This window comes from Burkholderia sp. MSMB1078WGS, assembly GCF_001528895.1.
Classification (GTDB): domain Bacteria; phylum Pseudomonadota; class Gammaproteobacteria; order Burkholderiales; family Burkholderiaceae; genus Burkholderia.
The window spans coordinates 1-57,671 of record NZ_LPDI01000039.1 but is presented as its reverse complement, the minus strand read 5'-3'; the positions used below and the strand labels follow the sequence as shown (position 1 = coordinate 57,671).

The window sequence follows — 57,671 nt, the reverse complement described above, 5'->3', positions numbered from 1 at the left end:
TCGCCAACGCGAGCGACCGGGCTCGAACGCCGTCGCTGCGTCGACGGCGGCGCCGTCGTACGCCGCGCATGCCGAGGCATGGTTCCGTGGGCTCCGCCGGAACCGCGCTAGCGCGTGCCGACGTCCGCGTGAACGCGCGTCAGTTCGATCATGAAATCCAGGAACGCGCGCGTCTTTGCCGGCACGTGATGCCGGGACGGGTAGTACGCGTATAACGGATACCGCTCGTCGGCCCATTCGGGAAAGAGATCGATCAACCGGCCGTCGGCGATCAGCGGCTCGGCGCCGAGCAGCAGCATCTGCGCAATGCCGGAACCGGCGAGGCACGCGTTGAGCAGCGCGCCCGGATCGTTGACCGTGAGGCGTCCGCGGGTGTTGACCACGATGCGTTTGCGCTTGCGATGAAATTCCCACGCGAACGGCTTGCCTGTCTCGGGGTTGCGAAATTCCAGGCAGCGGTGGCTCCCGTTCTCGAGGTCCTGGGGTTTTGCCGGCCGTCCCCGGCGCGCGATGTACGAGGGCGCCGCGACCGTCACGACGCCGGTGTCGAGCAGCTTTCTCGCGATCAGGCTGGATGCGCGCGGTTCGCCGAATCGCACGGCGAGGTCGAAGCCGTCCATGACGAGGTCGCCCAGGCTGTCTCGCGCGATGAGCTCGATTTCGAGCTCGGGATGCGCGTCCATGAACGCATCGAGCCGTGGCCCGAGAATGGCCCGGTAGACGACCGGATCCAGATTGATTCGCAGCTTTCCGCGCACGGCGGAGGCGCCGCCTGCGGCCGCCGCGGCGGCTTCCTCCAGCCCGGCGAGATGGGGCATGACCTGCTCGTAAAAGCGGCGGCCCTCTTCGGTGAGCGACACGGATCGCGTCGTTCGGTTGAACAGCCGGATGTTCAGCCTTCTTTCCAGCCGGGCAATCGCTCGGCTGACGCCCGGCGGCGTCATGCCGATCACGTCGGCGGCAGCCGCGAATGTCCCGGCATCGACCACGGCGGCGAACACGCTGATGCTGCCGGACAGTTTTTCGCTACTGGATCTCATCGTCGTTCGAGTGAATACGGGGAGCGGATGGCGAGCGGCCCACGGAAGGCCGACGCGCGAACGCTGCGCGGTGCGGCACTGCCGAGCGTCCGTGTCGATCATGCCGAATTGATGACGCGTTGTCACTTATCTGATGCCATCCATGTCGTTTTGTTTCGCTCGGCGTTTGTCCAGAATGCGACCCACGTATTCACACATGGAGAATGAGCAATGTATGCAATCACGGGAATCACCGGCCAGGTCGGCGGCGCACTGGCTCGCGAGCTGCTGGCCGCGGGGCGGCCGGTGCGCGCGGTCGTACGCGACACGACGCGGGCAAGGGCATGGGCGGAGCGCGGGTGCGAGATGGCGACCGCGGTCATGGAAGACCCTTCGTCGCTTGCCGCCGCGTTCGCCGGCGCGTCGGGCGTTTTCATCCTGCTGCCGCCGGTGTTCGATCCGGCGCCCGGGTTTCCCGAGGCGCGGAAGATGATCGAAGCCGTATCCGCCGCGCTTCTGACGGCGCGTCCGGAAAAGGTCGTTTGCCTGTCGACGATCGGCGCGCAGGCCCACGAGACCAATCTGCTCACGCAACTCACGCTGATGGAGCAGGCGCTGCGCGAGATGCCGATGCCGGTGACGTTCCTGCGGCCCGGCTGGTTCATGGAGAACGCCGCGTGGGATGTCGCGTCCGCGCGCGACGGGGGCGTCGTCGCCAGTTACCTGCAGCCGCTCGACAAGCCCGTGCCGATGGTCGCCACCGCGGACGTGGGCCGTGTTGCGGCGGAACTGCTGCAGCAGACGTGGCGCGGTGTGCGTGTCGTCGAGCTCGAAGGCCCGCGCCGGGTGAGCCCCCACGATCTCGCGCTGGCCTTCGCTCGCGTTTTGGGCCGGGACGTGCGTGCGGAAGCCGTCGACAGGCGAACGTGGGAAGCGCTGTTTCGCGCGCAGGGCATGAAACATCCGCTCCCGCGCATGCGTATGCTGGACGGCTTCAACGAAGGCTGGATCGATTTCGACAGCAATCCTGACGATATCTTGCGCGGCCATGTCGCGCTGGACACGGTGCTGGGCGAGCTGGTGTCGCGTACGGTCTGAACGAATGCGGCGGGCGACGCGTGGCGCGCTTGCGCCGCGCCCGCCCATGCATCGGATTTCCGGTCAGACGGAGAGCGGCTTACATGCCGAAGGGGTGTCGTAAATGCCGCCATTAATGTCATTTATGACTATGGCGCAAGGCCTCGCCGCGCGTCTAGACTGCGAAGCATCTCCGGCATTCCCGGACCTGTTCGACCGCCATCCGCCTGCTCGTACCGGCTCGCTCACTTCAGAGATCAACATGAAATCGACTCCCGGCAGCATCCTCGACACGATCGGCAACACGCCGCTCGTCCCGTTACGATACGTTGTCCCGAACAACGGCGCGCGTTTGTTCGTCAAGCTCGAAAGCCAGAATCCGACCGGCAGCATGAAAGACCGGATCGCGCTGGCGATGATCGAAGCGCCCGAGCGCGACGGGCGTCTGACGCCCGGCGGCGCGGTGGTCGAGTACACCGGCGGCAGCACGGGTGTGTCGCTCGCGCTGGTGTGCGCCGTCAAGCGGCATCCGCTGCATCTGGTTTCATCGGATGCGTTCGCGAAGGAGAAGCTCGATCACATGCGCCTGCTTGGCGCGAAGCTGACGCTCGTTCCGAGCGACAACGGCAAGCAAACCGAGAAGCTGACGAAGGACATGATTCGCGAAGCGCACCGGATTGCCGGCGAGACGGGCGCATACCTCACCGCACAGATGGAAAACACCGATCAGCTCGGCGCCTATACGAAGATGGCCGACGAGATCTGGGAGCAGACCGGCGGCCGTCTCGACGGTTTCGTCCAGAGCGTCGGTACGGCTGCGTCGCTGCGCGGGATTTCGCGGCGCTTGCGCGAGCATGACGCACGCATCCGGATCGCCGGTGTCGAGCCGGCCGAATCGGCGGTGCTGTCGGGTGGGCCGACCGGGGCGCACAAGATCGACGGAATCGGCGCGGGCTATGTCGTGCCGCTTTGGCGCGACGGCATCGCGGACGAACTCGAGCGCGTCTCGACGGAGGACGCGAGAGCCATGGCGTTCCGGCTGGCCGCCGAGGAGGGGCTGTTCTGCGGTACGTCGACCGGCGCCAACGTAACCGGCGCATTGCGACTCGCCGAACGGCTCGGCCCGGACGCCACGATCGTGACGATCATGTGCGACACGGGCATGAAGTATCTGAAATCGTTCGCGCAAACGATGGGCTGATGGTTTGGGGGCTTGCGTCGGCGAGATCCGCATGGATGACGGACGCGGTACCTCCCGCTTTCCCGATAGCCGGGAGCGTTTTCGTCCGCGCCGGATTGGCCGATCGGCGCAGCGCTTCGGGTTCGAGGTTGCCGTGCGTGTTCGAGATCCGCTGCGCGGCACCGGACGCGACGACGCGGTACCGACCTTGCCTCCAGCATCGTGGGGCGAGGAGATCGTGGCCGACTATCGCGCGACGGGTTTCGCGTTCGACTGGCATCTGCTGGCGCTGCCATGCGATCTTCACCTGCCGATTCTCCGCCGCAACTCAGCGACCCTCCACCGCGCGCGCCGGAACCGTTGCCGCGACCAAAGTCGCATCGCCGATTTTCGGCAACCACGCAAACGCGATCGCGACCAGTGTGACGCCGACGACGAGCATCGGCACCACCATCGGCCACGCGCCCGACTGATAGCGCGGATCGGTGAAAACCGCCGCCGTCTGTCCCACGCCGAAAGCGAAGAACATCATGATGAAGCCGGACCACGATACCGCGCGACCGGCAAGATGAGGCAGGCCGCTGACCGCTCCTGCCTGCCCGCAAGGCTGATGGATTCCGTGGCCGAGGCAATACACGCCATGCCCGACGAGCAGCGGCCAGATGCTGCCGGGAAGCAGCGCACATCCCAACGCCTGGATCGCCGCGCCTGACAGGCTCAACGTTGCGCCCTGGCGCACCGTGCGCAGCATGCTTTGACGTCGCAGCAACTGCCGGCAGCCAAAGGTACTCAGGACATAGACGAGCGTCCCGCTCGCGGGGATCCAGCCGTATCGCTGCGGCGAGATGCCGAACTGCCGGATATAGATCGTCGGAGAAAGCAGCAGAAAACAGAACATGCCGGTGTACGTCGACGCGGCCAGCAGCGTCCATACCCTGAACGGGGCATTGCCGAATATCTCGCGCACGTCCCCGGTCGCGTTCCGGCGCGGCGCGATTCTCGCGGCGCTTTCCTCGAAGCCGTACCCGCACATGACGAGCAAGCCGAACGCATACAGGCTCATCCCCGCGAGTACCCATCGCCAGCCGGCGTACTGCGTGACGTACGCCCCGACGATCGGGGCGAGGAACGCCATCATCCCCATTCCCATGAAGCCGCGTGCCATCACGTACGGGCCGTCGCCCGCCGAATACCGGTCGCGCACCGTCGCGCGGGCGCATACCAGTATCGCGGCCATGGCAAAGCCCTGCATCGCACGCGCGGTCACCAGCATCGCGGCGGTCGACGCGAGCGCCGCCGCCAATGCGGTCAGCGCATAGAGCGTCAGGCCGCCCAGCAAGACGGGGCGACGGCCGAACCGGTCGGACAGACTGCCCATCGGCAACTGTCCGATACCGAATATCAATGCGAACACCGTGAGGCTGACGCTGGCGGAGCCGAGCGTCGCGGCGATTTCAGGCAGCGCCGGCAGATAACTGTCGGTCGCCACCGGCTGGGCCGCCAGCAGCAGCGGCAACATGAGCGCGAAGTTCAGGCGAGCGGGGCGCGTGGTGTCCGGCATGACGGGGTTCGGCACGATCTCGGGCGGGGGAAGGGGGGCGGCAAGGCAACGTTGCCCGGCGCGGCTCGTTGGTATGGACGCGCCGAGTCTAGCCGGTCGCGCCTGCCGCTCCTGCGGCGTTCGATGCCGTCGCGCATCGGGATCGCCTGCATGCCGACACCTCATCGCGTGTTCAGTCGAACGGCACGGCCAGCCGGTCGATCACCGAACTGGTCGCGGGGCGCACGCCGCGCCACCATGCGAACGCCTCGGCCGCCTGCTCGACCAGCATGCCGACGCCGTCCGCGATCCCGTGCACGCCCGCGTTTTTCGCGAGCCGGAGGAACGGCGTGAGCCGCTTGCCATAGGCGAGTTCGTAGGCGGTTCCCGTCGGACTGAACACGCTCGGCGGGACGGGCGGCAGGTCGCCGGTGAGGCTGGCCGACGTCGCATTGACGACCAGGTCGAAACGTCCCATCCGCGCGAGGTCCGCGTAGCTGCCGGCGACGAGCGGACCGCGCCCGGCGACCTGCGCGGCCAGTGCACGCGCCTTGTCGACGTCGCGATTCGCGATCACGAGTTCCGCCGGGCCGGCTTCGAGGAACGGCAACAGCGCGCCGCGCGCCGCACCGCCCGCGCCGAGCACCAGCACGCGCTTGCCGGCCATCGGCAGATTGAGGTTCGCTTCGATATCGCGAACCAGTCCGATGCCGTCGAAGTTGTCCGCCAGGATGCGGCCGCCGTCGAACTTGAGTGCGTTGGCCGCGCCCGCGAGCCGCGCACGCTCGCTGCGTTCGTCCGACATCGCGAACGCGTCGAGCTTGAACGGCGCGGTGACGTTGATGCCCTTGCCGCCGCCATCGAAAAACGCACGCACCGTTGCAGCAAAAGCGCCTGCCGGCTCGATCGGGCCTTCGATCGCCGTATAGCGGAGGTCCTGCCGCGTCTCTTGCGCGAAGAGGCCGTGAATCAGCGGGGATTTCGTGTGCCCGATCGGATTGCCGATCACCGCGTATCGATCAGTCATCGTTGGCTCGCTTTCGAATAGAGGACGCCATCGGCCTGCATCGCGTCGATTTCGGCCGAATCGAACCCAAGGGAACGCGCGACTTCCGCGTTGTGCTGCCCGAGATCGGGCGCGACGTCGCGAATCGTCGTGTCGCAATCGGAAAACCGGAACGGCAGGTTGGGTAGCCGCAGTGTCCCGTAGCGCGGATGCTGTTGCTCGACGACCATGCCCCTGGCTTGGATCTGCGGATCGTTCAACACCTCGTCGATGCGCTGCACCTTCGCGCACGGAACGTCGATGCCGTCCAGCAGGTCCAGTACCGACGCGACGGAACGCGCGGCCACCCACGGTTCGACCACCGACAGAATCTCCGCGCGGTGCGCATTGCGCCCGGTGCCGTCGTGAAACCGCGGGTCGGCGCCGAAACCCGCCGGGCCGCCGTGCGTTGCGATCAGTTGTGCGAAGCGCTTCCACGCGTCGTCGACCTGCGCGGCGATCACGAGATCGCCGTCCGCGGCACGGAACACGCCGTAGAGTGTCGAGGTGGGCATGTCGTGCCCGGTCTGCTCGGGCAGCACACCCTTCAGCGTGTAGCACTGCACCGCGTATTCATGCATCGACACCAGCGTGTCGTACAGCGCCATGTCGACGTGTTGCCCGCGGCCGCTCTTCACGCGCCCGAGCAGCGCGGCGTTGATCGCCGCGACCGCATGAATGCCGGTGTACATGTCGCCGAGCGAAATGCGCAGCAGCGGCGGGCGCTCGCCGGGCGTGCCGACCATCTGCATGATCCCGCTCTTCGCTTCGGCGATCAGCCCGAAGCCCGCGCGATGTGCGTCGGGGCCGGTGTGACCGTACGCCGAAATCGAGCAGTAGACGAGGCCCGGATTGCGCGCCGACAGTTCGGCATAGCCGAGCCCGAGCTTGTCCAGCGCGCCCGGCCGGTAGTTCTCGATGAAGACGTCGGCGGAGTCGCACAGCCGCTGCATGAACGCCTTGCCGCGCGCGTCCTTCATGTTCACGCTCACGCCGCGCTTACCCATGTTGAGCTGCAGGAAGTAGCCGCTTTGCTGGTCGTCGAGCACGGTCGCGTGCTGACGCCCGGCGTCGCCGGCGCCGGGACGCTCGACCTTGATGACTTCGGCGCCGAGCGCGGCGAGACAGCGCCCGACATACGGGCCGGCGAGGAAGTGGCTGTAGTCGACGACGCGAATGCCTTCGAGGGGACGAGCCTGCATTACCGTGCCTCCGGGCGGCGCGGCACCATCAGACGATGTTCGCCGCGTTGAACGACCTGCCCGTCCTGATTGATCAGTTCCGACGGCAGCACGACGATGCCCCAGTCCGGGCGGCTCTTGCTCGCCCGCATCGAACCGACGCGGAACGTCACGTGCAGCACGTCGCCGACCTTGATCGGCAGCAGGAAATCCCAGGTCCAGCCGAGCGACATGCCCGGCAGGAAGCGATAGTCGCTCTGGGTCTTCAGGCCGTCGGCAACGGACAGGCCGAACAGCCCGTGCGCGACGAGGCAGCCGAAATGGCTGGCGTTCGCGTAATCCTCGTCCACGTGAACGGGCGTGTGGTCGCCGGTGAGGTCGGCATACGCGAGAATGCGCTCCTTGGTCACGACGTAGCTCGGGCTCGTGCATGTGTCGCCCTCGCGGGCGTCGTCCCAGTATTTCTCGACGATGGCCATGGTCATGCCTCCGCGCGCGGGTCGATCGCCAGTGCCTGCGCGACGCAGGACGCCGGCCGGGCCTGAATCAGTTCGACGGCGAGTCCGTCGGGCAGGCGAAGCCAGTTGCGCCCCTGCGGCATCTCCGTCACGTCGAACCGCCGCGCCGCGGCCAGCGCGGCCTCCAGGTCTTCGCACATCACGCCGAGATGCGCGAGCCTGCCTTCGGGGCCGTCGTGTTCCGGCGCGTGGATGAACTGCAGGCCGCCGAGCGTCCAGTACTGCCGCGGCGCGTCGAGCGTGCCGTCCACTTCGCGCAGCGTCATGCCGAGCACGTCCTCGAAGAAGCGGATGTGCCAGCGGATGTCCTTCACCCAGATCGCAACGTGCTCGAGATAGGCTTTCGTGGCATTCATGCGGCAGCCTCCTCGCGCCGGCGATCGGCCATCGCGCGCTCCAGCCCCTTGATGCAGGCGACGAGCGTGGCGTTGACCGGGGTCGGCACGCCGTAGCGCTGCCCGGCGCGCACGACCGAACCGTTGATGAAGTCGATCTCGGTGATCGAGCCTTTCTCCAGGCTTTGCAACATCGAGGTCTTGAAGGCCGCGGGCAGCCCCTCGGCGGCGAGCGTCCATGCCTGTTCGGGATCGGTCATCGACAGCTTGACGCCGGCCGCCTGCGCCGCCGCGATCGCCTCGGCGACAGCCGCGAGCGACGTCGCCTTCAGCAGCGGCTCGTCGTAAAGCTGGCCGTAGGTGAGGCCGGTGACGCCGGTCAGCGCGCCCGTCGCGACGTTCACGAGCAGCTTGTCCCACATCGTGCCGACGATGTTGTCGCTGATCGTCGTCGCGAGGCCGGCGGTATCGAACGCGTCGGCGATCGCCCGTACGCGCGGCGTGATGCGGCCGTCGAGTTCGCCGATGTAAGTGGCCTTGCCGATGACGCCGGATTCGATATGGCCCGGCCCGCGAAGCACGCCGCCGACGTAGGTCTTGCCCGCGAGTACGCGCTCGCGGCCGACGGCGTCGCTCAGGATGTCCTCGTGCCCGAGGCCGTTCTGCAGCGACAGCACGACGGTATCGGGCCCGACGAGCGACCGGGCGCCGCGGATGGCCGCGTCGGTGTGGAACGACTTGACCAGCACCACCACCAGGTCGGCCGCGCCGACTTCGGCAGCCTGCGTCGTCGCGTGAACGCGTACGTGCCGGGAGCCGCCGGCGTCGTCGACCCGCAGGCCGTCGCGCCGCATCGCGTCGACGTGCGCGGGTGAGCGGTCGATCAACCAGGTTTCGTGACCGCCTTCGGTGAGGGTGGCGCCGATCGCGCAACCCAGTGCGCCGGCTCCCAGAATCGCGATTTTCAATGCTGTCTCCTTGACGTATGGCCTCACGATAGAAGCCGTCGCTCATATCGACAATGCAATGGATACAATGGCGTCATTGCCATGGACAATAATGCGCCGATGCCCGCCGATCTGCCGGACCTGAAACTGCTTCAGTTATTCGATCTCCTGTACGACGTGCGCAGCGTCACGCGCGTCGCCGAGCAGCTCGGCCAGAGCCAGCCGACCGTCAGCATCTGGCTCGGGCACTTGCGGGAACACCTGCACGATCCGCTCTTCATTCGCACGCCCGGCGGCATGGCGCCGACGCCGCAAGCCGACGCGCTGATCGGGCCATGCCGGGAAATCCTCGAATCGCTGCGGCGCTTCACTGCGTGGGAAATCGCATTCGATCCCGCGACCGCCCAGCGGCGCTTTCGCATCTGCATGACCGATGCGAGCCACGTCACGCTGCTGCCGCGGCTGCTGGCCCATGTTCGCGCGCAGGCGCCCGGCGTCCGGCTGGAAGCCGCACGGATCGACGGCAATACGGAACGGGCGCTCGAATCGGGCGAAGCCGATCTCGCGATCGGCTACGTGCCGTGGCTTGGCGGCGGCATTTATCAGCAGAAGCTGTACGACCAGGACTGGATTTGTCTGGTGAATCGACATCACCCGAGGATTCGCGGCCGGCTCGGGGTAAAGCAATATCGTTCGGAAGGGCATGTCGCGATTACGGCCGGAACCGGCGCGCAACTTCTCGAGCAGGCGCTGCGGCAGGCGCGCATCGAGCGGGACGTGGTGCTGGAATTGCCGGGTTTTCTGGGCTTGGGGGCGATCGTGCAGACCACCGACCTGATCACGACGCTACCGCGTCATATCGGCGAGACGTTGGCACAGGCCAGCGATCTGGCGGTTCATGCATGCCCGATCCCGGTCGAAGGGTTTACGGTGCGGCAGCATTGGCACGCACGCTATCACCACGAGGCCGGCAACCGGTGGCTGCGCGGTGTCGTGATTCGATTGTTCGGTGCTTCGCATTGACTGTCGCTTCGGCGTTCGCGATGGACGCCGGAGGCGGCGCGGCTTTCGGGCGCTTCCGGTTCGGCCGCGCCCGCCAGCCGATCATCGATGGACGATCGGCGCGGCGAGGTCGTGCTTGATCGCGGTCGGCCACGACGGTTTCTTGAATGGGCTGAAGTGCCCGCCTTCGAGCAGGAACGGTAGCCGCATTACGCCCCGTAGGCCGTTTCGGCGCCGAACCGTTCGATCACGAATTCGGTAAAGCTACGAAGCTTCGGCGATTTCTGCCTCTCCTGCAGATAAAGCAGATTCATCGGCCGTTCCGGCGCGGCGAAGTCGGGCATGATCTCGACGAGGCGCGCGTCGCGAATGTCGTCGCGTATCAACATGGACGGAAGCATCGCGATACCCAGCCCTCTCAATGCCGCGCGGCGCAACGCGTCCGCACTGTCGATTTTCAGCCTGCCGTCCACGGCGATGCTCGTCGGCCCGTCCGGACCTTCCAGCATCCATCGAGATTGCGCCGCGTGCCCTTCCGATCGGGGCGGATACGCATACGTCAGGCATTGATGCCCGGCAAGCGCGTGCGGCGTAGTCGGCGCACCATGTTCGCGAACGTAAGCGGGCGACGCGCACAGCACCAGCCGATATGGGGCCAGCGGACGCGCCACCACATCCGGGTTGGCGAGCGCGCCGATGCGAATGGCTGCCTCGAAACCGTCGTCGAACAGATCGGCGAGCGAGTCGGTTGCGACGATATCGAGCTGGACCTCGGGGTAGCGCCGGTAATAGTCCGCGAGCGCGGGAACCAGGCACTCGTTCGTAAACACGACGGGCGCGGTCACGCGCAAACGCCCTCGCGGCTGCTGGAGGTGAACGAGCGCAAGCTGTTCCGTGTCGTCGACCAGACCGAGGACTTCGACGCATCGCTCGTAGTAAGCGTGGCCGAACGCGCTGACTTTCTGCTTACGGGTCGTGCGGTGCACGAGGACCGCGCCTAGCCGACTTTCCAAAGCCTGAAGGTAGTTGCCGACCATGGTCGGCGACAGGTTGGACGCTTGCGCGGCTGCCGTCAGGCTACCCGTTTCCACGATACGGACGAATACGGCCATCGCCTTGAGGAGATCCATTGCGCAATGGTACTGGATTCTGTTTCAAGGTGACGCGCGTTTATCAGCCACCGGTTTGGAAATAGATTGCGATATCCGAACGAAAGGAGAGCTGAAATGCCGTATGAACTCACGACGTTGTCGTGTCCGCTTCCGGACCAGGACAGGGTGTCCCGCCGTGCGCATCGCTGGGTGTCGGATGCCGACGCGCGAGGGCGGCTGCTGGGCGCATGGCGCACGGAAATTGGCGAGCTATCGCGGGTGGTCGTGCTGCGTGGCTTCGAGACGATGGATGAATTGCAGCATGAACGCAATCGGGCGTTGTGCGCCGCGCGACCTTTCGGAATTGAAAGCACGTCCGTTCGATTGGCCATGGAAAGCTATGCGCTTTTTCCTTTTCTACCCGACGTCGAACCGGCGGCATTGGGCGGCTTCTACGAGATTCGCCGCTACTGGTTGAAAGCCGGCGGTATTGCGCCGACCATTGCCGCGTGGGAGCGTGCGATAGGGCCGGCCCAAGCCTATACGTCGCATCTCGTTTGCAACCTGTACGCGCTCGACGGGCCGCCACGCATCACGCACATTTGGGGATTCTCGAGCCTGGAAGAACGCATGGCGTTGAGAAAGCAACACTATGCGGAGGGGCTTTGGCCTCCGACGGGCGGTCCGGAGCAGATCGAAAGGGCGACGTCGACGATCGGCTTGCCGGAGGCGTGGTCGCCGTTGCATTGAATGCCCGCGTCGTCCGACGAACCATGCGCAGCCGGCAACGCAACGCGCACGTAAAGAAACGCGCGCCGTTCGCGATCGGGCAGCACTTGCGGCCCGTAGCTGATCCTGACCGCCCCGTCGTCGATCTCGCCGGCCTGCGCGAACCGCCACGCACGGGGATCGCTGTCGAGCAGGAATTCGGCGCGCGCATACGCGTGCGGCTCGAACAGCTCGGGAATCGTCACCGTCCGTCCATCGAGCTTGTCGAGCAACGCTTCGACCACGTTGAAGCCGTAGCCGTCGCGCACGATGTCGCAGATGAAGCTGCCCGCGATGCGCGGATTCAGTTCGATCACGTGCGGCACGCCGTCGTGCACGATGCAGTCGAGATGCACGGGCCCCCACGTGAGCCCGGCGGCGGCCGTCGCGCGCGTGCCGACGTCGATCAGCGCATGCAGCGTGTCGGCGTCGAGATCGAGTTCGGACGTATACCCGCGCTCGAGAAAACCGGCGCCGTGCCGCTTCAGCTTGCGCAGCGCGCCGACGTAGCGGCCGTCGAAATACTCGACGCAGTATTCGCTGCCCTCCAGGAATTCCTCGATGACGACGCGTTCGGTCGCAAGCGAAGCGGCATCGGCTTGCATGGCGGCGAGCGTGTCCAGTTGCGCGCGCACGGCGGCGATGGCCTCGCAGCGGCGCACGCCGTCGCTCGCGGAGCCTTCCGACGGCTTGACGACGACCGGAAAGCGCAACGCGGCAGCCGCGGCCACGAGCGCCGCTGGCGCGGCCAGCGTGCCCGCGACGAACTGCGCGGCCGGGATCCCGTGCGTGGCGAGCAATGTCTTCTGGTTCGACTTCGACACTGCGTGCGCGACGTGCCGTGCATCGGGGCCGGGCAGCCCGAGCGCATCGGCGACCCATGCGGCGGTGCGTGCATAGGTGTCGTGCGCGGTCGTCACGCGCAGCGTGTCGAGCTCGCCCGCAAAGCGCGCGCGCAGCCAGCCGGCGAGCTGGCTGGCGTCGGGTGCGAGATTGACCGTCTCGACGCCGTCGGGAAACACGCCGTCGAGACGATGGCCGGGCGCGGTGACGACGGTCACGGCCGCCTGGCGTGCGAGGGCGGCGCGCACCAGCGCGACGCTGCTGCCGGTGGCGCGTGCGCCGATCACGATGAGTCGCTTCATGACGAATCCTTGATCGAGGGCGGAAGAGGGAGCCGGCTAGCGTGGGCGCCTGCGCAGCCGGTGCGCTTCGAGGCGTGGCAGCAGATGCTGGACGACGCGCGGCAGCGTATAGATCGGCAACTGCGCGCACGCGAACACGAGCGCCATGGTCGGCGTCGCGGCCAGCCCGAGCGCAGCCCACATCAGCCCGACGTTGCGATTGGCGACGATCAGCGCGACGTTCAGGCGCGTGCGGACGTCGCCGGGCGTGAGCCCGTACGCGACGATCTGGAAACCCGCGTTGACGGCGAATGCGAGGGCGATCGCGGTCAGTGCGCGGTGCGGTGCGTCGATGATCGACTGCTGCATGCCGGCCATCGTGCCGAGCGCGAATATCAGCAGCGCGGCGACGACGATCGCGTCGATCGGCGTTGCGTGGCGCGCGAGCCGAGCGCCGGCAAAGCGCCGCACGAGCAACGCGACGCCTTCGGCGCTGCCGATCAGCAGCGCGAGCCGCAGCGCGAGGCTCGACGGCGAGATCGACACCGCCGCGTCGTGGCTGAACCAGGCCGTCAGCAACGGGGCGGTCAGCGGCACGAACACCATCGACGCGAGGGTCGCAACGAGCGCGACGCTGGCGTCGAGCGACAGCATGCGCGCGATCGTCGACGTGCCGCTCGACGGCGGCGCGCAGTACGCGATCACCAGCGCCACGACCCAGTCGTACGGCAGGCCGGCGAGCCGCGCGGCGATGCCGAGCGCGACCGGGCACGCGATCATCGTCATGGCGGGCAGCAGCAGCGACACGGCGGGACGCCGCGCCACCGCGCGCACGGCGCTCGGCTCGACGCGCAGCAGCGTGCCGAGCACGAACAGGAACACGGTCGCGGGCATCAGCGGCCGCGCGAGGTCGGCCAGCGGCGGCGCCAGCAGCCCGAGGCCGACGCCGCACGCGAGCACGGTCGGGCCGCGCCGCACCAGCGCGGCGATCAGTGCGCGCACGGGCGAACCTCGGGCCGGCGGCGAGCGGGAGTGAAGCCGAATCGGGCGGCGGACGGCATGCGTATTCCTTGGAAGGGGACAGCCTAAGCTAATCCGGATGATGAGCGAAGTAAAATGATATAAACTGAATATGTAACAAGAGAAAGTGATATGAACATCCCTCTCCTCGAAACTTTCCGGGCCGTCGTGCAGGAAGGCAGCGCGTTGCGCGCGGCCGAACGGCTCGGCTGCACGCAATCGAACGTCACGGCGCGGCTGCGCCAGCTCGAAGAGTCGCTCGACGCGCCGCTGTTCGATCGACACGGCAAGCGGCTGGTGCTGAACGATGCCGGGCGCCGGTTGATTCCGTATTGCGACCGCATCCTGCGTCTCGTCGACGAAGCGACGCAGGTGGTGCGCGAAACGCCGGTGGCCCGCGGCTTGCGGCTGGGGTCGATGGAAAGCACGGCCGCCACGCGGCTGCCGGCGCTGGCCGCCGCGCTGAAGGAACGCGATCCGGCGCTCGGCCTCGCGGTGCAGATCGGCAGCGAGCCGGACCTGGCCGACGCGCTGTTGCGCGGCCGGATCGACGCGGCGCTCACCGCGCGCGCGGTCGTGCGGCCCGGGCTGCGTTACGAACCTGCGTTCGCGGAAGACATGGTGCTGGCAAGCGCGGCGACCGTCACGCGCCGGCAACTGTTGGCCGGCAACACGGTGCGCTTGCTCGCGTTTCACGACGGCTGCCCGTATCGCGCGGTCGCGGAGCACTGGCTGAAGGCGCGCGGCGTCGCGATCGAATCGGTGTCGTCGTTCGGCACGTTCGGCGCGATCCTCGGCTGCGTCGCGGCCGGAATGGGCGTCGCGATCCTGCCGAAGCGGATCACGGCCGAGCACGTGGCGCGCAAGGAGCTGCGCACGCATGCGTTCGACGATCTCGGCAGCGTGACGACCTACCTCGTCACGCCCGACGAAGCGCCTGCACTGCCCGAACTCGACGCATTGCGCGCGGTGCTCGGCCGGCAGGCCGGTGCGCTGCTCGCGCGCTGATACGAGACTGCGCGGCCCTGGCGTGAACACGCGCTAGGCCGGCGCGACCGCGCCTTCGTCCGCGAAGAAGTCGGCCTCGATTTCGCGAATCCGCCGGCAATCCTCGAGCAGCCGCTCGAAGGTCGGGCTGTAGAGGCCGACCGTGCCGAGCGCCGTCTGCAGATCGGTGGTCACGCGCAGCGTGTCGCCAACCTTGATCCATTGCTTGAGCCCGACGAACGACGGCAGCGCCTGGATCGCCTGCCACGTGAAATCCTGCCGCAGCACGCCGTTGCGCGACGACAGCAACAGCACGTGCCCGCAGTACCCGCGAAAATCCGTCGGCGCGGCGACGTCGCCGAACAGCCGCTCCGGATGCAGCACGGCTTCGACGGCGGCCGACACGTGATTTTCGCCGCTGACCGCGCTCGTCAGCCGCGGATCGAGGCTGCCGTGCAGCCGGGCGTTCAGCTCGACGATCGTCGGGCCGTCGGCCGTATCGAACAGCTCCAGATGGGTCGGCCCGAAGCGCACGTCCAGTGCGTCGAGCACATCGGCCGCATAGTCGAGCAGCGGGGCGTAGCGCGGATCGGTGTGGTTCAGCACCAGCATCTTGTCGAGCCGCGGCGCGTGCGTGCGGTCGCGATGCACCTCCCACAGGCTGACCACGCGATGGCGGCCCTCGAACGACACCGAGTCGACGATGTATTCCTGCCCCTCGGAATAGCTCTGGATCACGATGTCGTCGTTCGGCTGGTTGTACAGCGAACGGGTGGCCAGCACGTCGCGCGCGGCGGCTTCGACCTGCGCAAGCGTCCGGCAGATCTTCACGCCGGCCACGCCCGCGCTGCGCGCCGGCTTCACCACGAGCGGCAACGTGCCGTGCGCGCGCGCCCAGTCGAGCGCTTCGTCGACCGACGTGCTGTGAAAGTGCGCGGGCGCGCGCAGCCCGGCCTGACGAATGCGTTCGTTCATCGCGAACTTGTCGCGTCGCGCGGCGGAGGTCGCGAGCGGGTTGCGAAACGGCACGTCGAGCCGTTCGGCCAGCGTATCGGCCAGCTCGAGCGCCGCGTCGAGGCCGTGCAGTACCGCGCCGATGCGCAGGTCGCTCAGTTGCGCGAGCGTCGCGTCGATGTCGCCGCGATGCTGGACCTGCCGGATGTAGTCGGACGGCACGAACTGGTTTCGGTAGATTGCCGGCAGATCGGGGTCGCTGATCACATGCACGCAACGGATGCCGTATGCGCGAAACGCGGGGGCCAGGTAAGCGGCGGTCGACGCGCCGTCGACGATCAGGACGGTATCGATGAAGCGATGCTGCATGGATTCCTCGCTCGGATGGGGGATCGGGTGAAGGATGCGGGGCGCCGGCGTGCTCAGGCCCGCGTGCCGGTATCGGCCGGGTCGCCGGGCCAGCGCACCGCCAGCACGACACAGGCCGCGACGAGCACGGCCGCCACGGCGAACGCGCGCGCCGCGCCGGTCGCGATGGCTGCGCCCTGGCCGGCGACCAGCGCGCCGAGCGTCGCGACGCCGATCGCGGCACCCACCTGGCGCGCGGTATTGAGGATCGCGGACGCAGTAGCCGAGCGGCCGGCCTCGACACTGCCGAGCATCGTCGACGTCAGCGCGGGAATCGCGATGCCGCCGCCGATCGCCATCGCCGCAAGCCCCGGCGCCAGCAACGCGTACGGCGCGTGCGCGGCGAGCGTCCGCCACAGCCACACGTAGCCGGCGAGCGATACGGCGAGGCCGACGATGACGGTCGCGCGAAATCCGTAGCGGACCGCGAGCCGCGCGCTCGCGATGTTGGCGAGCATGATGATCGTGAGCGGCGCGAGCGCGAGCCCCGATTCGGTTGCCGTGAAGCCGCGCGCGTTCTGGAAATAGAGGCTGAGCGAGAAGATCAACCCGTAGAACGCCGCATTCGTGACCGCGCCGATCGCGAGCACGCCCGGCACGCGCGCGATCCGGAAGAACGCGAGCGGCAGCATCGGCGCGCTCGCCCGCCGCTCGATCGCGACGAACAACGCGCCGAGCGCGACCGACGCGATCAGCGCGCCGGCCGCATACGGGTCGCCCATCCCGTGCGCCCCGGCCCGGATGATGCCGCCTGTCAGCAGTCCGAGCACGAGCACCGCGACGATCTGGCCGGCCGGATCGAACAGCCGCGTGCGAGCGGCGGCCGAATCCTGCACGTGGCGCAGCGTGAGCCACAGCCCGAGCGCGCAGATCGGCAGGTTGATGAAGAAGATCGCGCGCCAGCCGAGCGAATCGATCAGCAGGCCGCCGAGCGTCGGCCCGGCCGCACTGATCGCGCCGCCCGTCGCGCTCCACCACGCGACGGCTTTCACGCGTGCGGCGGCATCGCTGGCGCAGGCGTGCGTGATGAGCGCGAGCGACGTGGGCAGGATCATCGCGGCGCCGACGCCTTGCGCGATCCGCGCGGCAACCAGCGCCGCCAGCGACGGCGCGAGCGCGCAGCCGAGCGACGCGAGCAGGAACAGCGCAAGGCCGTACGCGAACAGTCGGCGGCTGCCGAAGCGGTCGGCCAGTGTGCCGGACGTCAGCAGCAGCGCGGCGAACGACAGCGTATAGGCATCGACGACCCACTGCAGCCCGTGGACGCTCGATCCGAACGCGTGGCCGAGGCTCGGGATAGCGACGTTGACGACGGTCACGTCGAGCTGGACGATCGCGAAGCCGAGGCTCGCGGCGGCGACGGTCGGGAAGATGGCGCGCAGCGACGCGCGGGGCGCATCCGCGGCGGCGATCGGCGCGCGCTCGACGCGGTCGAGCGCCGGGGCACGATCGCTCATCGCGACTCCCGACGCGTATGGGGTGTGTAGGGCGTATAGGGCGTGTGGGACGGCTGGCGGTATCGATTCATCGGGCGGGTTTCCGTAAGGCGGACGAGGAAAGCCGGCTGCCCGTCGGGCGCCGGCCGCGGCGTCGAATTCGACGGAAAAATAGCATCGACCCGTTAGCGAATACAAATAATAAGCAGCGATTTTTTAACAAGTATTCGTGTTAAGGGACGGCTTGAGCGAGGTGAACCGGTTCCGGCCGGATTGCTGAACTTATATCGATAATGTTTGTTTGCAATCGAATTAATATCATTTCGCAATGCAATGCCGGTCTCCTAGTCTTGTCGAGCGCTTCGCCCCGAGGACGGCGGAGCGCGGCGGCGATGCCACGCCGCTCTTCGAACCAGATCTTTATACGAGAGACTTATGACCTATCTCGCAGATGAACGCATCGCTCTGACGGCAGCGGAATCCGCTCACATCCGCACGACGCTCGGCGCGCTGGATTACGACCCGGCCGGCGGCGCAGGCTATATCAGCGCGGTCCGCAAGCTGGCCTACAACGCGTTTCCCGACCGGATCGTCGACGCATTCGATCGGGCGAAGGCGCCGACCGTGGACGCACACGGCTCGATCGAGATCGACAACCTGCCGATCGACGACGGCGTGAACGGCAGCCCGCGATTCGAGGAAACCGGCCGCTCGTTCAAGGCCGGCGTGTTGAGCGAGAATGTGCTGGTCGCATTGAGCACGCTGGCCGGCGAGCCGTACTCGATCGCGCACGAAGGCCGCGAGCTGGTGAACAACCTGACGCCGCACAAGGCGACCGCGCGCGACTATACGGGCCTCGGCTCCGAGGTCGAACTCGATTTCCATATCGAGAACGCCGCGCAGGCGCACATGCCGGAAGGCGACACGTCGCCATTCGCGCTGCTGCTGCTCGGCGTGCGCAGCGAGGCCGGCGGCGGACCGTACACGCGGCTCGCCGATGCGCGCCGCGCGCTGCGACTGCTGTCGCCGGACGATATTGCGCAACTCTACGGCGAGCACTACATCATTCGCGTGCCGTACCGGTGGCGCGGCGCGGCGCCGACGCCGCGCGACAACACCGACCTGAGTGCCGTGCTGTCGGGGCCGCTCGATGCGCCGCGCGTGACGGTCGCGTTCTATCCGGACATGGTGCTGGCGGTCAATGCGCGCGCGCAGGAAGCGCTGGCCAACCTGTATCGCGCGGTGCGCGAGGTGTCGTTCGGCGTGCAGGTGTCGCCGGGCAAGCTGGTGCTGATCAACAACCACTTCACGCTGCACTCGCGCGACCGCTTCGATCCGCGGTACGACGAGAACGATCGCGCGTTCCGCTGGGTGCAGCGCGTGTTCGTCGCGCGCAGCCTGTGGAATTTCCGCGCGTTCACGCCGCTGCAGGCGCGCGTGTTCGACCCGAAGGCGCTCTATGCGGGCGAATCGGCGCAGGCGAGGCAGCCGTCGCCCGTCGTGCAACCGGCGCCGCCGCGCGCGGCTGCGGTCGAACTCGACGCGACGCCTGCGTGAGCGGCCCGGCGTGGCAGCGACCGGCGCCGAACGTTGCCGGCTCGCTGCCCGCGCGACTCGTTTCCGGCATCGTCGAATAAAAACAGGATTCCACAAGACATGAGAAGAACCGCTTTTCCCATTGCGCGCATCGCCCGCGTGCTGGCCGTCGCGCTGATTGCCGGGAGCGCCGTCGCCGCGCAGGCGACGTCGTTCGACCTAAGTCCCGAGCAGCCGGCCCGGCAGCGCGGCGCCGTGAACCCGGCGGTCGAGCAGGCGCTGCCGGCCGGCTTCCGGTTTGCCGAAGCGAACACGCTGACGATCGGCATCGCGCCGAATCTGCCGCCGCTCAGCACCTATGCGACCGACGCGCGCACGGTGGTCGGCTTCGATCCCGATCTCGCGCAACTGATCGCGGACAGTATCGGCCGCAAGCTGAAGATCGTGCCGCTCGCGTGGGCCGATTGGCCGCTCGCGTTGCAGTCCGGCAAGGTCGACGCGGTGATCTCGAACGTGACGGTCACCGAGCAGCGCAAGGAGAAATTCGATTTCTCGACCTACCGGAAGGACCAGCTCGGCTTCTACGTGAAGATCGGCAGCAAGCTGGCGGCGATCCGCGAGCCGAAGGATGTCGCCGGGCTGCGTGTCGTGACCGATTCGGGCACGAACCAGGAAAAGATCCTGCTCGAATGGAACCGGCAGAACGTCGCGCGCGGTCTCGCGCCGGTCGAGATCCAGTATTACGCGGATGCGGCCGAGCGCTGGGTCGCGCTGCAGTCGGGCCGCGTCGACACGATCTTCAGCGTGAACTCGATGCTCGCGTACCAGGCGTCGCTGCGTGGCGATGCGAAGCTGATCGGCACCGTCAGCGGCGGCTGGCCGCGCACCGCGGACATCGCGATCACGACCCGCAAGGGCAGCGGCCTCGCGGAGCCGCTGACGCTCGCGATCAATGCGCTGATCGCCAACGGCAGCTACCGGAAGGCGCTCGACCGATGGCGGTTGGACGCCGAGGCGATCGACCGGTCGCAGACCAATCCGCCGGGGTTGCCGCGCACCTGAATCCGGCATGCGGCGCCGCTCGGGCGATCGGCCACGGCAGGTTCGCCATCCCGTCGTCATGGCCGTTGTCGGCGCCGCCCACCGCTCGATCGCGTCGAAGTCGGTATTCGGCGGGCGCCGCTTACCGGTACGTCCACAGCCGGTGCAGCACGAACGTCGTCGGCGGGATCAGCAGCGCGATCGCGACGACGCCCATCGCGCGCGAAGCACCCAGCGCCTCGGCGGCGCGCGCGAGCAGCATCGTTTCGACGAAGCCGGCGAGCGTGACCGCGAGAAAGCGCAGCGCGTTGCGGGCGCGCACCGTCGACGAGAAGCTCCATAGCGTATTCGCCAGATACGAGAACGCGGTCGCGCAGAGGAACGCGACCGCATTCGCGGTCACCGGCGTCGCGTCGAGCAGCGCGAACAGCGCCGTCGCGACCAGCGTGTGGATCGCGGTCGAGCAGAGACCGGACGCGCCGAAGCGCACGAGCCGCGTGCGCTCGGCCTGGAGCAGGCCGATCATGACGCTTGCACGTCAGCGTGCGCCGATGCGCGCCCGGGCCGGCTGCGTGCGCCGGCGGGGCGGCTGGCGGCGGGCGTCGCGCGCGACCGGCAGTTCGATCACCTTGCCGTGCGCCTGATAGCGGCGGCGGATCAGGTAGACGGGCCGTTGCTTCGATTCGTCGTAGATCCGTCCGACGTATTCGCCGACGACGCCGATCCCGATCAGTTCGATGCCGCCGATGAACAGCGTGACCGAGATCAGCGATGCGTAGCCAAGCACCGGATTGCCGAACAGCAGCGTGCGCAGGATGATGAACGTGCCGTACAGGAACGCGAGCGCCGCGATGCCGACACCGATGTAGGTCCAGCTTCGCAGCGGCACGGTGCTGAAGCTGGTGATGCCTTCCAGCGCGAAATTCCACAGCTTCCAGCCGGAGAATTTCGAGTGCCCGGCGCTGCGCGGATCGCGCTGGTACTCGACGATCACGGTCTTGTAGCCGACCCACGCGAACAGCCCTTTCATGAAGCGGTGCCGCTCGGGAAGGTTGCGCAGCGCGTTCACGACCTTGCGATCCATCAACCGGAAATCGCCGACGTTCTCCGGCAGCTTCACGTCAGACAGCAGGTTGTGAACGCGGTAGTAGATCGCGGCGGCGGTGCGCTTCGCGAACGAATCGCACGCGCGATTGCTGCGCTTGGCCGCGACGACCTCCGCGCCGTCGCGCCAGTGGTCGATCAGCACCGGAATCAGGCTCGGCGGGTCCTGCAGGTCGGCGTCGAGCGGGATCACCGCATCGCCGGCGGCTTCGTCGAGGCCGGCCGTCAGCGCGGCCTCCTTGCCGAAATTGCGGGTGAGATCGATGACGCGCACGCGCCGCTCGGCGGCGCCGATCCGCACCAGGCGCTCCAGCGTGTCGTCGCGACTGCCGTCGTTCACGCAGACGATCTCGAAGCGGATCGCGTCGATCGCGCTCAACAACGGAATCACGACGTCGAAGAAGCGCTCGACGGCTTCGCCTTCGTTGTAGAACGGCACGACCAGCGAGACGAGCGGCGTGTAGATGGATTCCCGCATGATGATTCCCCTTGTGATGTCGCTTTACCGGTGGGCGCCGAACGTCGGGCGGCCGGTGCGGCGCATGCCGTGCGCCGAGCGGTGGTGCGGTCGGACCGGGTGCGCGAATGCGGTCTCGGTCGAGGTGTCGCGCGCATCGGGCATCGACGGCACGTCGCGTCTTTCCCGGGCGATCCGGCCGACGAGCAGCGCGAGCGACGCGAGCGTCACGAGCGGCATGAACTGGAACGACAGGTGCGGCACGATCGCGAGGCCCGCGAGCGGCATCGGCCACAGCAGCATCAGCCATTCGCGATCGAAGTGCCGCCAGCCGTGCGTCCACGCATAGCGCGCGTACCACGCGATCACGATGCCGTACCACGTCAGGTCGTAGTCGTACAGATAGGGGCTGACGAGCAGGCATGCGCACGCGAGGGTCGCGGCGCGCAGCGCGTACGAACAGGCGCCACGCCACGCGTAGACGACGGCGATCGCGGCAGCCGCGGCCGACAGCAACTGCAGGCCGCGCGCGACGGGCGCGGGCCAGCCGGCCAGCGTCGCGAGCGCGAATGCGGTCGGCATGCGCGCGAGCTTCGCATGACCGGTGCCGACGAGCGTGTAGACGTGGGCGATCACGTGCATGAACGCGAGCCACGGGCCGATGCCGAACGCAATCGTCGCGAGCAGGGCGCCGACGGCGATCGTCGCGGCCCACGCGGCCAGTGCGCGCCATTGGCCGGCACACAGCAGCGCGAGCGGGAACAGCACCGCGAGCTGCGGCTTCATCGTCAGCAGCCCGAAGCAGATTCCGGCGAAGATGGGGCGACGGTTCAGCGCGAGCAGGCCGAGGGCGGCGAGCGTCGCGGTGAAGAGGCTCGTCTGTCCGACGATCACCGTGAGGAACGCGCCGGGGAACGCCAGTGCGCACAGCCACGCGGCATCGCGCTGCACGGTCGCGTGCATCGCCGCCGCGAACAGCGCGATCGTGACGCCGAGCCACAGTACGAGCGCCAGCGTGTACGGCAGCCAGCCGAGCGGCAGCACGAGCAGCAGCATCGTCGGCGGATAGAGCCACGGCAGCGTGCCGTCCGCGAGCGTCATCGTCGGGAGCGCGAGCTTCTGGACCGCGAACAACGTGGAGTAATGCCACGCGTCGGCGCCGTGCCCGTGCGCGGCGAGCCATGCGGCGCTCCAGACCGGCGAGAAGTCCTGCGACAGCGGCTGCAGCGCACCGTCGTGCGACAAGTGCAAACGGACCAGGTAAATGACGACGAACAGCAGCTCCGTCAGCAGCACGGCGGCCGCGTAGAGGCGCACGCGATCGCGATTGAGCCAGTGCGGATGGCGTCGCGGGCCGGCGATCGGGAGTTCCGGATGCGCGTCGGCTGCCGGGTGCGCGTGGCGGGCGAACGACGGCGTTTTCATCATGCGCTCCGGGATGCGAGCGCCGTGCGGCGCACGACGACGAACAGCACCGCGAGCAGCACGACCGGCCCGATTTGCGGCAGCTTCATCAGCCGGTTCAGCATTTCGAAGATCGGCAGCAGCCACGCCAGCACGACGATGCCCTGGTCGCCGGGTAGCCAGCCTTCGTCGAGGCCGTGCGCGATCAGGCAGAAGAGCGCGATGCCGAGCCACGTCAGCTCGTAGTTCCACAGGTACGGCGTCGTCAGCAGCGTGGCGACCGCCAGCACCGCGCCGCGCAGCCGCATGTCGCGCGTGCGGCGCCAGACGTCGACGGCCGCGGCGAGCGCGACGAGCGCGACCGCCGCCTGGCCGGCCAGCGCGGCCGCCACCGGCGCGCCCGCGAGCCGCAACGCGGCGAACGGCGTCGGCGACGCGAGCCAGTACGACGCGAGCATGAAGTGCTGCGCGCGTACCGTCGACAATGCGTGACTCAACCCGTGCAGCGCGGCGGGGCCGGCCAGCGCAACGCCGGCCGCCGCGAACAGCGCCGCGCTGAGCGCCGCCGCCGCGAAGGTGCGCCACGCACGCGTCGCGATCAGCACGAACGGGAACACGACGGCGAGTTGCGGCTTGATCGCGAGCAGCCCGATCAGCACGCCCGCCACGAGCGGGCGCTTGCCGAGCAGATGCAGCGCGAGTGCGGCGAGGCCGGCGGTCAGGATGCTGTTCTGGCCGAACAGCGCGGACATGCACACCGCCGAATACGCGACGACGACGAGCGTCGCTGCGCACGGCACGGGAAGATGCGCGCGCAGCCCCGACAAACGCGAGACGGCGAGCGCGTAGCATAAAAGACTGCCCGCGAAAAAGAGGAAGTAAGCGGGCAGGAAAGGCACGAGGGCAACCGGCGCGACGAACAGCAGCATCGTCGGCGGATAGAGCCAGGGAAGCGGCCGGTTTTGCAGATACGCACCGAAGTGCGCGAACTCGGCCTGCAGAAATGACGACGTGTCGTAGGCCGCCGCGGCATGGCCTTGCAACACGAGATGCGATGCAGTCCAGAAGACGGAGAAGTCGGTGCCGGGGCGGGCGGTGGCCGTCGACGTGAAGCCGTCGGTCACGACGCCCCAGACGATCAGCAGCGCAGCGAAGAGCATCAGCATGATGCAGCTGTACGGAATGATCCGGTCGGCCGTCAGCCATTGAGCACAGCGTATTGCGCGATCGCGCGTTCCACGATTGGCTGTGTACATGATGCCCCGTCTGTCGTGTGGCCGCGTGGTCTGTCGCGGCCGTTTGATGTTGTCGTGCTCTGCGGATCGATCGCTCTGAAACGGCGTTGTCCGGTGAATTCATTGTTGAAGAAAAAATCGCTCGATGCAAACCGCGCACGGCCGGCCGACATTGAATGTGTTCAGCGATTCGGGCGAAAACGGTTATTTCTGGTATGAGAAAACGTCGCCGCCGGCATTCGTGTTTCTGGCCTGAAACATTCGACGATTTTTGCCGGCTGGCCATGCCGCCGAACCCGCGACGCACGAGCGACTCGCCGCGTTCGGGAAAATCCCGAGAAAATTTTTTGGATCCTTGTGCAGCGCGACGACGGGGTTTCATGCCGCCCGCATGCGCGCGAACCGCATATATCAAAGTTGAAACATTTCGGCAGCCGGACGTTCGGCGAGGGGGCGCGCGGATCGCCGGAACCCTTGCCGCGCCTCGATTTCGCCCGGGATGGTCCGCTCTTTGCGTAAGCGTTGGCACGGCAGTCGACGATGCGGCGACCGGGCAGGTCAGGCAACAAGCAGAGGAACCGGCCCGCGAATCGCCTGCGGAAAAGTGGTCCGGAGCGCGTCGGGGAATACGCAACTTCAGATCGATCGACCGCGGGAACCGCCGTCGAACGACCAACGAGACCCGATTGCTTCCGGGCAATAAGAAATCGGCATGGCAGTACATGGGGAATAAAAATGAAAGACCACAGCACGGCGCGGATCGCAAGCCGCGTCAAAGACACATTGCAGCTTTGCCGGGAGTTCATCTCCCGTTCAATTGGATTCCATGCGTCGAACGGCCGCCGTGCCGTTCCGGTCGATCGACCTGCCCGGTTCATCCGGCCGGCCGACCCGGATGCGCGTCTCTCATGCTCCGCCTCGCCAATACCCGTTCGCACGGACAGGGGTGTGCCTCCCCGTTTCCGCGACTGAGCGTCGGGTTCCGATTTTTCGAGTAGTGCCGGTGGTGCCCACCCCCGAAGTCCTGACCGACGAAGGGTATTTCATAGCAGTCCGAAAGGAGAGTGCTCATGTCAAGAATCATCGAAAAGATCGCGTGGTTCGTCCGGGATCAGGACGGCGTGACGGCCATCGAATATGGCCTGATCGCCGCGCTGATCGCGATCGGCATCGTCGTCGCATTGACGACGATCGGTACGGATCTGAAGACCGTGTTCAGCACGATCGCCGCGGATCTGGACTCGGCGGTAGCAGGCATCTGACGGGCGGTACGACGAACGGTTCGCGCGAATCGTCCAAATCGTTCGTCGGCGCCATACGGCATCAACGACATTCCTCGACGTATCGATGCACGGTCGTCCGATCAGCCGGTGCGCGAGGGTTTTGAAAGTCACCACGCAAGGAGATCACCATGTCCAAGCTCATTCAACAAGCCGGCCGTTTCATTCGCGACGAAGACGGCGTGACCGCCATCGAATACGGCCTGATCGCCGCACTGATCGCGGTCGGCATCATCCTCGCGCTGTCGACCATCGGGAAGGACCTCAAGACCGTGTTCAGCACGATCGCGGCCGACCTCGATTCGGCGGTGGCAGGCATCTGATGCACGATGCCGCGGACGGCTCGGCCGGTGCAGCGCTCGAGCCGTCCCTGGCCATCCGATCAACCGGAAACCGGAGACCATCATGCAAGCCATCGCGCGTGTCGCACGTCGCTGGATCGCCGACGAACGGGGTGTGACGTCGATCGAATATGCATTGCTCGCATCGATGTTCGCCATCGCGGTACTGGGCAGCGTCGTCACGCTGAAGGGCTCGCTCGGCGACGCGTACGAGGCGATCGCAGCGGCCGTGACGGCTGCCGTGGCCACCGCCGTGACCACAGCGTTGTCCATGGTTTCCTGATCCACCGATTCGACCCGCGAGGTTCGCCATGCTTCCCGTTGCGCCGCCTTATCCGGTTCCGTTGTGCGTGACGCTGCTCGCGGTCGCCGCGGCCGGCACCGACATCGCGACCCGTCGCATTCCGAACCGTCTCGTGTTGCTCGGCCTGGCCGGCGCGCTGATTGCGCAGTGCCTGTTGCACGGCGCGCCGGCGGGCGTGCTCGGCTGGCTCGGGGGAGCCGCAACGGGCTTCGGCCTGCTGCTGCCGTTCTACCTGTTGCGCGGGATGGCGGCGGGCGACGTGAAGCTGATGCTCGCGATCGGTGCATGGGTCGGCGCGGAAATGACGTTTTACATCGTGCTGGCCACGTTCCTGGCCGGCGGGATCGGCGCCGTCGCCTACGCGCTGCTGCGCGGGCGGACGCGCCGGATGTGGGCGAACGTGCGCACGCTGATCGTGCGGCGTTCGCAAGCGGCGCGTGCCGAGGCCGACGGCGGCCCCGTCGAGATCGCATCGGTCGGCACGCTGCCGTACGGCGTGGCGATCGCGGCCGGCACGCTGGGCATGCTGTTCGCGTCGTGCGCATAGCGCGGCGGATCCGCAACGAGGACGCAACGATCATGAACACGAACCACACCGAACCGAGACGCGATGCGCAGGTGGCACGCCTGCCCGATCCGCCGCCGTCGCGCGAGGTCCATACGAAGCTGGGCGCGCAGCTGCCGTCGGCGCCGCGCTCGCTCGCTGAAACGGGGCTCAGCATGGCGTTCGTCGCCGGCCTCGTACTGAAGTCGACGCTGGTGCTCGGCCGCCCGTCGTACGGCGACCTGGTCGAGCGGCACTGCCTGCCGCTCGCGGTGCTCGACGAGGTGTTTGCATTCCTGGTGCGCGAGCATCTCGTCGAGCTGACCCATCGCGGCGCGACCGATCTCGACGTGACGTTCCGCCTGACCGATGCGGGCCGCGTGCTCGCGCTCGAGGAACGGGAGCGCAGCGGCTACAGCGGGCCCGCGCCGGTGACGCTCGACGCGTATCTCGCGAGCGTGGCCGCGCATTCGGTGCGCAAGCTGCACATCGGCCAGAGCGACGTGTGGGCGGCGTTCGAAGGCGTCGTGATCGACACGGCGGTGCTCGATGCGGCCGCCGCCGCGCTGAACGCGGGCCGGCCGCTGCTGATCTACGGCCCGGCCGGCAGCGGCAAGACCTTTCTCGCCGAGCGGCTCGGCGCGTTGATGCACGGCCGCGTGCCGGTGCCGCACGCGATCTGTGCGGCCGGCGAAGTGATCCAGGTCTACGACCCGCTCGTGCATGTCGACGCGGAAACCGCGAGCGGCGGCCAGTCGGTCGATCGCCGCTGGCGCCTGTGCCGGCGGCCGGTCGTGATGTCCGGCGGCGAGCTGACGCTCGACGAGCTCGACCTGCGTCGCGACGAAGCGGCCGGCTTCTACCAGGCACCGCCGCACATGAAGGCGAACATGGGCATGTACGTCGTCGACGATCTCGGCCGCCAGCGTGTCGAGCCGCGCGACCTGCTCAATCGCTGGCTGCGTCCGCTCGATCGCGGCGACGATTTCATGACGCTCGAATCCGGCAACCGCTTCGTGCTGCCGTTCGACGTATGGCCGGTGTTCTCGAGCAACCTCGCGCCGGAGCAGTTCTGCGACGACGCATTCATGCGCCGCCTCGGCTCGAAGCTGCACGTCGGCGCGATGTCGATCGACGACTACCGCGCGGTGTACGACGCGGCTTGCGCATCGCTCGGGCTCGTGTCGGCGAGCGATGCGTTCGACTTCCTGCTGCATCGGCTGCACCTGCCGACCGGCAAGGCGTTTCTCGCGTGCTTCCCGGCGGACCTGCTGCGCCTCGTGGCCGCCGGCGCGCGTTATCGCGGCGATCCGCCCGAGGTGACGCACGACGCGCTGTACGACGCGTGGGCGAGTTACTTCGGTGCGGCGCCCGAGCGGGACGGCAGCCATCCGCCGCCCGTCGAGCGCGCAGGCCGTACGTTCGTCACCGGTTGAGCGGTTTCTTTCACGATTCGTCGAGGAGCATTGCCATGAAAAACAGTCGAGCGCTCATGATGCTGGTCGTCGCGATGATCGCGGGTCTTGCCGCGGTCGTGTTCGCGTCCCACTGGCTGGTACAGACGTCCACGAGCTCGGTCACGTCCGTTGCGGTCGCCAGCACCGACCTGAATCTGGGCGAGCCGCTCGGGCCGAACCAGATCCACATGGTGAGCTGGCCGTCGGGCAGCGTGCCGACCGGCGCGTTCACCGATACGAAGGCGCTCGAAGGGCGCGTCGTGCGCACCAGCCTCGCACGCGGCGAGCCGGTGATCGAATCGAAGCTCGCACCGGTCGGCACGAAGGGCGGGCTGTCCGCGGTGATCGCCGACGGCAGCCGCGCGATCACGGTGCGCGTGAACGACGTGGTCGGCGTCGCCGGCTTCGCGCTGCCGGGCAACTACGTCGACGTGATCGTCAACACGCAGGAACAGCAGGGCAAGACCGACGGGCAGAGCATCTCCAAGATCGTGCTCGAGCACATCCTCGTGCTCGCCGTCGCGCAGCAGGTGAGCCGCGACGACACGGCGCCGAAGGTGGTCAACGCGGTGACGCTGGAAGTCACGCCCGAGCAGGCCGAACGGCTCGACGTCGCACGCAGCGTCGGCACGCTGTCGCTCGTGCTGCGCAATCAGGTCGACCAGAAGACGCTGAACACGGACGGCGCGACCAAGCTGACGCTGCTCGGCAAGGCGCCCGCACCCGAAGCGCAGCCGGCGCCCGTTCGCGCGCGGCCGGTCCGCGTGCACGTCGCGTCGCATGCGGCGCCGGAAGCGCGGCGCGATTGCGTCGGCGTGCTGACCGGCGTGAAAGGCAGCGTCGAATGTTTCTGAAGTCATCCATATAGACAGACCAACAGATCGGCCGCCGGCAACGCGCGGCGGCCTTGGAAGTCGATAACCGGCACGGCGCCGGTCTCTCGGGGGATCAGACGAAATGAAGATCAAACCGCAACGCACAGGTACCGGCCCGCTACGCACACGCGTCGCACGGGGTACGACGATGGCCGCGATCCTTTGTTCGGGATGGCTGACCGTGTATGGCGCACTCGCGCAGGAAGGCGTCGAATCGGCGGTGCTGACGAAGGGTGGCGCCAGCGCGCCGGCCGCGGCCGGCAAGGGGCCGATGCAGATGACGATCAGCATGGCGCCGATGCCGGCCGCCGCGCCCGCCGCGTCGGCGGGGCCGCTGCGCGGGCCGAACTGCGTCGGCGCGGTGCGCGAATCGACCAGCGTCGCCGTGCCGCTCGGCAAGTCGCTGCTGGTGCCGATGCCCGAGCCGGTCCGCAACCGGACGATCGGCAATCCGGCCGTCGCGCAGGCGACGATGGTGTCGCCGCAGACGCTGTACATCCTCGGGCTCGCGGTCGGCACGACCAACATGATCGTGCAGGGCAGGAGCGGCGCATGTCGCGTGATCGACGTCGCGGTCGGCGCGGACGCCGGCGGCCTGCAGGCGTCGCTGCTGCAATTGATGCCGAACGAGCGCGACATCCATGTGTCGACCGCGGCCGGCACGATCGTGCTCGCCGGCACGGTGTCGAGCTCGCAGGCCGCGCAGCAGGCCGTGCAGATCGCCCACGCGTACGGCGACAGCGCGGGCGATGCGGCGGGCGGCGGCAAGCAGGGCGGCGGCGTGCTCAACATGCTGAACGTCACCTCGCCGCAGCAGGTCATGCTCGAGGTGAAGGTGGCCGAGGTGTCGAAGACGCTGATCAACCAGATGGGCAGCGCGTTCAACATCCAGGGCGGGTTCGGTTCGTGGAGCGGCGCGCTGGTCAGCAACCTGCTCGCGGGCGTCGCGAGCGGCGCCGTGTTCAACAAGGCGAACAACAAGCCGTTCAGCATCGCGGCCGACGCGCAGAACACCGACAACCTCGTCAAGATCCTCGCGGAGCCGAACCTCGTGACGATCAGCGGCCAGGAAGCGACGTTCCTCGCGGGCGGCAAGATCTTCATCCCGATCCCGCAGAGCAGCGGCAACGGCACGTCGTCGATCACGCTGCAGGAAGAGGAATTCGGCGTGGCGCTGAAGTTCACGCCGACGGTGCTGGCCAACGGCCGGATCAGCCTGAAGGTCGCGCCGGAAGTGTCGGAGCTGTCGCAGACGGGCGTCACGCTGAGCGCGTCCAACATCGGCGGCACGTCGATCCTGCCGCTGATCACGACGCGGCGCGCGTCGACGACGGTGCAGATGAGCGACGGGGAGTCGTTCGCGATCGGCGGGCTGATCAAGGACAACGCGACCGGCGCGCTGAAGGCGATCCCGGGCGTCGGCGAAGTGCCGGTGCTCGGCGCGCTGTTCCGCAGCACGTCGTTTCAGCAGGATCGCACCGAGCTGATCTTCCTGATCACGCCGCACCTGGTGAAGCCGCTGCAGACCGCGGATGTCGCGCTGCCGACCGACAGCTTCTCGAAGCCGAACGAAGCCGACGTGTATGCGACCGGCAACATGGAAGGCCGCGGCGGCGTGCGCAAGGCGGGCGCGCAGCCGAAGCAACCCGCGAACGGCGCGGCCGCCGCCCCGCAGACGCCGGCCCAGGCGCCGGCGCCCGCTCCGGCGCCGCAATCGGAAGCGCCGGTCGCACCGGCCGCGCTGCCCGCGCCGCGCGTGCCGCAAGACGCCGACGTGCAGCCGCCGGTACCGGCCGAGCCGCCGAAGGCGCCGGCGCCGGTCGCGGCCGCCGCCCCGCAGTCCGACCCGGCCACCGCGGCGCGTGTCGCGCGCATCGAAGCCGCCGCCGCGCGCCTCGCGGCCGCCGGCCCCGAGCCGTCGGCTCAGCCGGCGGCGCGACCGAAACGTCGGATCGCGGCGGCGCCCAACGCGCAGATTGCGCGTGCGGCCGCGGAACCCCAGTCCACCGATCGTTGAAGCCATCCAAGGGGAAGCTCATGAAATCCGCCTACCTCGTATTCGCGCGCCGTGCGGCGCTTGCCGTCCCGCTCGCGTTCGCGCTTGCCGGCTGCATGTCGTCGACCCCGGTGTGGGACAGCCGCTTCGGCGACTCGGTCCGCACCGTGATGCAGGCCCAGATCATCGATCCGCATGCCGGCGAACATCCGGCGTCGGCGTCGGGGGTCGACGGCCGCGCCGCCGCGGCCGCGCTCGACAACTACGACAAGTCGTTCAAGCAGACCGTGCCGCCCGCCAATGCGTTCGTGATCGGCATCGGCAAGGCCACCCAGTAACGACGGCACGCTCAGGGAGAACGCCATGAACAGCGCAGCCCGCCATCCGAAAGTCACGCGTCGCAGCCTGCACCGCCAGCGCGGTGCCGTCGCGATCATCGTCGGCCTTTCGCTGGCGGTGATGATCGGATTCGTCGGGCTCGCGCTGGATCTCGGCAAGCTGTACGTCACGCGCAGCGAACTGCAGAACAGCGCCGATGCCTGCGCGCTGTCGGCTGCGCGCGACCTGACTTCGGCGATCAGCCTGTCGGTGGCCGAAGCCGACGGCATCGCAGCCGGCCACCTGAATTTCGTGTTTTTCCAGAAGAAGCCGGTGCAGATGTCGACGAACGCGAACGTCACGTTCAGCGATACGCTGAGCAACCCGTTCCTGGCCAAGAATGCGGTCACGACGCCGTCGAACATCAAGTATGTGAAGTGCACCGCGACGCTGAGCAACATCGCGCACTGGTTCATCGAAGTGCTGAACGTGCTGCCGGGCACGAAGCTCGCGAATGCGGCGGAAGTGTCGGCGAGCGCGATCGCGACCGTCGGCGGCGGGCAGACGACCTGTGCGATTCCCGTGTTCGTGTGCCGTGGCCCGTCCGATCCGGCCTACAAGGTCGGCGACTGGATCTCGTCGCCGTCCGGGTCGTCGTCGACCTACGGGCCCGGCAATTTCGGCTGGGCGGCGCTCGACGGTTCGACGAACGAGACGACGCTCGCGAGCGAGCTGTCGGGCAATACCTGCAACATCACGAGCCCGCCGGACCTGAGCACCACCGGCCTGAAGTCGGCGGCGCAGCGTGCGTGGAATACGCGCTTCGGCATCTATACGAACGGCGCGAACGGCTCGAGCGGCCAGCCCGACTTCACCGGCTACGCGTATGTCGGGCCGAACTATGGGCCGCCCGGAACGGCAGGCATCAAGGGTGACGCGTACACGCAGTTCGTGGCCGACCGCGCGAGCTTCAAGCCTTACCAGGGCGACGGTGCACCGCCGTCGGGCAGCGGCATCGCGACCAACGGCACGGCGACGGCGAGCAACTACACGACGTACGGCAGCGACCGGCGCCTCGCGCTCGCACCGGAAGGCGACTGTTCGACGCTGAAGGGCAGCAGCGGCAAGGTCCACGTCACGCAATGGGATTGCGTGCTGATGCTCGATCCGCTCCCGTTCAGCGCCGGCAGCGGCCCGGTCGTCGCGCACCTCGAATACCTCGGCTCGTCGGTCTCCGGCAACAACCCGTGCGCGACGCACGGCTTGCCGGGCAGCGGCAGCGCGTCGGGCACCCAGGTGCCGATGCTCGTTCAATAGCGGAGAGACGATCATGAAGAAGCTGCCGATTCGTCGTTCGCGCACCCGCGGCGCCGTCGCCGTCGAGTTCGCGCTCGTGCTGATGCCGATGATCCTGCTGGCGACCGGCGTGGCCGAGTTCGGCCGGGCGATCTACCAGTACGAGACGCTGACCAAGGCGACCCGCGACGCGGCGCGCTACCTGTCGGTCTGGTTGCCGACCGACAGCGCGTATCCGGTGTCGCAGGCGCAGTGCCTGGTCGTGTACGGCAGCACGACGTGCGGCTCGTCGGGCACCGAGCTGGTGCCGGGACTCACGACGTCGATGGTCACGATCTGCGACGCCCAGCGCACGACCGGCTGCAGCGACGGGTCCGACCCGTCGCAGTTCGCGAACCTGCCGACCTACGACGCGGACAACAACAATTCGTCGAGCGGCGCGGCGGCGGGCGCGATCAACGTCGTCGAAGTGAAGATCAGCGGCTACAAGTATCAGCCGATTCCCGCGTATCCGGCGCTGCCGTCGATCACCTTCGGCAACATCGTCACCGTGATGAGGCAAGTGTCATGAGCGCGCGCCGGTTTCCGCTGTCACGCCGGCGCGCGCAGCGCGGCGCGGCGATCGTCGAATTCGCCCTCATCGCGATGGTGCTGATCATGCTGCTGATCGGCATCTTCGAATTCGGCCGCGTGCTGTTCTACTGGAACACCGCGAGCGAAGCCGTGCGCCTCGGCGCACGCACGGCGGTGGTCTGCGACGTGAACGCCGCGGGCATCGTGAAGCGCGTGCGATCGCTGCTGCCGCTGCTGTCGGACGCGAACGTGTCGGTCAACTACACGCCTTCGAGTTGCGACATCAACACGTGCTCGTTCGTCACGGTGAGCGTCACGAACGTCACCGTCAAGACCATGATTCCGTTCGTGAACGTCACGGTCAGGATGCCGCCGTTCACGACGACGCTGCCGCGCGAAAGCCTGAGCTCCGCGACGGGCGGCTCCGCCTGCAACTGATCGAACACACGAGGCACACGACATGATCAATATCCTCGTAGCTTCCGACGATACCGCGCGGCTTTCGCAGCTCGCGCGTCTCGTGGCCGACAGCGGACGCTATCGCACGACGCGCGCCACCGGCCGCCCGTCGCAGATCGAACATCGCACCGACGGGCTCGACGCGTTCGACGTCCTGCTGATCGACGGCACGTCGCTCGATCCGTTCGAGCTGTCGGCGATCGAGCGCATCTGCCGCGCGCACGCGAGCCTGACCTGCATCCTCGTGACGGCCGACGCATCGCCGCACGTACTGCTCGACGCGATGCGCGCCGGCGCGCGCGACGTGCTGCAGTGGCCGCTCGATTTGCAGGCGCTCGGCAACGCGCTCGAACGGGCGGCCGCGCAAAGCACGCGGCGCGATACCGACGACACGCGGATCGTGTCGTTCATGTCGTGCAAGGGCGGGGCCGGTACGAGCTTCGCGGCCGGCAACGTCGCGTTCGAGATCGCCGAGGGCTTCAAGCGCCGCGTGCTGCTGATCGACGTGAACCAGCAGTTCGCCGACGCGGCATTCCTCGTCAGCGACGAAACCCCGCCGTCGACGCTGCCACAGCTGTGCGCGCAGATCGAGCGGCTCGACAGCGCGTTTCTCGACGCGAGCGTCGCGCACGTGACGGAGAATTTCCACGTGCTGGCCGGCGCCGGCGACCCGTTCAAGGCCGCCGAGGTGCGCGAGGACGCGCTCGAATGGATACTCGGCGTCGCCGCGCCGCGCTACGACTTCGTGATCTTCGACGTCGGCGTCGGCATCAACCCGCTGTCGATGGTCGCGCTCGATCGCAGCGACCAGATCCAGATCGTGCTGCAGCCCGCGATGCCGCACGTGCGCGCCGGCCGCCGGCTGCTGGAGATGCTCGTGTCGCTCGGCTATTCGACCGACCGGTTGCGGCTGATCGTGAACCGCGCGACGCGCGCGAGCGAGCGGACCCGTACCGCGCTCGAGGAAGTGCTCGGCCTGCAGGCGGCCTGCACGATTCCCGACGACGCCGACACCGTGCTCGAAGCGATCAACCAGGGCCATCCGGTGTCGCGGCTCGCGCGCGGCTCGGCGGTCACGCGTGCGTTGCAGGGGTGCGCGAAGCAACTCGTCGACGGAGAAGTGCGCGCGGGACGCAGCGCGACGCACACCGAACCGTTGATGTCCCGGCTGTTCGGCCGCAAGGCCACGCCGAAGCTCAAGTCGATGTAATTCTTTCGGGGAACCGCCATGTCATTGCGCGAACAGATGTCCTTGCACCGGGCCCAGCCGATGGCGGCGGGCAGCGAACCGGCCGGCCCGGCCCATTCGTCGGTGCGCGACGCATACCAGAAGCTGCGCCGCCAAATTCACCTGGCCGTGCTCGAGCGCGTGGAGCTCGAGCGCCTGTCGCGGCTGCATCAGGACCAGGTCCGCATGGAAATCGGCGCGCTGATCGCGCGCATCCTCGACGAGGAACGGCTGCCCGCGAACGACATCGAGCGGCGGCAGCTCGCGATCGACGTGTACGACGAGATGTTCGGCTTCGGCCCGCTCGAAGCGCTGCTGCGCGACCCCGGCATATCGGACATCCTCGTGAACACCTGCCGGCAGGTCTACGTCGAGCGCTGCGGGCAGCTCGAACTGACCGACGTGACGTTCTACGACGACGCGCACCTGATGAAGGTGATCGAGAAGATCGTGTCGCGCGTCGGCCGCCGTATCGACGAATCGAGCCCGATGGTCGACGCGCGGCTGCCGGACGGTTCGCGCGTGAACGCGATCATCCCGCCGTCCGCGATCGACGGGCCGCTGATGTCGATCCGGCGCTTCGCGGTCAACCCGCTGAAGATGGACGACCTGGTGCGCTTCCACAGCCTGACGCCGCCGATGGCCGAACTGCTCGACGCGCTGGCGCGTGCGAAGGTGAACGTGCTGGTGTCGGGCGGCACCGGCAGCGGCAAGACGACGCTGCTCAACATCCTGTCCGGCTTCATTCCGCGCAACGAGCGGATCGTGACGATCGAGGACGCCGCCGAGCTGCAACTGCAGCAGCCGCACGTGCTGCGGCTCGAAACACGGCCGCCGAACATCGAAGGCAAGGGCGAGATCACGCAGCGCACGCTGGTGCGCAACGCGCTGCGGATGCGCCCGGACCGGATCATCCTCGGCGAAGTGCGCGGCGCCGAAGCGCTCGACATGCTCAACGCGATGAACACCGGCCACGAAGGCTCGCTCGCGACGATCCACGCGAACACGCCGCGCGATGCGCTGACGCGGCTCGAGAACATGGTCAGCGTATCCGGCCTGACGCTGCCGCCGAAGACGATGCGCCAGCAGATCGCATCGGCGATCTCGGTGGTCGTGCAGGCGGCGCGGCTCACGGACGGCAAGCGCAAGATCGTCAGCATCCAGGAACTGACCGGGATGGAAGGCGACATCATCAACATGCAGGAGATCTTCACGTTCAAGCGCACGGGCGTGGACCGCGACGGGTCGGTGCGCGGCCACTTCTGCGCGACCGGCGTGCGGCCGAAGTTCGTCGAGCGGCTGCTGGCGTTCGGCATCGACCTGCCGGATTCGCTGTACGACCCGTCCGTGCGTTACGAGACGGACTGACGCCAGGGCGCCGTGTGCTGCCGGGGAGGCCTCATGAATGCGATCTTTTACGGTTTCGTGATTCTCACCTTCGTCGCGGTCGTGCTGTCGATCGAAGGCATCTATCAATGGTGGAACGCGCGGCACGGCGCCGCCGCGCGCCGGATCGAATCGCGCATCCGCGCGATGTCGGCCGGCGGCAATGTCCAGCAGGAGCGGCTGTCGATCCTGAAGAAGCGGATGCTCGACGAGTCGAAGCCGTTCGACCGGCTGCTGCTGCGCCTGCCGCGCGTGCACGCGCTCGATCTCGTGATCCAGCAGTCGGGCCTCGACTGGACGCTGCCGAAGCTGATCGCGCTCGGCGCAACGTTCGCGGCGCTCACGTGGTTCGCGGCGAGCTTCGCACGGTTGCCGCAACTCGCCGCAGTGCCGATCGCGCTGTTCGCCGGATGGGTGCCGATGATGTACGTGCTGCGCTGTCGCGCCCGCCGGATGCGCAAGCTCGAGCGGCAGTTGCCGGACATCTGCGACATGATCGCGCGCGCGCTGCGTTCCGGTCATTCCTTCACGAGCACGCTCGGGATGGTCGGCGACGAGTTTTCCGAGCCGATGGGCGGCGAATTCCGCGTCACGTTCGACGAGGTCAACTACGGCGTGTCGCTGCACGACGCGCTGATGAATCTCGCGACGCGCGTACCGGTGCAGGACCTGCGCTACTTCGTGATCGCGGTGCTGATCCAGCGCGAGACGGGCGGCAACCTGGCCGAGCTGCTCGACAGCATCGCCGGGCTGATCCGCGAGCGCTTCAAGCTGTTCGACAAGGTGCGCGTGCTGTCGGCGGAAGGGCGGCTGTCGGCGTGGATTCTCGGGCTCTTGCCGTTCGGCACCGCGGCGGTGATGGCACTGCTGAACCGCGAGTTCCTGTCGGTGCTCTGGGAGGATCCGGCCGGGATCCGGATGGTCGGCACGATGCTGGTGTCGATGCTGTTCGGCCTGTTCTGGATCCGCCGAATCGTGCGCATTCGCGTCTGACGCGCGAGCCGAATAACGAACCGTTGCGAGGCTGTCATGCAAAACCTGAGCGTGGTCCAGGCCGTGATGCTGGGCGGCTTGTTCATCTTCGTGGCCGGCGGCGTGCTCGTCGCGATGCTGCTGTTCGCGCCGCGCGGCATCCAGCGCCGGATCCAGCAGGCCGGCGGGGCCGGGGCGGGCGCCGTCGCCGGCCCGGGCGACGCCGACGACATGGCGTCGCGCTGGGTCGCGAAGCTGGTCGAGCTGTCCACCCCGATCTCGAAACTGTCGGTGCCGAAGGAGGGCTGGGAGAATTCGCCGCTGCGCATCCGGCTGATGAACGCCGGCTGGCGCAACCAGAGCGCGGCCGCGCTGTATTTCACCGCGAAGACGATGCTCGCGCTCGGCCTGCCGTGCGCGGCGCTGCTGGTGCTGATCACGACGCCGCTCGGCGACGAGCGTGTGCTGCTGTCGGTGATCCTCGTGGCGCTCGCCGGCATCGGCTACTACATCCCGAACGTCGTGCTGTCGCAACGGGTCAAGGTGCGTCAGCAGAAGATCTTCGAGGATTTCCCGGACGCGCTCGACCTGCTGACGGTGTGCGTCGAGGCGGGGCTCGGGCTCGACGCGGCGCTGATGAAGGTGAGCGGAGAGCTGCGGTTTCGCAGCGAGGCGGTCGCGAGCGAACTCGACCTGCTGCTGCTCGAGATGCGCTCCGGCTTCACGAAGGAGACGGCGCTGCGCAATCTCGCGCTGCGCACCGGCGTGGAAGACATCGAATCGTTCTGCGCGATGCTGATCCAGGCCGACCGGTTCGGCACGAGCATCGGCGAATCGCTGCGCGTGCTGTCGGACATGCTGCGCACGCGGCGCCGGATGCGCGCGGAGGAACGCGCGGCGAAGATCGCGCTGAAGCTGCTGTTCCCGCTGATCTTCTGCATCTTCCCCGCGCTGATGGTGGTGCTGCTCGGCCCGGCGATGATTCACGTCTATCGCGTGCTGCTGCCGACGTTCGTCGGCATCGCGCAGTGAGCGGTGGGGCGCGACGGCTTCACCTGCATCGATCGCGATCGTGCGTGCCGGCCCCGGGCGATCCGGCGGCCGGCACGGCAACAGGCTTCATGGAGGCTTCCTCCCCGGGCGGCGCCGCGAGACAGGTCGACCATAGCGGCGTCGATGTATCCCGGACCCATGGTCGGCCATGGAACAAGCCGTAGTCCACCGCCTTCGCGGCTGCCCCCTACTGCTAACCGGTTGAAGCGGCGGCGCCCCGTATCGGGGTGGCCGGCGCACGGTGCATCACTGAAAACGACTGCCGGGATCGACCGCGCACCGGATCGTCTACGTCACACCGTGCCTTTCTTCAGATCCTCGATGCACGGAATCCCGGCGCGCCGTTTCGGCCGCAGGAATTTCGGCACGGCGGGTGCTTGGCCGACGCCTGCATGGCTTTGGTCGGCCTTGGGCTTCAACGCGGCCCGCTTGGCCTTGTGCGGCATCCGGCAGCCGCCGGCCGGCAGGTCGCCGTACGGATCCTCTTCGACGGCCGCAGCAGGGGCCTCCGGCATCGCGGGGGCGGCCGATGCGACCAGCATCGGCGCGAACGGCAACGCACGCATCCGTTCGCCGGTCAGCACGAACGCACCGTTGGCCACCGCCGGCGCGATCGGCGGCACGCCGGCGTCGCTCAACCCGGTCGGCTGCGCGTCCGACGGCACGAAGAAGACGTCCACCGGCGGCGCTTCCTGCATGCGCACGGGCGGATAGTCGGCGAAACCGGCGTTGCGCACCGCGCCATGGTCGACGTCGATCGCGAAGCCCGGCTTCGTCGTCGAGAGGCCGAACAGCGCGCCGCCCTGGATCTGCGCTTCCGCACCGGTCGGGTTGACGATGCGGCCCGCATACACGCCTGCCGTCACGCGATGCACGCGCGGCTGCTGCGCCTCGATCGACACCTCCGTCACGTACGCGACGACCGAGCCGGCGGTTTCGTGCATCGCGACGCCCCATGCGTGCCCGGCCGGCAGCGTGCGCGTGCCGTAGCCGGACTTGTCGACGGCCAGCGCGAGCGCCTGGCGATGCGGCGCGTGCTCGGGGCCGGTCAGCCGCGCCATCCGGTACGCGACCGGGTCCTGGCGCGCCGAGTGCGCGAGCTCGTCGACCAGCGTTTCCATTACGAACGCCGTATGCGTATGGCCGCCCGAACGCCACGACTGGACCGGCACGTCGGCGTCGGTCTGATGGACCGACACCTGCATCGGGAAGCCGTACGGGCTGTTCGCGACGCCGTCGGTCAGGCTGGGATCGGTGCCGCGCCTGAGCATTGCCGTGCGCTCGAGCGGCGAGCCCTTCAGCACCGACTGGCCGACGACGACGTGCTGCCAGTCGCGCACGGCGCCGCTGCCGTCGACGCCGATGTCGACGCGATGCAGCACCATCGGGCGGTAATAGCCGCCGCGCAGATCGTCCTCGCGCGACCAGATCGTCTTGACCGGGCCGAGATGGCCGGCGGCGAGGTACGCGGACGACACGCGGGCGGCTTCGACCACGTAGTCCGACGTGGGCGTCGAGCGGCGGCCGTAGTCGCCGCCCGTCGTCAGCGTGAATATCTGGACTTTCTCCGGCGCGACGCCGAGCGCTTTCGCGACGGCCGCGCGGTCGGCGGTCTGCAGCGACGAGCCGCCCCAGATCTTGATCCCGCACGCGCAGTTCGCCGGCCCGACGTCGACCGTGCAGCTGAGCGGCTCCATCGCCGCGTGCGCGAGATACGGAAATTCGTAGTCCTTCTGGATCCGCGTCGCCGCCGGCGGCGCGCTGCCGGCGTCGGCTGTGCGCACCACGGTCCCCGGCGTGCCGGCGAGCTGCTTGTACGCCTGCATTTGTTCGGCGGACGTGACGGTCGAGCCGGCGTCCTTCCACGTGATCTTCAGCGCATCGCGGCCGAGCTTGGCCGGCCAGTAGCCGTTCGCGATCACGGCCACGCCGGTGCCGCCGCGATCGGTCGGGATCTCGACGACCTCGACCACGCCCTTGACGGCCCGGGCCGCCGCCGCGTCGTAGCTCGCGACCTTGCCGCCGAAGCGCGGCGGGCGCGCGACCACGGCCACCATCGTGTCCGGCAGGCTCCAGTCCATTCCGTACTTGAGCGTGCCGTCGAGCATCGCGCGCGCGTCGACGCGCGGTGTCGGCTTGCCGATCAGGCGGAACTGATCCGGCGACTTCAACGGCACCCGCTGCGGGACCGGCATCGCCATCGCGGCCGGTGCGAGCTCGCCATAGGTCGCGCGGTAATTGCCCGACGTCACGACGCCATTCGCGGTCCGGCATGTGGAGGGATCGACGTTCCAGCGCTGCGCGGCCGCGGCGACGAGCATCGCGCGGGCAGACGCGCCGAGTTCGCGGTATTGCGCGAACGAGTGATTGACCGACGTCGAGCCGGCCGTCATCTGGATGCCCGTCACCGGATCCTTGTACGGCTCGCCGGCCGGCGCGAGCACGGTGCGCACGTTGCGCCAGTCGGCGTCGAGCTCGTCGGCCAGCGCCATCGGCAGCGCGGTGCTGACGCCTTGGCCGGATTCCGTCCGGTTGACGGCGACGGTCACGGTGTTGTCCGGCGCGATGATCAGGAATGCTTGCGGCGGTGAAGCCGGCGAGGTCTTGCCCGCTTGCGCCGCGGCGCGCGTCGGCGCGATGCCGAGCGCGAGGCAGCCGCTCGCCGCCATCGTCAGCTTCAGGAAGCCGCGCCGGCCGAGCATCGGAGCATCGGCTCCGGTGGCGGGCGGCGCGTCGCGGCGGGAGGCGTCGGCGCTTGCCGGGCGCCCGAAAGTGCGGATACGCATGGTCACAGTCTCCGGGCAGGCTCAGGCAAGCGCGTGAGCCGCATCGTGAATCGCGGCGCGGATGCGCTGGTAGGTCGCGCAACGGCACAGGTTGCCGGCCATCGCGCGATCGATGTCGGCATCGGTCGGCGCCTTGTTGCTGCGCAGCAGGCCGGCCGCACTCATCATCTGGCCGCTCTGGCAGTAGCCGCATTGCGCGACGTCGTGCCGGATCCATGCGTCGAGGACGGCCTTGCCGACCGCATCGTCGGCGAGATGTTCGGACGTCGTGATGCGCGCGCTGCCGACCGCCGACAGCGCCAGCGTGCAGCTTCGGGCCGGCCGGCCGTCGACGTGAACGGTGCAGGCGCCGCAGTCGCCGGTGCCGCATCCGAACTTGGTGCCGGTCAGCCCGAGGTTGTCGCGCAGCACCCAGAGCACCGGTGTCGACGGATCGGCGTCGATCTCGGCCGGCCGGTTGTTGATGTTCAACGTCACCATCGTGAAGTTCTCCCTTGGACACCTCGTTGTCGTCCGCGAAACAGGAAAGCAATGCGGCGGATCTGAACCAATTAAAGCAGATTTGCTAAAAAGTCTGCACCGGGGAATTCCAGTTTTTTGCCTTTCTTAATGATTTCCCTGGTTTATTTAAAGAGAATCGTTTTCATCTCGCGCACCGATGAATTAATGCAAATGAAAGAATATTGAGTTTTGCCAAAAAAATACCCGTTTGATGGAAAACGTTTGCTGCTCGGGCCTATATTTGACTCGCGATCACGCCGGGAGACAGGCGGATCGGGCGGCAGGCACTGACGAACCGGTATGCGGGGCAACAGGCGCGCGGTTATCCGACGGGAGCGGGCAGCGTTTGATTGTGGGGCGGGAAGCCCCGTACGGGCAGGAGTTCGGCATGGATGCGTTGTTGGCCTGTATGGACGGACGTTCGACGAGCTGTGCTCGTCGAAGCAACGTTTCCAGGGTCGTGAAAACAACTGTTATTAATTAGCGGAAAATTTACCGGGTGACGAAGGGGGTTAAAAGTAAAATATGCCGATTCAATAATTCTCGTCGATTCGTTCTTGTTTGTTTTTAATCCATTCAACCAATTCGGATTGGTGAAGGGGCGGTGTTTTTCCAAAAAAACATCGAATAACGCATTCCGGTATTTATCCCCGGCATTTTGAATGCGCCGAATGAATGCCCGGTGTCGTCGATTCTCTTATGGGAAGGTGTGATTATGCGTATGCGCATGGGCTCGAACAAAAAGCGCGCGGAAGCACGTCCGAAACTCCTCGTCCCGACCGGCATGCTGGTCGCGCTGGTCGGCGCCGGGATCGTCCCCGCCGACGCCCTGGCTGCCTGCACCGGAACGACGACCGTCAGTTGTACCGGAGCCAGCACGTCCTATTCGAACGGCACGAACAATCTGAACCTGACCGTCCAGTCCGGCGCGACCATTTCCGTGGTGCCGTTGTTCGGCGGCACCGCGCTGTCGCTGACGGGCAGCGGCGTCACGCTGACCAACAACGGCCGGATCGACCCCGCGTTGTCCGGGCTGAGCGTCGTGTCGAACGGCACGGTGGTCGGCAATAGCGGGTCGGCGAGCACCGTCAACGTCACGAACACCAGCACGGGCGTGATGATGGGGTCGACGAGCTCGCTGGTCAACGGGCCGGCTTTGACGGTCAACAACGGCATCGGCGGCACGACGAACATCACGAACGCCGGCATGATCGGTACGACCGGCCTGCTCGGCTTCGGCGCGGGACCGACCGCGCAGGTCGTGACCACGTCGGGCGGCGCGCAGACCAACTTCACCAACACGAGCAGCGGCACGATCAGCGGGTCTGTGGCGCTCGCGCCCAGCGGCACGCCGGGCGCAGGGAACACGTTCACGAACGCCGGCACCGTCACGGGCAACGTGTCGCTGGGTGCGGCCCTCGGCACGTCGAACACGTTCAACGCGCTGACCGGATCGTCGGTCGGGCTCGGCGTCGACGCCGGGCTGGGCGGCAACAACACGCTCAACCTGCAGCTGAACACGGCCGCCGGCGGCGCGACGAACGGCGCCATCGCGGTCGATACGTACGGCAATTTCAACAACCTCGCCGTGCAGGGCGGCACGTGGGACATCACCGGCGCATCGACCGCGACGAACGCGTCGCTGACCGGCGGCACCGCGATCGTCCACGGCGCCGGCGCGCTGGGCACCGGCACGATCATCGGCGGCGGCGGCACGCTCGAGGCCGGCGCGGCCGGCGTGAACCTGCTCAACAACGTGACGCTGACGGGCGGCCTGACGGTGGACGGCGCGAACGGGCTCGGATTGTCGGGTGCGATCGGCGGCGCCGGTGCGCTGAACGTGAGCGGCACCGGCACGCTGGCGCTGAACGGCGCCAATTCATTCACGGGCGGAACGAATCTGACGGGCGGCGGCGGGCTCCTCGTCGGCACCGCGACGGCGCTCGGCGGCGGCGCGCTGAACGTGACGGGCACGGGCGGCACGCTCGGCACGAGCGTCGGCGGCACGGTGCTCGGCAACGCGGTGAACATCGACACCGGCGTCACCCTGGGTCTGAACGGCTCGGCCAATCTCGGGCTGGGCGGCGTGATCGCCGGCAACGGCGGGCTGGCGCAAACCGGCTCGGGCACGACCACGCTGCTCGGCCTGAACACGTTTACGGGTGGCACGACGTTGAGCGGCGGCGGGCTCGTCGCTGGCACGGGCGCGGCACTCGGGACGGGGGCGCTGCACGTGAGCGGCACGGGCGGCTCGCTGGCGACGAACGTGGGCGGCACGCTGCTCGGCAATGCGGTGAATCTCGATGCAGGGGCCACGCTGGGCCTGAACGGCGCGGCCGACCTGAGCCTGGGCGGAGCGATCGGCGGGAGCGGCAGCCTGGCGCAATCCGGTGCCGGCACGACGACGCTGCTCGGCGCGAACACGTTCTCGGGCGGCACCACGCTGAGCGGCGGCGGGCTGATCGCCGGCAACGGCGCGGCGCTCGGCACGGGGGCGCTGAATGTATCCGGCGCGGGCGGCACGCTCGCGACGAACGTCGGCGGCACGGTGCTCGGCAATGCGGTCAACCTGGGCGCGGGCGCCACGCTCGGCCTGAACGGCGCGGCCGACCTGAGCCTGGGCGGAGCGATCGGCGGGAGCGGCAGCCTGGCGCAATCCGGTGCCGGCACGACGACGCTGCTCGGCGCGAACACGTTCTCGGGCGGCACCACGCTGAGCGGCGGCGGGCTGATCGCCGGCAACGGCGCGGCATTGGGCACGGGGGCGCTGAACGTATCCGGCACGGGCGGCACGCTCGCGACGAACGTCGGCGGCACGCTGCTCGGCAATGCGGTCAACCTGGGCGCGGGCGCCACGCTCGGCCTGAATGGCGCGGCCGATCTCGGCCTGAGCGGCGCGATCTCGGGCGCGGGCGGCCTGGCGCTCGGCGGCACCGGCGCCACGACGCTGTCCGGTGCGAACACGTTCACGGGCGGCGCGAGCCTGACGGGCGGCGGCAGCCTGATCGTCGGCGGCAACTCGGCGCTCGGCGTGGGCGGCGCGTTGAACGTGAGCGGTCTCGGCGGTTCGCTGAGCGCCGATCTGGCCGCCGGCGCGGCGCTCGCGAACGGCATCAACCTGAACGGCGCATCGCTGACGCTGAACGGCGCGAACGACCTCGGCCTGAGCGGCGCGATCGGCGGTACCGGCGGTCTCGTGCTGAGCGGCACGGGGACGACGACGCTGTCCGGCGCGAACACCTTCGGCGGCGGCACGACGCTGAGCGCCGGCACGCTGCTCGCCGGCAGCAATACGGCGCTGGGCAGCGGCGCGCTGAACGTCGCCGGCACGGGCGGCGCGCTCGGCGCGAGCGTGAGCGGCACGACGCTGGGCAATGCGGTGAATCTCGGCGCGGGCGCGACGCTCTCGTTGACCGGCGCGAACGATCTCGGCCTGAACGGCGTGATCGCCGGTACCGGCGGTCTCGCGCAAATCGGTTCGGGCATCACGACGCTGACCGGCGCGAACACGTTCACCGGCGGCACGACGCTCGCCGGCGGCGGAATCCTCGCCGGCAACGCCGCCGCGCTGGGCACGGGGGCGCTGAACGTGACCGGCGCGGGCGGCTCGCTCGGCACGACCGTCGGCGGCACGGTGCTCGGCAATGCGATCCAGCTCGGCGCGGGCGCGGCACTGACGGTTGGGGGTGCGAACGATCTCGGGCTGGGCGGGATCATTTCCGGGGCGGGCGGCCTGACCGTGAGCGGCCCGGGCACGACGACGCTCACCGCGGCCGAGACGTTTACCGGCGGCACCACGATCGGCAGCGGCACGCTCGCGATCGGCGCGGGCGGCAGCCTCGCCGCGTCGAGCCCCGTCAACCTGACGGGCGCCGGCGCGCAGTTCAACATCGCCGGTGCGACCACGCCGCAGTCGATCGGCACGCTGTCGGGTGTCGCGGGTTCGACGATCGATCTCGGTTCGAACAACCTGACGCTGGCAGGCAGCGGCAGCGGCGTCTTCGCCGGCAACATCGGCGGTGCGGGCGGGCTGACGCTGTCCGGCACCGGGTCGCAGGCGCTGACCGGCAACAACACGTACGCGGGCGGCACGGCGCTGACGGGCGGCAGCCTGCTCGTTGGCAGCGGTGCGGCGCTCGGCGTCGGCGCGCTCGACGTCAACGGCTCGGCGTCGCTCGGCGCAAGCGTGCCGGGCGTGACGCTCGGCAACGCGGTCAATCTCGGTACCGGCGTCACGCTGGGGCTGAACGGCGCGAACGATCTCGGCCTGAGCGGCACGATCGCCGGCAGCGGCAGCCTTGCGCAAACCGGTACCGGCACGACGACGCTGCTCGGCGCGAACACGTTCTCGGGCGGCACGACGTTGAGCGGCGGCGGACTGATCGCCGGCAACGGCGCGGCGCTCGGCACCGGTGCGCTGAATGTCAGCGGTGCGGGCGGCACGCTCGCGACGAACGTCGCCGGCACCGTGCTCGGCAACGCGGTGAACCTGGGCGCGGGCGCGACGCTCGGCCTGAACGGCGCGGCCGATCTGAGCCTCGGCGGCGTGATTGCCGGCGACGGCAGTCTTGCGCAAACCGGCACCGGCACGACGACGCTGCTCGGTGCGAACACGTTCACGGGCGGCACGACGCTGAGCGGCGGCGGACTGATCGCGGGCAACGGCAGCGCACTCGGCACCGGCGCGCTGAACGTGACGGGCACGGGCGGCACGCTCGGCACGAGCGTCGGCGGCACGGTACTCGGCAATGCGGTGAATCTGGGTGCGGGCGCGACGCTGACGGTCGGCGGCGCGAACAACCTGGGCCTGGGCGGCGCGATTTCGGGCGGCGGCAACCTCGCGGTGAACGGCCCGTCGATCACGACGCTCACGGGGGCGGGCAGCTACACCGGCAACACGACGATCGGCAACGGCAGCACGCTCGCGGTGGGCGCGGGCGGCAGCCTGTCCGGCGGCAGTTTGTTCGACCTGGCCGGCGCGGGCGCGACGCTCGACCTGAGCGCGGCCACGTCGCCGCAGGCGACGGGCGGGTTGGCCGGCGTCGCGGGCGCGACGGTGAACCTCGGCGGCAACACGCTGACGCTCGGCGGAGCCGGCAACAACACCTTCGGCGGCACGATCGGCGGCGCTGGCGGGCTGACGCTGTCCGGCACCGGGACCGAGACGCTGACCGGCGCGAACACGTACACCGGTGGCACGACGATCAACAGCGGCACGCTGGCGATCGGCGCGGGCGGCAGCCTGTCGGCGGGCGGCGCCGTGAATCTGGGCGGGGCCGGCGCGACGTTCGACCTCAGCGGCGCGACGACGCCGCAGACGACCGGCACGCTGTCGGGCGTGGCCGGTTCGACGGTGAACCTGGGCGGCAACAACCTGACGTTGGGCGGGACGGGCAGCGGCACGTATGACGGCACGATCGGCGGCACGGGCGGTAGCCTGACGCTGGGCGGCACGGGCACCGAAACGTTGAACGGCACGAACACGTACACGGGCGGCACGAGCCTGACCGGCGGCGGCACGCTGATCGCGGGCAACGGCTCGGCGCTCGGCACCGGCGCATTGAACACGAGCGGCGCGGGCGGCACGCTGGCCGCAAGCGTCGCGGGCACGACCCTGAACAATGCCGTGAACCTCGGCACGGGTTCGGCGCTGACGCTCGGCGGCACGAACGACCTCGGCCTGGCCGGGATCGTGTCGGGCGGCGGCAGTCTCGCGCAAACCGGCAGCGGCACGACGACGCTGTCCGGCGCGAACACCTACACGGGCGGCACGACGCTGAGCGCCGGCGGCCTGTCGGTTGGCAACGACACGGCGCTCGGCACGGGCGCACTCGGCGTCACCGGCAGCGGCGGCACGCTCAGCGCGAGCACGGCGAACCTGCTGCTGGCGAACGCCGTCGATCTGGGCGCCGGTTCGACGCTGAATCTCGGCGGTGCGTTCGACTTCGGCCTGAACGGCATGATTTCCGGCGCGGGCGGCGTGGTGCAGTCCGGCTCGGGCACGACCACGCTCGGCGGTGCCAACACCTACAGCGGCGGGACGACGTTGAGCAGCGGCGGACTGAGCGTGGGCAGCAACACGGCGCTCGGTTCCGGCGCATTGAACGTGACCGGCAACGGCACGCTGAACGCGAGCGTGAGCGGCACGACGCTCGGCAACGCGGTCACGCTCGGCTCGGGCGCGACGCTCGGCCTGAACGGTGCGAACGATCTCGGCCTGAGCGGCACGATTTCCGGCAGCGGCGGCCTTGCGCAGACCGGCGCGGGCACCACGACGCTCACCGGCACGAACACGTACACGGGCGGCACCACGCTGAGTGGCGGCGGGCTCATTGCCGGCAACGGCAGCGCACTGGGTTCCGGCGCGCTGAACGTGACGGGTGCGGGCGGCTCGCTCGGCACGAGCGTCGGCGGCACGACGCTCGCCAATACGGTCAATCTCGGCGCAGGGTCGACGCTGACGGTTGGCGGTGCGAACGATCTCGGGCTGGGCGGCGGGATCTCGGGCAGCGGCGGTCTGTCGGTCAGCGGCCCGTCGACGACCACGCTCACGGGCGTGAACACCTATACCGGCAACACGACGATCGGCGGCGGCAGCACGCTGGCGGTCGGCGCGGGCGGCAGCCTGTCGTCGGGCAGCGCGCTCGATCTCGCCGGCACGGGCGCGACGCTCGACATCAGCGCGGCAACCACGCCGCAGACGAGCGGGATGCTGTCCGGCGTCGCGGGCACGAACGTGAACCTCGGCGGCAACACGTTGACGCTGGCCGGTACCGGCAACGGCAGCTATGCGGGGACGATCGGCGGCACCGGCGGGCTGACGATGGCCGGCACGGGGACGGAAACGCTGACCGGCACCAACACGTACACGGGGGCGACGACGATCAACAGCGGCACGCTGGCGATCGGCGCGGGCGGCAGCCTGTCCGCGAGCAGCCCGGTGAATCTCGCCGGCGCGGGCGCGACCTTCGACGTCAGCGGCGCGACTACGCCGCAGACGACGGGCACGCTCTCGGGCGTGGCCGGTTCGACGGTGAACCTCGGCGGCAACAACCTGACGCTCGGCGGGTCGGGCAGCGGCACGTACGACGGCACGATCGCGGGGGCCGGCGGCAGCCTCACGCTGGCGGGCACGGGCACCGAAACGCTCACCGGCAACAACACGTACACGGGCGGCACGAACCTGACGGGCGGCGGCACGTTGATCGCGGGTAGCGGCTCGGCGCTCGGCACGGGCGCGCTGAACACGAGCGGCGCAGGCGGCACGCTCGGCACGAGCGTTGCAGGCACGACGCTGACCAATGCGATCAATCTCGGTTCGGGCTCGACGCTGACGGTTGGCGGTGCGAACAATCTCGGTCTCGGCGGCGCGATCTCGGGCAGCGGCAACCTGGCGGTGACCGGCCCGTCGACGACGACGCTTACCGGCGCCGGCACGTACACCGGCAACACGACGATCGGCGGCGGCAGCACGCTGGCGGTCGGCGCGGGCGGCAGCCTGTCGTCGGGCAGTGCGATCGATCTGGCCGGTGCGGGCTCGACGCTGGACGTGAGTGCCGCGACGACGCCGCAGACGACGGGCGTGTTGTCGGGCGCAGCGGGTTCGGCTGTGAACCTCGGCGGCAACACGCTGACGCTCGGCGGGTCGGGCAGCGGCACGTTCGGCGGTACGGTTGGCGGCACGGGCGGGTTGACGCTGTCGGGTACCGGTACGGAAACGCTGACGGGCAACAACACGTACACCGGCGCGACGACGATCAACAGCGGCACGCTGGCGATCGGCGCGGGCGGCAGCCTGTCGGCGAGCAGCCCGGTGAACCTGGCCGGTGCGGGCGCAACGTTCGACGTCAGCGGCGCGACCACGCCGCAGACGACGGGCACGCTGTCGGGCGTGGCCGGTTCGACGGTGAACCTGGGCGGTAACAACCTGACGCTCGGCGGCACGGGCAACGGCACATACGGCGGCACGATCGCCGGCGCGGGCGGCAGCCTGACGCTGTCGGGCACGGGTACCGAAACGCTGACCGGCAACAACACGTACACGGGCGGCACGACCCTGAGCGGCGGCGGCACGTTGATCGCGGGCAGCGGCTCGGCGCTCGGCACGGGTGCGCTGAACACGAGCGGCGCAGGCGGCACGCTGGCCGCGAGCACGCCGGGCACGACGCTCGGCAACGCGGTGAATCTCGGCAGCGGATCGACGCTGACGGTCGGGGGTACGAACGATCTCGGGCTGGGCGGCGCGATCTCGGGCAGCGGTAACCTCGCAGTGAACGGTCCGTCGACGACGACGCTGTCGGGCGCGAACACCTACACGGGCAGCACGACGATCGGCGGCGGCAGCACGCTCGCGGTCGGTGCGGGCGGCAGCCTGTCGTCGGGCAGCGCGATCGACCTGTCCGGCACCGGCGCCACGCTCGACCTGAGCGCGGCCACGTCGCCGCAGACGAGCGGCGCGCTGTCCGGCGGCACGGGCACGAACGTCAACCTGGGCGGCAATACGCTGACGCTCGGCGGTTCGGGCAGCGGCACGTACGCGGGTGTGATCGGCGGCACGGGCGGGTTGACGCTGTCGGGCACCGGCACCGAAACGCTGACGGGCACCAACACGTACACCGGCGCGACGACGATCAACAGCGGCACGCTCGCGATCAGCGGCAACGGCAGCCTCTCGTCGAGCAGCCCGGTCAGCCTGACGGCGTCCGGCGCGACGCTCGACCTGAGCGGCGCGTCGTCGCCGCAATCGACCGGCGCGATCTCGGGCGTGGCGGGCTCGACCGTGAACCTGGGCAACAACAACCTGACGCTCGGCGGCTCGGCCAGCGGCACCTACGCGGGCAACATCGCCGGCACGGGCGGCGTAACGATGTCGGGCACCGGCACGGAAACGCTGACGGGCACCAACACGTACACCGGCGCGACGACGATCAACAGCGGCACGCTGGCGATCGGCGCGGGCGGCAGCCTGTCGGGGACGACGCCGGTGAGCCTGACGGGTGCGGGCGCAACCTTCGACCTGAGCGGCGCGACCACGCCGCAGACGACGGGTACGCTGTCCGGCGTGGCCGGTTCGACGGTGAACCTCGGCGGCAACAACCTGACGCTCGGCGGCACGGGCAGCGGCACGTATGACGGCACGATTGCCGGTGCAGGCGGCAGCCTGACGCTGGGCGGCACGGGCACCGAAACGTTGAACGGCACGAACACGTACACGGGCGGCACGAGCCTGACCGGTGGCGGCACGTTGATCGCGGGCAACGGTTCGGCGCTGGGCACGGGCGCGCTGAACACCAGCGGCGCAGGCGGCACGCTCGGCACGAGCGTGGCCGGCACGACGCTCGGCAACGCGGTGAACCTCGGTGCAGGCTCGACGCTGACGGTCGGCGGCGCAAACAACCTGGGCCTCGGCGGTGCGATCTCGGGCAGCGGCAACCTCGCGGTGAGCGGCCCGTCGACGACGACGCTCACCGGCGCCAGCTCGTACACCGGCGGCACGACGATCGGCAACGGCAGCACGCTGGCAGTCGGCGCGGGCGGCAGCCTGTCGTCGGGCAGTGCGGTCGATCTGGCAGGCGCCGGGGCCACGCTCGATCTGAGCGCGGCCACCTCGCCGCAGTCGACGGGCGCGTTGTCGGGCGTATCGGGTTCGACGGTGAACCTCGGCGGCAACAGCCTGACGCTCGGCGGGTCGGGCAGCGGCACGTACGACGGCACGATCGCGGGGGCCGGTGGCAGCCTGACGCTGTCGGGCACCGGTACCGAAACGCTGACCGGCAACAACACGTACACGGGCGGCACGACGTTGAGCGGCGGCGGCACGCTGCTCGCCGGCAACGGCTCGGCGCTCGGCACGGGCGCGCTGAACACGAGCGGCGCAGGCGGCACGCTCGGCACGAGCGTCGCGGGCACGACGCTGACCAACGCGATCAACCTGGGTTCGGGCTCGACGCTGACGGTCGGCGGCGCGAACAACCTGGGCCTCGGCGGTGCGATCTCGGGCAGCGGCAACCTCGCGGTGAGCGGCCCGTCGACGACGACCCTCAGCGGCATCGGCACGTACACGGGCAACACGACGATCGGCGGCGGCAGCACGCTCGCAGTCGGTGCGGGCGGCAGCCTGTCGGCGGGCAGCGCGGTCGATCTGTCGGGTACAGGGGCCACGCTCGACCTGAGTGCCGCGACGACGCCGCAGACCACGGGCGCGCTGTCCGGCGCAGCGGGTTCGGCGGTGAACCTCGGTGGCAATACGTTGACGCTCGGCGGGTCGGGCAGCGGCACGTTCGGTGGTACGGTCGGCGGCACGGGCGGGTTGACGTTGTCGGGCACCGGCACCGAAACGCTGACGGGCACCAACACGTACACCGGCGCGACGACGATCAACAGCGGCACGCTGGCGATCGGCGCGGGCGGCAGCCTGTCCGGCAGCAGCCCGGTCAATCTGGCCGGTGCGGGCGCAACGTTCGACGTGAGCGCGGCGACGACGCCGCAAACGACGAACGCGCTGTCGGGCGTCGCGGGTTCGACGGTGAACCTCGGCGGCAACAACCTGACGCTCGGCGGTACAGGCAACGGCACGTACGGCGGCACGATCGCCGGTACGGGCGGCAGCCTCACGCTGGCCGGCCCGGGCACCGAAACGCTGACCGGCAACAACACGTACACGGGCGGTACGAGCCTGACGGGCGGCGGCACGCTGGTCGCGGGCAGCAACACGGCGCTCGGCACCGGCGCGCTGAACACCGGCGGCGCAGGCGGCACGCTGGCCGCGGGCACGCCGGGTACGACGCTGACCAACGCGGTGAACCTCGGTACGGGCTCGACGCTGACGGTGGGCGGTGCGAACAGCCTCGGTCTGAGCGGCCCGATCTCCGGCAGCGGCACGCTCGCGCTCAGCGGCCCGGCGACGACGACGCTTTCCGGCGCCAACACGTACACCGGCGGCACCAGCGTCACGGGCGGCGGCACGCTGGTCGCCGGCACGCCGACCGCACTCGGCAGCGGCACGCTGAGTGTCGGCGGCAACGGCGGCACGCTCGGGACCAGCGTGCCCGGCACGACGCTCGGCAACGCCGTGAATCTCGGCACGGGTTCGACGCTGACGGTGGGCGGCGCCAACAACCTCGGCCTGAGCGGCCCGATCTCGGGCGGTGGCAATCTGGCGGTGAGCGGCCCGTCGACGACGACGCTGAGCGGCGCGAACTCGTACACGGGCGGCACGACGATCGGCAGCGGCAGCACGCTGGCGGTCGGCGGCAACGGCGGCCTGTCGGCCGGCAGCGCACTGACGCTGGCCGGCAACGGCGCGACGCTCGACGTCAGCGGCACGACGACGCCGCAGACGGCCAGCGCGCTGTCGGGCGCGGCGGGTTCGACCGTGAATCTCGGCGGCAACACGCTGACCGTGGCCGGCCCGACGGGCGGTTCGTTCGGCGGCACGATCGCGGGTACCGGCGGCTTCGCGGTGCAGGGCGGCGGCACGCAGACGCTGACCGGCGCCAACACGTACACCGGCGGCACGACGATCGGCAGCGGCAGCATGCTCGCGCTTGCCGGCGCAGGCAGCCTTGCGCCGACGAGCCCGGTGACTCTCGCCGGCAGCGGCGCGACGCTGGACCTCACGGGTTCGGCCGCACCGCAGTCGATCGGCACGCTGTCCGGCACGACGGGTTCGAACGTGAACCTCGGCGCGACGCCGCTGACGGTCAATACCGCCGGCACCAGCTCGTTCGCGGGCACGCTGTCGGGTACCGGCCCGCTGACGCTGGCCGGCACGGGTGCGCAGGTGCTGAGCGGGACCAACACGCTGTCCGGGCCGACCACCGTGGCGGGCGGCACGCTCGCGGTCACCGGTTCGCTGGCCAACTCGCCGGTGACCGTCGGCAACGGCGCGACCGTCACCGGGACGGGCACGATCGGCGGCCTGGTCGTGTCGGGCGGCGGTACCGCATCGGTCCTCCAGCTCGGGCAGCCGCTGAAGGTCGCGGGCAACGCGACCTTCCAGCCGGGCTCGACGCTGCAGGTCGGCGCCACGCCGCAACAGAGCGGCGGCCTCGACGTGACCGGCTCCGCCACGCTCAACGGCGGGTCGGTGCAGGTCGTCGCGGCGACCGGCCAATACCAGCCGGGCAAGCTCTACACGATCGTGAATGCCGGCGCGGGCGTGCAAGGGCAGTTCAGCGCGGTGAACTCGACGTATGCGTTCCTCACGCCGACGCTCACGTACAACCCGGCGCAGGTGCTGATGTCGCTGGCGCCGAACGGCACGCCGTTCTCGTCGGTTGCGACGACGCCCGACGGGCAAGCGGTGGCGGGTGCGGTCGGCACGCTCGGCGCCGGCAACCCGCTGTTCGATACGGTGCTGACGACGGATGCGCCGACCGCCAACCGTGCGTTCACGCAACTGGCCGGCGACCTGTATCCGAGCACGCGCAGCGTGCTGCTGTCGGATAGCCGCTACGTGCGCGACGCGGTGCTCGATCGTGCGCGGCTCGGTTCGCAGCCGGGCGGGGCGCTCTGCGGATGCGAGGCGCCGGTGTCGGCGGACGATCACTCGGCGGCGCTCGACCGGCGCATGGCTGCGGAGAACGGCTGCACGCCGGCCAAGTCGTTCAAGCCCGCGGTGTGGGGCCGGCTGTACGGTTCGCATAGCCGGTTCGACGGCGACGGCGTCGCTTCGATCGATCGCAACCTGTATGGCTTCGTCGTCGGTACGGATGCGGAAGTCAGCAGCCACTGGCGCGTCGGTATCGCGGGCGGCGCGTCGCGCAGCCAGCTCAATACCGACCAGAACGAGTCGGCGAAGGTCAACGGCGAGACGATCGCGCTGTACGCCAGCGGCCGATACAACGCGTGGAACGTGCGCGGTGGCGTGTCGCAGTCGTGGTACCGCGTGCATAGCGAGCGCAATCCGTCGTTCGGCAGCTTCTCCGATCACGACACCGCGAGCTACGACGCGAACGCGACGCAGGTGTTCACGGAGATCGGCTACTCGACGGCCATTCGCAACGTCGCGCTCGAGCCGTTCGTCGGGCTCGCGTTCGCGAGCCTGCACACCGGCGGCTTCAAGGAGAACGGCGGCGCGGCTGCCTTGCAGGGCGATTCCGACACGACGGGCCTCGGCTTCTCGACCCTCGGCGTGCGGGCCTCGACCGACGTCGCGGTCACGACGAAGGGCAAGGTCACGGCGTTCGGCACGGTCGGCTGGCGGCACGCGTTCGGCAATACGCAACCGGCGTCGAAGCTGTCGTTCGCGAGCGGCGGTTCGCCGTTCAGCGTGGTCGGTGTGCCGGTCGCGCGTGACGCCGCGGTGCTCGAGGTCGGTGTCGACGCGGCCGTCACGAAGAACCTGTCGCTCGGGTTGTCCTACAGCGGCCAGATCGGCGGCAGCATCAGCGACCACGCGCTGTACGGCAATCTGTTGTGGAAGTTCTAAAGGGAGGCGGGGGCCGCTCGCGACGGAAGGTATCGTCGTGAGCGGTCAATCGTCGATCGAGGGTTGGATGATGGTCGTTTTTCGGATTCGCATTGCATAAGTTTCGTGATGCGAATCAATTTTCATGAAGTGCGTCGCTTGATGTCTGGTGTCCCGTTGCATCGGCCTGTTTAAACCTGTTTCAACGCTTTACCGTATCGGGCAATCCGCGAACGATTCGCGCCGCCTTCGGGCGATGGGGTCCAAGCGTCATCGCTCGAGTTGCTCCGCGGTTGTCCAATCGAAATGAGGTTATTCATGAAAACGAAAATGAACGCGAAATTGACAGGCATCGCCTTGTCGGTCGGGGTTTTGTTCAGCCTGGCCGCCACGGCGTCTCAGGCGGGGGTGCTGGCTTCCCCGCAGGGAAGTGTCAGCAAATCCGACGGCCTCATCGTCGCAGGCGGATCCCCCGCGCCCGGGGAACTCGTCGGCACCGTGACGGGATGGGGGAACGGGGCGGTGACGGTCGGCAGTCCGAACGCAGGCGGTATCTCGATCGGGCTGGCAGGGACGGGGACGGGAAGCGCGACCATCGATATCGGTAGCGGATTGCTCGAGCCGGTCGCAGGCGTGGCCGGTACGGTGACGGGGGCTTTGGGTGGTGTCGGCGGCGGCGGTGGCGGCGGGACCGGTGGTCTCGGTGGTGTGGTTGGAACGGTGACGGGTGCGCTGGGCGGCATCGGTGGTGGCGGGACTGGAGGTCTCGGTGGCGTCGTTGGAACGGTGGGCAACGCGGCAAGCGGCGCGGTCGGTACGGTGACGGGGGCGTTGGGTGGTGTCGGCGATCCGACTGGCGGGCTTGGTGGTGTGGTCGGTACGGTAACCGGTGCACTGGGTGGTATCGGTGGTGGCGGGACTGGTGGTCTCGGTGGCGTCGTCGGAACGGTGGGCAACGCGGCAAGCGGCGCGGTCGGTACGGTGACGGGTGCCTTGGGTGGTGTCGGCGATCCGACCGGCGGGCTTGGTGGTGTGGTCGGTACGGTAACCGGCGCACTGGGTGGCATCGGGGGCGGCGGGACTGGCGGCCTCGGCGGTGTTGTCGGCACGGTAGCGAACACGGCGACGGGCGCAGTCGGTACGGTGACAGGCGCCTTGGGTGGAGTGGGCGATCCGACCGGTGGGCTTGGTAGCGTGGTCGGCACGGTAACCGGCGCACTGGGTGGCATCGGTGGTGGCGGGACTGGTGGTCTCGGTGGCGTTGTTGGAACGGTGGGCAACGCGGCAAGCGGCGCAGTCGGTACGGTGACAGGCGCCTTGGGTGGAGTGGGCGATCCGACCGGTGGGCTTGGTAGCGTGGTCGGCACGGTAACCGGCGCACTGGGTGGCATCGGTGGTGGCGGGACTGGTGGTCTCGGTGGCGTTGTTGGAACGGTGGGCAACGCGGCAAGCGGCGCAGTCGGTACGGTGACAGGCGCCTTGGGTGGAGTGGGCGATCCGACCGGTGGGCTTGGTAGCGTGGTCGGCACGGTAACCGGCGCACTGGGCGGCATCGGTGGTGGCGGGACTGGTGGTCTCGGTGGCGTTGTTGGAACGGTGGGCAACGCGGCAAGCGGTGCTGTCGGTACGGTGACGGGTGCCTTGGGTGGAGTGGGCGATCCGACCGGTGGGCTTGGTGGTGTGGTTGGCACGGTAACCGGCGCACTGGGTGGCATCGGTGGCGGGACTGGTGGCCTCGGTGGCGTCGTTGGAACGGTGGGCAACGCGGCAAGCGGCGCAGTCGGTACGGTGACCGGCGCACTGGGCGGCGTTGGTGGCGGGACCGGTGGCCTCGGCGGCGTTGTCGGCACGGTAGCGAATACGGCGACGGGCGCAGTCGGAACGCTGACTGGCGCGCTGGGCGGCGTTGGTGGTGGCGGGACTGGTGGTCTCGGTGGTGTCGTTGGAACGGTGGGCAACGCGGCAAGCGGCGCAGTCGGTACGGTGACGGGGGCGTTGGGTGGTGTCGGCGATCCGACCGGCGGGCTTGGTGGTGTGGTCGGTACGGTAACCGGCGCCTTGGGTGGCATCGGTGGCGGGACTGGTGGCCTCGGTGGCGTCGTTGGAACGGTGGGCAACGCGGCAAGCGGTGCAGTCGGTACGGTAACGGGCGCCTTGGGTGGTGTCGGCGATCCGACTGGCGGGCTTGGTGGTGTGGTCGGTACGGTAACCGGCGCACTGGGCGGTGTTGGCGGCGGGACCGGTGGTCTCGGTGGCGTCGTTGGAACGGTGGGCAACGCGGCAAGTGGCGCGGTCGGTACGGTGACGGGTGCCTTGGGTGGAGTGGGCGATCCGACCGGTGGGCTTGGTGGCGTGGTTGGCACGATAACCGGCGCCCTGGGTGGCATCGGGGGCGGCGGGACTGGTGGTCTCGGCGGCGTCGTTGGAACGGTGGGCAACGCGGCAAGCGGCGCTGTCGGTACGGTGACGGGTGCCTTGGGTG

41 protein-coding genes and 1 pseudogene are annotated in these 57,671 nt (G+C 68.8%); 23 read left to right on the top strand and 19 right to left on the bottom strand.

What is annotated here, in order from left to right:
* Window positions 1–107: 107 nt before the first annotated feature.
* Window positions 108–1,040, bottom strand: a complete 933-nt coding sequence (locus WT24_RS10455; protein ID WP_060033349.1) for a LysR family transcriptional regulator — start codon at window positions 1,038–1,040, stop codon at window positions 108–110.
* A gap of 210 nt (window positions 1,041–1,250) precedes the next feature.
* On the opposite strand from WT24_RS10455, the gene WT24_RS10450 reads away from it, so the two are divergent.
* Together WT24_RS10450 and WT24_RS10445 are read left to right on the top strand one after the other, a co-directional pair.
* Entirely contained in the window at window positions 1,251–2,117 is an 867-nt protein-coding gene (locus WT24_RS10450; RefSeq protein WP_060033309.1) for an NmrA family NAD(P)-binding protein, read from the top strand.
* 241 nt (window positions 2,118–2,358) lie between these two features.
* A complete protein-coding gene (locus WT24_RS10445; protein ID WP_060033306.1) occupies window positions 2,359–3,297 on the top strand; it encodes a PLP-dependent cysteine synthase family protein in 939 nt (312 codons plus the stop codon).
* Between the two features lie 307 nt (window positions 3,298–3,604).
* On the opposite strand, the gene WT24_RS10440 is transcribed toward WT24_RS10445, so the two are convergent.
* The 6 genes from WT24_RS10440 to WT24_RS10415 all read right to left on the bottom strand — a co-directional run bounded on the left by WT24_RS10440 (window position 3,605) and on the right by WT24_RS10415 (window position 8,863).
* Window positions 3,605–4,837, bottom strand: a complete 1,233-nt coding sequence (locus tag WT24_RS10440; protein ID WP_060033303.1) for an MFS transporter — start codon at window positions 4,835–4,837, stop codon at window positions 3,605–3,607.
* A gap of 172 nt (window positions 4,838–5,009) precedes the next feature.
* Window positions 5,010–5,843, bottom strand: coding sequence for a shikimate dehydrogenase (gene aroE / locus WT24_RS10435; RefSeq protein ID WP_060033300.1), 834 nt, complete (start codon window positions 5,841–5,843; stop codon window positions 5,010–5,012).
* A complete protein-coding gene (locus WT24_RS10430) occupies window positions 5,840–7,063 on the bottom strand; it encodes a CaiB/BaiF CoA-transferase family protein (RefSeq protein WP_060033297.1) in 1,224 nt (407 codons plus the stop codon). The genes aroE and WT24_RS10430 overlap by 4 nt, the downstream gene beginning before the upstream one ends.
* Complete coding sequence (locus WT24_RS10425) at window positions 7,063–7,521, bottom strand: MaoC family dehydratase (RefSeq protein WP_060033293.1); 459 nt, start codon at window positions 7,519–7,521, stop codon at window positions 7,063–7,065. Before WT24_RS10425 ends, WT24_RS10430 begins: the two co-directional genes overlap by 1 nt.
* Before the next feature lie 2 nt (window positions 7,522–7,523).
* Complete coding sequence (locus WT24_RS10420; protein ID WP_027786521.1) at window positions 7,524–7,916, bottom strand: VOC family protein; 393 nt, start codon at window positions 7,914–7,916, stop codon at window positions 7,524–7,526.
* On the bottom strand, window positions 7,913–8,863 hold the full coding sequence (locus WT24_RS10415) for a ketopantoate reductase family protein (protein WP_060033290.1): 951 nt from the start codon (window positions 8,861–8,863) through the stop codon (window positions 7,913–7,915). Before WT24_RS10415 ends, WT24_RS10420 begins: the two co-directional genes overlap by 4 nt.
* A gap of 81 nt (window positions 8,864–8,944) precedes the next feature.
* Here WT24_RS10415 and WT24_RS10410 point away from each other — a divergent pair, with 81 nt between their 5' ends.
* Window positions 8,945–9,865 (top strand): LysR family transcriptional regulator, encoded by a 921-nt coding sequence (locus tag WT24_RS10410; protein WP_059500042.1) that lies wholly within the window; start codon window positions 8,945–8,947, stop codon window positions 9,863–9,865.
* Window positions 9,866–10,053: 188 nt separating this feature from the next.
* Here the strand turns inward: WT24_RS10410 and WT24_RS10405 are convergent, their stop codons facing one another.
* On the bottom strand, window positions 10,054–10,974 hold the full coding sequence (locus WT24_RS10405; protein WP_060033287.1) for a LysR family transcriptional regulator: 921 nt from the start codon (window positions 10,972–10,974) through the stop codon (window positions 10,054–10,056).
* A 96-nt stretch (window positions 10,975–11,070) separates the two neighbouring features.
* Between WT24_RS10405 and WT24_RS32515 the strand changes: the two genes are divergently transcribed.
* Complete coding sequence (locus WT24_RS32515; protein WP_082742151.1) at window positions 11,071–11,685, top strand: NIPSNAP family protein; 615 nt, start codon at window positions 11,071–11,073, stop codon at window positions 11,683–11,685.
* Here WT24_RS32515 and WT24_RS10400 read toward each other — a convergent pair.
* Window positions 11,586–12,848: an acetyl-CoA carboxylase biotin carboxylase subunit family protein gene (locus WT24_RS10400; protein ID WP_257127462.1), complete on the bottom strand. Its 1,263-nt coding sequence runs from the start codon at window positions 12,846–12,848 to the stop codon at window positions 11,586–11,588. The two genes, WT24_RS32515 and WT24_RS10400, sit on opposite strands and share 100 nt — an antisense overlap.
* A 36-nt stretch (window positions 12,849–12,884) precedes the next feature.
* Complete coding sequence (locus WT24_RS10395) at window positions 12,885–13,829, bottom strand: hypothetical protein (RefSeq protein ID WP_060033284.1); 945 nt, start codon at window positions 13,827–13,829, stop codon at window positions 12,885–12,887.
* A gap of 150 nt (window positions 13,830–13,979) precedes the next feature.
* Here WT24_RS10395 and WT24_RS10390 point away from each other — a divergent pair, with 150 nt between their 5' ends.
* A complete protein-coding gene (locus tag WT24_RS10390; RefSeq protein WP_059793650.1) occupies window positions 13,980–14,855 on the top strand; it encodes a LysR family transcriptional regulator in 876 nt (291 codons plus the stop codon).
* A gap of 33 nt (window positions 14,856–14,888) precedes the next feature.
* Here WT24_RS10390 and WT24_RS10385 read toward each other — a convergent pair whose 3' ends face one another.
* Both WT24_RS10385 and WT24_RS10380 read right to left on the bottom strand, forming a co-directional pair.
* Window positions 14,889–16,157 (bottom strand): ATP-grasp domain-containing protein, encoded by a 1,269-nt coding sequence (locus WT24_RS10385; protein ID WP_059793648.1) that lies wholly within the window; start codon window positions 16,155–16,157, stop codon window positions 14,889–14,891.
* A 53-nt stretch (window positions 16,158–16,210) separates the two neighbouring features.
* A complete protein-coding gene (locus WT24_RS10380) occupies window positions 16,211–17,653 on the bottom strand; it encodes an MFS transporter (protein ID WP_060033281.1) in 1,443 nt (480 codons plus the stop codon).
* A gap of 414 nt (window positions 17,654–18,067) precedes the next feature.
* On the opposite strand from WT24_RS10380, the gene WT24_RS10375 reads away from it, so the two are divergent.
* Window positions 18,068–19,189, top strand: coding sequence for a TauD/TfdA family dioxygenase (locus WT24_RS10375; RefSeq protein ID WP_060033278.1), 1,122 nt, complete (start codon window positions 18,068–18,070; stop codon window positions 19,187–19,189).
* 99 nt (window positions 19,190–19,288) lie between these two features.
* Window positions 19,289–20,230, top strand: coding sequence for an ABC transporter substrate-binding protein (locus WT24_RS10370; RefSeq protein WP_060033275.1), 942 nt, complete (start codon window positions 19,289–19,291; stop codon window positions 20,228–20,230).
* 121 nt (window positions 20,231–20,351) lie between these two features.
* Here the strand turns inward: WT24_RS10370 and WT24_RS10365 are convergent, their stop codons facing one another.
* From WT24_RS10365 to WT24_RS10350, 4 genes are read right to left on the bottom strand one after another with little or no spacing between them, the layout of a single operon-like run.
* The gene (locus WT24_RS10365) at window positions 20,352–20,735 is read right to left on the bottom strand and encodes a GtrA family protein (protein ID WP_060033272.1); all 384 of its coding nucleotides are present in this window, start codon (window positions 20,733–20,735) and stop codon (window positions 20,352–20,354) included.
* 12 nt (window positions 20,736–20,747) lie between these two features.
* Window positions 20,748–21,791, bottom strand: a complete 1,044-nt coding sequence (locus WT24_RS10360; protein WP_059500033.1) for a glycosyltransferase family 2 protein — start codon at window positions 21,789–21,791, stop codon at window positions 20,748–20,750.
* Window positions 21,792–21,815: 24 nt separating this feature from the next.
* Complete coding sequence (locus WT24_RS10355) at window positions 21,816–23,195, bottom strand: glycosyltransferase family 87 protein (protein ID WP_060033346.1); 1,380 nt, start codon at window positions 23,193–23,195, stop codon at window positions 21,816–21,818.
* Window positions 23,195–24,430 (bottom strand): glycosyltransferase family 87 protein, encoded by a 1,236-nt coding sequence (locus tag WT24_RS10350; RefSeq protein WP_060033269.1) that lies wholly within the window; start codon window positions 24,428–24,430, stop codon window positions 23,195–23,197. The genes WT24_RS10355 and WT24_RS10350 overlap by 1 nt, the downstream gene beginning before the upstream one ends.
* Window positions 24,431–25,479: 1,049 nt before the next feature.
* Between WT24_RS10350 and WT24_RS10345 the strand changes: the two genes are divergently transcribed.
* From WT24_RS10345 to WT24_RS10275, 15 genes are all read left to right on the top strand, one after another.
* On the top strand, window positions 25,480–25,671 hold the full coding sequence (locus WT24_RS10345; RefSeq protein ID WP_059500031.1) for a Flp family type IVb pilin: 192 nt from the start codon (window positions 25,480–25,482) through the stop codon (window positions 25,669–25,671).
* A gap of 149 nt (window positions 25,672–25,820) precedes the next feature.
* Entirely contained in the window at window positions 25,821–26,012 is a 192-nt protein-coding gene (locus WT24_RS10340; RefSeq protein ID WP_059500030.1) for a Flp family type IVb pilin, read from the top strand.
* An 82-nt stretch (window positions 26,013–26,094) separates the two neighbouring features.
* A complete protein-coding gene (locus WT24_RS10335; protein WP_059500029.1) occupies window positions 26,095–26,313 on the top strand; it encodes a Flp family type IVb pilin in 219 nt (72 codons plus the stop codon).
* Between the two features lie 28 nt (window positions 26,314–26,341).
* Window positions 26,342–26,881, top strand: a complete 540-nt coding sequence (locus WT24_RS10330) for a prepilin peptidase (RefSeq protein WP_059793639.1) — start codon at window positions 26,342–26,344, stop codon at window positions 26,879–26,881.
* Between the two features lie 32 nt (window positions 26,882–26,913).
* Window positions 26,914–28,314, top strand: coding sequence for an ATP-binding protein (locus WT24_RS10325; RefSeq protein WP_059500027.1), 1,401 nt, complete (start codon window positions 26,914–26,916; stop codon window positions 28,312–28,314).
* A gap of 35 nt (window positions 28,315–28,349) precedes the next feature.
* Window positions 28,350–29,189, top strand: coding sequence for a Flp pilus assembly protein CpaB (gene cpaB, locus WT24_RS10320; RefSeq protein WP_034209045.1), 840 nt, complete (start codon window positions 28,350–28,352; stop codon window positions 29,187–29,189).
* Window positions 29,190–29,292: 103 nt separating this feature from the next.
* The gene (locus tag WT24_RS10315) at window positions 29,293–31,227 is read left to right on the top strand and encodes a type II and III secretion system protein family protein (protein WP_060033266.1); all 1,935 of its coding nucleotides are present in this window, start codon (window positions 29,293–29,295) and stop codon (window positions 31,225–31,227) included.
* 20 nt (window positions 31,228–31,247) lie between these two features.
* Window positions 31,248–31,544 (top strand): hypothetical protein, encoded by a 297-nt coding sequence (locus WT24_RS10310; protein WP_059500024.1) that lies wholly within the window; start codon window positions 31,248–31,250, stop codon window positions 31,542–31,544.
* 25 nt (window positions 31,545–31,569) lie between these two features.
* Window positions 31,570–32,841 carry a pilus assembly protein TadG-related protein gene (locus WT24_RS10305; protein WP_059500023.1) on the top strand — a complete coding sequence of 424 codons (1,272 nt, stop codon included), beginning with the start codon at window positions 31,570–31,572 and terminating at the stop codon, window positions 32,839–32,841.
* Between the two features lie 13 nt (window positions 32,842–32,854).
* Complete coding sequence (locus WT24_RS10300) at window positions 32,855–33,391, top strand: TadE/TadG family type IV pilus assembly protein (protein ID WP_059500022.1); 537 nt, start codon at window positions 32,855–32,857, stop codon at window positions 33,389–33,391.
* Window positions 33,388–33,831, top strand: coding sequence for a TadE/TadG family type IV pilus assembly protein (locus tag WT24_RS10295; RefSeq protein WP_060033262.1), 444 nt, complete (start codon window positions 33,388–33,390; stop codon window positions 33,829–33,831). The genes WT24_RS10300 and WT24_RS10295 overlap by 4 nt, the downstream gene beginning before the upstream one ends.
* Before the next feature lie 22 nt (window positions 33,832–33,853).
* Window positions 33,854–35,062: an AAA family ATPase gene (locus WT24_RS10290; protein WP_059500020.1), complete on the top strand. Its 1,209-nt coding sequence runs from the start codon at window positions 33,854–33,856 to the stop codon at window positions 35,060–35,062.
* 18 nt (window positions 35,063–35,080) lie between these two features.
* Complete coding sequence (locus tag WT24_RS10285; RefSeq protein WP_059500019.1) at window positions 35,081–36,448, top strand: CpaF family protein; 1,368 nt, start codon at window positions 35,081–35,083, stop codon at window positions 36,446–36,448.
* Window positions 36,449–36,481: 33 nt separating this feature from the next.
* Window positions 36,482–37,459, top strand: coding sequence for a type II secretion system F family protein (locus WT24_RS10280; protein ID WP_059793632.1), 978 nt, complete (start codon window positions 36,482–36,484; stop codon window positions 37,457–37,459).
* A gap of 36 nt (window positions 37,460–37,495) precedes the next feature.
* Window positions 37,496–38,470 (top strand): type II secretion system F family protein, encoded by a 975-nt coding sequence (locus WT24_RS10275; protein WP_060033259.1) that lies wholly within the window; start codon window positions 37,496–37,498, stop codon window positions 38,468–38,470.
* Window positions 38,471–38,784: 314 nt separating this feature from the next.
* On the opposite strand, the gene WT24_RS10270 is transcribed toward WT24_RS10275, so the two are convergent.
* Window positions 38,785–41,277 carry a xanthine dehydrogenase family protein molybdopterin-binding subunit gene (locus WT24_RS10270; RefSeq protein WP_060033256.1) on the bottom strand — a complete coding sequence of 831 codons (2,493 nt, stop codon included), beginning with the start codon at window positions 41,275–41,277 and terminating at the stop codon, window positions 38,785–38,787.
* Between the two features lie 21 nt (window positions 41,278–41,298).
* A complete protein-coding gene (locus WT24_RS10265; protein ID WP_059500015.1) occupies window positions 41,299–41,757 on the bottom strand; it encodes a (2Fe-2S)-binding protein in 459 nt (152 codons plus the stop codon).
* Window positions 41,758–42,493: 736 nt separating this feature from the next.
* Here WT24_RS10265 and WT24_RS10260 point away from each other — a divergent pair.
* A complete protein-coding gene (locus WT24_RS10260; protein ID WP_060033253.1) occupies window positions 42,494–55,210 on the top strand; it encodes an autotransporter-associated beta strand repeat-containing protein in 12,717 nt (4,238 codons plus the stop codon).
* Window positions 55,211–55,501: 291 nt separating this feature from the next.
* On the opposite strand, the pseudogene WT24_RS35260 reads toward WT24_RS10260, so the two are convergent.
* Window positions 55,502–57,671, bottom strand: a pseudogene (locus WT24_RS35260) (hypothetical protein); the annotation flags it as partial.

What these genes read in the sequence shown, in the direction of transcription:
- WT24_RS10375 (WP_060033278.1), top strand. Translation starts at nt 18,068, where the DNA reads ATGACCTATCTCGCAGATGAACGCATCGCTCTGACGGCAGCGGAATCC.
- WT24_RS10285 (WP_059500019.1), top strand. Translation starts at nt 35,081, where the DNA reads ATGTCATTGCGCGAACAGATGTCCTTGCACCGGGCCCAGCCGATGGCG.
- WT24_RS10315 (WP_060033266.1), top strand. Translation starts at nt 29,293, where the DNA reads ATGAAGATCAAACCGCAACGCACAGGTACCGGCCCGCTACGCACACGC.
- WT24_RS10360 (WP_059500033.1), bottom strand. Translation starts at nt 21,791, where the DNA reads ATGCGGGAATCCATCTACACGCCGCTCGTCTCGCTGGTCGTGCCGTTC.
- WT24_RS10275 (WP_060033259.1), top strand. Translation starts at nt 37,496, where the DNA reads ATGCAAAACCTGAGCGTGGTCCAGGCCGTGATGCTGGGCGGCTTGTTC.
- WT24_RS10260 (WP_060033253.1), top strand. Translation starts at nt 42,494, where the DNA reads ATGCGTATGCGCATGGGCTCGAACAAAAAGCGCGCGGAAGCACGTCCG.
- WT24_RS10425 (WP_060033293.1), bottom strand. Translation starts at nt 7,521, where the DNA reads ATGGCCATCGTCGAGAAATACTGGGACGACGCCCGCGAGGGCGACACA.
- cpaB (WP_034209045.1), top strand. Translation starts at nt 28,350, where the DNA reads ATGAAAAACAGTCGAGCGCTCATGATGCTGGTCGTCGCGATGATCGCG.
- WT24_RS10440 (WP_060033303.1), bottom strand. Translation starts at nt 4,837, where the DNA reads ATGCCGGACACCACGCGCCCCGCTCGCCTGAACTTCGCGCTCATGTTG.
- WT24_RS10330 (WP_059793639.1), top strand. Translation starts at nt 26,342, where the DNA reads ATGCTTCCCGTTGCGCCGCCTTATCCGGTTCCGTTGTGCGTGACGCTG.
- WT24_RS10310 (WP_059500024.1), top strand. Translation starts at nt 31,248, where the DNA reads ATGAAATCCGCCTACCTCGTATTCGCGCGCCGTGCGGCGCTTGCCGTC.
- WT24_RS10445 (WP_060033306.1), top strand. Translation starts at nt 2,359, where the DNA reads ATGAAATCGACTCCCGGCAGCATCCTCGACACGATCGGCAACACGCCG.
- WT24_RS10345 (WP_059500031.1), top strand. Translation starts at nt 25,480, where the DNA reads ATGTCAAGAATCATCGAAAAGATCGCGTGGTTCGTCCGGGATCAGGAC.
- WT24_RS10430 (WP_060033297.1), bottom strand. Translation starts at nt 7,063, where the DNA reads ATGCAGGCTCGTCCCCTCGAAGGCATTCGCGTCGTCGACTACAGCCAC.
- WT24_RS10335 (WP_059500029.1), top strand. Translation starts at nt 26,095, where the DNA reads ATGCAAGCCATCGCGCGTGTCGCACGTCGCTGGATCGCCGACGAACGG.
- WT24_RS32515 (WP_082742151.1), top strand. Translation starts at nt 11,071, where the DNA reads ATGCCGTATGAACTCACGACGTTGTCGTGTCCGCTTCCGGACCAGGAC.
- WT24_RS10385 (WP_059793648.1), bottom strand. Translation starts at nt 16,157, where the DNA reads ATGCAGCATCGCTTCATCGATACCGTCCTGATCGTCGACGGCGCGTCG.
- WT24_RS10420 (WP_027786521.1), bottom strand. Translation starts at nt 7,916, where the DNA reads ATGAATGCCACGAAAGCCTATCTCGAGCACGTTGCGATCTGGGTGAAG.
- WT24_RS10325 (WP_059500027.1), top strand. Translation starts at nt 26,914, where the DNA reads ATGAACACGAACCACACCGAACCGAGACGCGATGCGCAGGTGGCACGC.
- WT24_RS10410 (WP_059500042.1), top strand. Translation starts at nt 8,945, where the DNA reads ATGGACAATAATGCGCCGATGCCCGCCGATCTGCCGGACCTGAAACTG.
- WT24_RS10380 (WP_060033281.1), bottom strand. Translation starts at nt 17,653, where the DNA reads ATGAGCGATCGTGCCCCGGCGCTCGACCGCGTCGAGCGCGCGCCGATC.
- WT24_RS10400 (WP_257127462.1), bottom strand. Translation starts at nt 12,848, where the DNA reads ATGAAGCGACTCATCGTGATCGGCGCACGCGCCACCGGCAGCAGCGTC.
- WT24_RS10355 (WP_060033346.1), bottom strand. Translation starts at nt 23,195, where the DNA reads ATGAAAACGCCGTCGTTCGCCCGCCACGCGCACCCGGCAGCCGACGCG.
- aroE (WP_060033300.1), bottom strand. Translation starts at nt 5,843, where the DNA reads ATGACTGATCGATACGCGGTGATCGGCAATCCGATCGGGCACACGAAA.
- WT24_RS10300 (WP_059500022.1), top strand. Translation starts at nt 32,855, where the DNA reads ATGAAGAAGCTGCCGATTCGTCGTTCGCGCACCCGCGGCGCCGTCGCC.
- WT24_RS10390 (WP_059793650.1), top strand. Translation starts at nt 13,980, where the DNA reads ATGAACATCCCTCTCCTCGAAACTTTCCGGGCCGTCGTGCAGGAAGGC.
- WT24_RS10270 (WP_060033256.1), bottom strand. Translation starts at nt 41,277, where the DNA reads ATGCGTATCCGCACTTTCGGGCGCCCGGCAAGCGCCGACGCCTCCCGC.
- WT24_RS10365 (WP_060033272.1), bottom strand. Translation starts at nt 20,735, where the DNA reads ATGATCGGCCTGCTCCAGGCCGAGCGCACGCGGCTCGTGCGCTTCGGC.
- WT24_RS10455 (WP_060033349.1), bottom strand. Translation starts at nt 1,040, where the DNA reads ATGAGATCCAGTAGCGAAAAACTGTCCGGCAGCATCAGCGTGTTCGCC.
- WT24_RS10370 (WP_060033275.1), top strand. Translation starts at nt 19,289, where the DNA reads ATGAGAAGAACCGCTTTTCCCATTGCGCGCATCGCCCGCGTGCTGGCC.
- WT24_RS10450 (WP_060033309.1), top strand. Translation starts at nt 1,251, where the DNA reads ATGTATGCAATCACGGGAATCACCGGCCAGGTCGGCGGCGCACTGGCT.
- WT24_RS10305 (WP_059500023.1), top strand. Translation starts at nt 31,570, where the DNA reads ATGAACAGCGCAGCCCGCCATCCGAAAGTCACGCGTCGCAGCCTGCAC.
- WT24_RS10295 (WP_060033262.1), top strand. Translation starts at nt 33,388, where the DNA reads ATGAGCGCGCGCCGGTTTCCGCTGTCACGCCGGCGCGCGCAGCGCGGC.
- WT24_RS10405 (WP_060033287.1), bottom strand. Translation starts at nt 10,974, where the DNA reads ATGGATCTCCTCAAGGCGATGGCCGTATTCGTCCGTATCGTGGAAACG.
- WT24_RS10290 (WP_059500020.1), top strand. Translation starts at nt 33,854, where the DNA reads ATGATCAATATCCTCGTAGCTTCCGACGATACCGCGCGGCTTTCGCAG.
- WT24_RS10280 (WP_059793632.1), top strand. Translation starts at nt 36,482, where the DNA reads ATGAATGCGATCTTTTACGGTTTCGTGATTCTCACCTTCGTCGCGGTC.
- WT24_RS10350 (WP_060033269.1), bottom strand. Translation starts at nt 24,430, where the DNA reads ATGTACACAGCCAATCGTGGAACGCGCGATCGCGCAATACGCTGTGCT.
- WT24_RS10265 (WP_059500015.1), bottom strand. Translation starts at nt 41,757, where the DNA reads ATGGTGACGTTGAACATCAACAACCGGCCGGCCGAGATCGACGCCGAT.
- WT24_RS10340 (WP_059500030.1), top strand. Translation starts at nt 25,821, where the DNA reads ATGTCCAAGCTCATTCAACAAGCCGGCCGTTTCATTCGCGACGAAGAC.